The organism is Butyricimonas sp. Marseille-P3923, from assembly GCF_900184685.1.
Taxonomy (GTDB): domain Bacteria; phylum Bacteroidota; class Bacteroidia; order Bacteroidales; family Marinifilaceae; genus Butyricimonas; species Butyricimonas muris.
This window is the reverse complement of the sequence record NZ_FXXL01000007.1, coordinates 1,614,799-1,672,469: the sequence shown is the minus strand read 5'-3', so window position 1 is coordinate 1,672,469 and position 57,671 is coordinate 1,614,799. Positions and strand designations below refer to the sequence as shown.

Here is a 57,671-nt window from a genome sequence, read left to right as displayed (position 1 = left end):
TGGGAGATATTGACGTGAGCGGGATGGAGGCTGAAGTGAAGCGGTTGTTTAATCCTATTCCGAAAAGGAAGAACCCGAAAACTCGTGTCGTTTACGGGATAGAGGATAATGATGAACCTTTGTACGCGAAGTTGATAGACAAGGAAATTCCCAATAATTCGGTGATGCTGGTGAAGCGGATTCGGAAAGAGGCGGAGAGTACATTGGAAGCGATGTCGCGAGAGAGGTTGTTGCGTGATTTTTACAATCGGATTATGCGTGGTGCTCTTGCCGAGTACTTGCAGGTTGGGGATTCCTATATTTTAAATGCCGGTGTCGGTGTTTTTAATATGCAACGGAATTATGACGGGCTGAATATCGCCTTGACATCGTTGCCCGGGAAAGAGAAAGAGGCTTTACGGCAACTTTTGGACCAGATGGAATATGTACATCGCTTGGGTTTCACGGATGAGGTGTTGAAGCCTGCATTCGAGAGTTACCGGAGAGAAGTAAAGGCAAGCATGAATCAGGAGAATAATATCCCTAATGATGTGTTTCTTCAGATTTATAAAGATCATTTTTTGCTTGGGAAGCCGCTGTGCAGTGTGGATGAAAAATTGGCAGCCTTATCGGGGGTTCTTGATACGCTGTCGGCTAAAACTTTTCAAGCATGGATATCCAAGTGGGATGATGGTAAAAATTGGGTTTTCCTGATGCAAGGTAGCGATTCCACGTATACTTTCCCGAGTGTGGCGGAGATAAAGGGAATGATTGCCCAATCCCGTTCGCTTGAAATGGAAGAGAATCGAGTTGAATTGCAGGTGATGGATGGCAATACCGAGTTGGTTGATTTTGAAATTCAAGGCGGACGAGTTGTAAAAGAGAGGAAATTGAAGGATTTGGATGCGGAAGAGTGGGTTTTGAATAATGGGGCAAAAGTGTATTATAAATATACAGACGGGGATAGGGGAACTTTTAACCTATTGGCTGGAAGTGTCGGCGGGCGTTCTTTGCTGGCGGCAGAGGATTTGCCTTCGGCGGACGCTTTGTCCGCGTTAGTTTTAGAGTCCGGTTTGTACAAGTATGATATGCAGACGCTAAAATATTTGATGAAGGATCGCACGGTAAATATGAACGTGTCTTTGGATGAACGTGCTGAAAGTATTAGTGTTTCGGCGGTATTGAAAGATGCTGATTTCGCTTTTCAGTTGTTTTATTTGGCAATGGAGCACCCGAGATTCGACCGGATAGTTTTTGATCGCTTTGTAACGGTTGGTCAAATGACTCAGTCTAACGCTCGTCGAACTATGAATGATACGATCCGAGAGGTGCTTGGTGCAATCCGGCGAGTGGAATCACCGCGTCTTTGGAAAAAGGATTCGGTTTACTATGCCGCAATGGATTATGACCGAATGATTCGGATTTATCAAGATCGTTTCCGGGATGCATCCGATTTCGTATTTTATCTGGTGGGAGATATCAAACGGGAAGAGGCTCAAGAATTAGTGGCTAAATACATCGGGGCACTCCCGTCTATTTACCGGAAAGAGAAAGCGGTGGATTATAATTATAATCGTCTGGGGAATATTACCGAGGACGTGGAGGTTGATATGCCCGATGAAAAATATATGGTAAGTATAGAGTTTCAGAATACATTAAAAACTCGTCCGATAGATGAAGTGTGTATGCATGTACTGAAATTGTATTTCCAATATTCGTTGCAGGATAAAATCCGGGGTGAGCAAGGGGCTGCTTATGGTGTTCAGGTTTTAGGAGGAACGACGACTTCTCCCCATTGTTTGCAAGAATTATTTATCCGCTTTGCGACTTCATTGGATAAAGGACCGCAGATGAGGGCACTTGTTCATGAACAGGTGCGGGAATTTCTGGAAAAAGGACTGTCGGAAGAAGCTGTGGAAGATTTTGTTCTAGCTATAAAGAAGGAGAAGAAGGCTGCGGATGATGCCGTTTATAACACGATTGCTTTCTGGACGGAGAATCTTCAATTTTATAATAAAACAGGGAAAAGAATGGATTCACCTTATTATTTTGAATCGTTTATTGATAGAATAAAAGCTAAAGATGTGTTGTCTTTTGCCCGTAAGTTTTTTGGTAGTGCACAGTGTGTTGATTTAGTCATTAAGTCGAGAAAGTGAGTAGAGAGGTCGCCCGGGTACGTTTTTTCCGTTCGGGCGGCATTCTTTATTTGTTTTTTAAATGTTTCCGGAGAAATTTCAATCCCCTGCTTTTTTGTACTTTTACCGTGTTTATGCTGATTCCTAATTTTGCGGCAATCTCTTTGCCGGATAGTCCGGCGATACTCAGTTCTATGATTCTTTTTTGCATGGGTGGCAGTTTTTCTATATACGCGTGCAAATGTCTGATGATTTCGACTTGAACGGTTTTGAGTAAGAAATCCAGCGGAAACTCTTCCGGGTAGTGTTCTTGTTTCATTTTGTTTAAAATATGGTATTGATTTCTCTTGTCACGAATGAAAATCAGTGAATTACGATATGTTGACTTGTAGAGATAACTTAATAATTCCCGAGAGGTCGGGAATCGGGTATCTGTATACCATATATTAATGAAGAGGTCTTGTACAATATCTTTTGCGTCGTCAAAGTTGTTGACGATTGTTTCCGAATAGGTACATAACGCTTTGTAACAGATGGTATAGAGTTGTTTCCAACTCTTTTCTTCCCTGTTATTTATCCCCTCTAAAATCAAATCAAGTTCTTCCATCACAAATTTGTCGCATCCGATAAAAGAATGTACTATACCACGGAAGTGGAAAGGTCATTCTTGTGCATAATAAATTTAGATATAATGATTCGGGAAAGAGTGGCTTATTTGGAGTATTTTCCGACGGGAACGTGGTATTGTTCGTAACCTTATGGGGGATGGTTCTGGCTATCGTAACTTTATATGTTCGCCTTCGGCGAGTTGCAGGTTACAAGTTGCATTTGCCTTCGGCAAGTTGCAGGTTGCTTCTCTGACGTTTAAGCCTTGAAACCTGTAACTCGCCGAAGGCGATTTAGAGTTTATTTCTTTATTGCTTTTTGTAAAGCGTGTACCAGAGGTTCCACGCTTAGAGGGCTACCCGTGGCTTGGATCATCCATTCGTTCGGGGTGAGGCGTCCCAAGCGATAGATGCGGTCTACTTCTTGGGCAAAGTTTTTGCCGTTAAGATAGTCTTCCAATTGAAATTCGATGATTTGTCCGAAAGCGTAGGCGGATAGATACAGCGGGTAGCTGATCATGTGCGAATAGATTGCCAGTACGGTTTCGTCTTTTTTACCGAAGACGGGAGCGTAATATTTATTCCATATCTCTTTTGATAGCGTGATTGTGGCTTCTTTGAGTTGTTCCGCCGTGGCGTCGGGATGGGCGTACATCCATTCCCACACGGAGATGTCGAGCATGGAAACACCCATGATCTCGTACAGGCTCCAGAACTTGTCGAGGATGTCCAGTTTGTCTTTCTCCGGATCGTTGTTCTCGATGCCGAGAAGTTGTAAATCCCGTTTCTGGAATACGAAAGCGAGGGCTTCCGTGAAAGCCGTGTTGGGGACTCCTGCCATCATGAAATTGTCCACGTTATACATGGAGATCGTTTGCTCCACGTTATGCCCGAACTCGTGTACGGCGATGTTGTATCCCTTGTAGTTCATTCCCTCGGAAGGAATACGGGTGCGGAGATGGGATTGTTGACCTTTCATGGCGGCTCCCCACGCGTGACCGGAGCCGCGGGCTGCATCCACGGCAATCTTGTCGCATATCTCGTTCGCCCGCTCCGGGGTAAAGCCCAAATGGATTAACAGAGAGGGAAGTCCTGCCTTGAATGCCCCGGCATCGGGATACAGTTTTTGTATTTGCGCGTCCAGTTTGGTTTCATCCAGATTGCTGCGGGGTTTAAAACCGTCGTACCATATATCATAGGCTTCCAACTTTCTTCCCAAACGTTTGGAGATAATTTTGCCGACCTCTTTTAATTCCGGGGAGGTGAGAAATTGATTGAACAGAGCTTTCACGTCTTCCACGGAAACCTCCATTTCTCCGGAGAATTTACGGTCGATAAAGTTCTTTCCGGCGTAAGGATCGATGGCTTGCATGGCGTGGAAGTTATTCAACATCCGTTGGTAACGTTCCGTGTCTTCCGGTGTCCCGGTGGCGGATTGTCCGTTTTGAGCGAGAGTGTTCGTGTAAGGATTCCAGTCGTAAGCACCGGAATTGATCACTTGTGTCGGGATTTCTTGGGATATGATACGCTTCATTACCTCGTACACCGTACGTTGTTTGTCCAGTCCCTCTTTTCCTTTGTTGTAATTGGCTTTGATTTCATCCCGTAAATTCCAGTGGGTAAGCAGTATTTTGTCTTCCGGGAATAGTTTTTGCCCCTTGGGATTCAACACGTGTCCCATGTAGATGTTATAGCTGGAAATATAGACGTCGGCGTCGCTTTCCGCTTTGGCTCCTGCTTGCAGTAGTTCGGCGGGTACTCTCTCCGTGAACACGTCACCCAGACGGGCGTATGCCCATGCCGTGCGGTCTGTACCCAGTTTCTCCTTGTCCTGCAAGGGAACTTCCGGGAAGTTGAGGGCGATGATGAACCCGATCTTGTTGTTGTAAAAATCGTTGATGAGGTGTGCCCCCGGACTGTATGCCCCGAACATGGGGTCTATGTCATGAAGAGGGCCGTTATCTTGGTGCAGGTTCAACTGCAACTGGAGCGATATCTCGTTGAAATGTCCCCAGAGGGCTTCAAAATAATGACTTACTTTTTGGAATACTTGTTCCTTTTCCGCCGCGGTAGTGATGTAGTTATTCACGCAAAACTTTTGAAATTCTGTATCCGTCCCGTCTTGCGTCTGCCAAAGGTGCGCCGCTTGACGCACTCCGGCTTCGATGAGAGTTTTATCGGTACCGCCTTTGGTTTGAATGGCGTTGATCGTGGCTTGTATTGTTTTCTCCGGAATCTCGGCTTTTGCGATAAGTCCTGTAAATAAACATACCAATAATAAAGAGTGTTTCATGATAATGGGTTTATAAGGTTTGTAAAGTTTATAAGGTTCATAAAGTGTTTTTCTTGACTTTATAAACTTTAGCTCCCGCAAGGGATACTTTATGAACTTTATAAACTAAGAGAGGCTGTCATAAACAGCCTCTCGTCTGGTTTATTGATTTAGTAGTTGGAAATATACAATATCTTCCCACCCGTTACCCCGGCGCAGCCAGTTTTTGCGGTAACCGGTTTGCACGAAACCGAGTTTCTCGAATAGTTTCCGGCTGCCGATGTTGCCACTAGGCACGCTACTGTATATCTGATTCAGTCCCAGCGTTTCGAAACAGTAGTCTATCATCAGGCGGATAGCAGAAGTAGCGAATCCTTGTTTTTGGTTTTCGCTGTCGTGAATCATGATACCGATACCTGCACGTTGGTGATAAGGATCGAAGTCGTAAAGATCGACTAATCCTACACGTGTTTGAGGTTCAATCCGTTCCACCATCAAGCGCAATTGCTTGGTGGTATAGATATCCAGATGGCACGTTTCAATGTATTTTTTTAACGTGAATATAGAGAATGGGGTGAGTGTATCACTGACTTCCCATAAATCCATATCGTTCTCCCACTTGTACAAGTATTCCAAGTCCTCCGGTTCGAGGGCTCTCAAGCGAATAGTGTCATCCTTTACCATAGTTGTTGTATAATTTTCGTGTATAAGTTCATTTTATCGCTTCCAAATATAGCAATTTCCCGCTTTGGTTGTTGTTAAATCAAGGAATAAATTAAAAAATATTACCTTTGTCAGGTTAAGAATCAAGAATTGTAATAGCTCGTAGTTCATGTATAATTTATTATCTATCGTGGGAGCGACCGCAACGGGGAAAACAGCTTTGGCTGTACGGTTGGCGGCGGAATTGAAGGGTGAAATCATATCGGCGGATTCCCGGCAGATTTACCGGGGAATGGATATCGGTACGGGGAAGGATTTGGGAGAATATGTTTACGAGGGGCAGCCGGTGCCTTTCCATCTGATTGATATCGCGGATGCGGGTTTCCGTTTTAATCTTTTCATGTACCAGCAGGAATTTCTGAAGGTGTGGAATGATTGTCGGAGTCGGGGAGTGTTTCCCGTGATGTGCGGGGGAAGCGGCTTGTACGTGGAGTCGATATTGAAAGCGTATCGCATGACTCCGGTTCCGGAGAATCCGGAATTACGGGCACGTTTGTCCGGGAAGTCTTTACCGGAGTTGGCAGAATTATTGGCGTCTTATCGCGATCTGCATAACACGACGGATACTGATACCGCCAAACGGGCTATCCGGGCTATAGAGATCGCGGAGTATTATAAAACACATGAACCGGTGAAAGGCGAGTTCCCCGAAATTCAATCGCTGGTTGTTGGGGTGTTGTTCGACCGGGAAAGTCGCCGTCAACGAATCACGGAGCGGCTGCACGCGCGTTTGCAATCCGGCATGGTGGAGGAAGTGAAAGGATTACTGGATAGCGGTATTAAACCGGAGGATTTGATTTATTACGGTTTGGAATACAAATATCTCACTCTTTATCTTACCGGAGAATTGAGTTATGACGATATGGTGGAGCAATTGAATATCGCTATTCACCAATTTGCCAAACGCCAGATGACTTGGTTTCGCAAGATGGAACGCGACGGTTTTGATATTAAATGGCTCGACGGCAATATGCCGCTTGACGAGAAAGTCGGGCAGGTGATGGAGTGGATGAATCAGTGCCCGTCGCAACCGCAATGGTGATCATGGTGGTGATGGTCGTCATTCTCGTCCTCTTCTTCATCGTCGTGGCGAAGTAGTTCTTCGAGGTGCAGGAGCGTGTCTTCCAGCAGGAAATTCTTGTTTTCATCGCTGTTTGCTTGGAGGCGTTTGATGGCGATATGTATTTTTTCTTCGGGGATTTTACCTCCTAGATTTTCGATTACGGTGGAGGCTTCCAGTGCCGTGATAAAGTCTTCGTTTAATAACATGTCCACGAATACATCAAGGTATTCAGAGAAATCAATGGCGGATTCCCAACAAATACGCAGGAGGTTTGCTTTCCCCGACTCGCTTGTCGTGTTGATAAGTTTGTCCATCAAAATGGTTTTGAAGTCGGAATCTTTCACGTCTGAAAGTAATGACGTGATGTTTGTTATTACGGTTGTATCTTGACTGCGTAATAGAATATCCAGCAATTCCGACGCGATAGAGATATCGCCTTCTTGTTTGATTTGCTCGATGGCACTTTTCACGACTTCCATGTCGCTATCTGCCAACTGCTTTAGTATATCTTGTTTGTTTTCCATGTTGTCCTTATATATAAAAATGTATCCGATACCCGAAAGTATCGGATACAAATATAAGGATCATTTACGGGATTTCTTCGCTCTGGGGTGGAAATTTGTAACCGTGTCCCGGGTGAAGTTGTTATCCAAATGCGTGTAAATTTCTGTTGTTAAAATAGATTCGTGTCCCAACATATCCTGCACCGTACGAATATCCGCACCGCCGTTCACGAGGTGGGATGCAAACGAGTGACGGAAGGTATGGGGAGATACGACCTTGCTCAATCCTGCACGGCGAGCCGTTTCTTTGATGATATTGAAGATCATCACACGGGAGAGGGCTTTCCCCATCTTGTTCAAGAATAGAATGTCCTCGTGTCCTCTCGCTTTTTTCATTTTATCCCGGTCTTTCTTCAGATAGCAACGAATCTCGTCTTTAGCTCTTGCTCCCAGCGGAACAATCCGTTCCTTGTTGCCTTTTCCCTCGATTTTGATGTATCCGGTGCGGAAATTGATTTGGGAGAGTTTCAAATTCACGAGTTCGGATACTCGCAAGCCGCAAGAATAAAGAGTTTCCAGAATTGCTTTATTGCGTTGACCTTCTTGTTTGTTCATGTCGATACTGTCGATCATCGCTTCGATTTCCTCAACGCTTAGTATGCTTGGAAGCGAACGTCCGATTTTCGGGGAGTCCAAAGAAGTTGCCGGGTTAAGTCCGATAGCCCCGTCGTACAGCAAGTATTTGAAGAAAGATTTTATACTCGAAATACTTCGCGCTTGCGTGCGAGGGGTAACCCCGGTATCTTTCAATACCATGAGAAATTCGTTCAATACATTATAAGACGCCTCTTTTGGATCTAATGGAGGAGTCAATTTTTCGCAATAAGCTGCTAACTTTCTGATGTCGTTCAGATAGGCCTCTACCGAATTTGGAGATAGCGATTTTTCTAAGACCAAATATGTCCGAAAACTATCTATCGTTTCGTTCCAAGTCATGTTTAACCGTGTTACAATATAAATAATACAAATTCTAATTCACCACTTTCACCTATATAAAGAGAACTATATAAGTTTTCGCCAGCTAAAGATAGAAGTTTTTTTCGTGACTTGTAACACTTTTGTCGAGTTTAACGTAAAAAAAATCCATGAAGGCTTTTGTAATAAAAATTTAATTGCCGAAATGCGGCACGCGGAATCCCCGTTTGTCGTTTTTTTGTTAATTTTGCGAAAGATTAAAAACAAATGTTATGAAGGTATTGATTTTAAATGGACCGAATCTCAATTTGTTGGGTGTCAGAGAAAAAAGTGTTTATGGAGAAACTTCTTTCGATGATTATCTGGCGGGGTTGAGAGAGTTTTACAAGATGGTTGAGATCGATTATTACCAGTCTAACGTGGAGGGGGAGTTGATTAATAAAATTCATGAGGTGGGCTTCGCGTGTGACGGTATTATTCTCAATGCAGGGGCTTACACGCATACTTCGATAGCTATCGCGGACGCTATTTCGGCTATTTCATGCCCCGTGATCGAGGTGCATATCTCGAATACGGCGAAACGGGAGCCTTTCCGGCACGTTTCTTACTTGACGGCTGTTTGCCGGGGGGTGATTGCCGGATTCGGTTTGAAATCTTACGAGTTGGCGTTGCAGGCTTTATTGGACGAATGATTTTTTAGATTTATAATATAGAATATGAAGAAGACAAAGATTGTGGCTACCATATCCGACAAGAGATGTGATGTGGGGTTTTTGGAGAGTTTATACCGCGCAGGCATGAATGTCGTGCGGTTGAATACCGCTCACCAAGATATCGAGCAGGCGTTGAAGGTAGTGGAAAACGTTCGGAAAGTTTCTGACGATATAGCCATATTGATCGATACGAAGGGACCGGAAGTACGCACCATGTTGATGGACGAACCCATGCACGTGGACCGGGGAGAAACGGTTTACCTGACCGGTGATCCGGAGTTGAAGATGGAAGGTAAATTAATTCATGTTTCCTACCCGTATTTCGCGGAAGATATAAAGGTGGGGGACAAGGTGCTGATTGACGACGGGGACGTGGAACTTGTGGTCGTGGAAAAACATCACCATAGTTTACAGATGATGGCGACGAACGAGGCTATAATCAAGAACCGGAAAAGCGTGAACGTGCCGGGGGCTTCGTTGAAATTACAATCTTTAAGTGATAAAGACCGGGCTTTTATTGATTTCGCGGTGGATAATCATTTGGATTTTATCGCCCACTCTTTCGTGCGCAACAAGGAAGACGTGATGGCTGTACAAGCGATACTGGATGCCCGTGACAGTAAAATCAAGGTGATTGCCAAAATAGAGAATCAGGACGGAGTGGATAATATAGACGAGATTCTGGATTATGCCTACGGGGTAATGGTTGCCCGCGGGGATTTGGGAATCGAGATCGAGGCGGAGAAGATACCGAAGATTCAGCGATATATCGTGAAGAAGTGTATCGAGAGCAAGAAACCTGTGATTATCGCCACGCAGATGTTGCACACGATGATCGAGCATCCCAGACCTACGCGGGCGGAGATCAGTGATATCGCCAACGCTGTCTATATGGGTACCGATGCTATCATGTTGAGCGGTGAAACGGCTTACGGGGCATACCCGGTGGAGGCGGTAACCGTGATGCGGGAAGTGGCGGAGGAGAACGAGGGTACTGTGCCGCCGGATGCCGGGAGGAGTCTGGTACGTATCAATAATGAGATTACCGCGGCGTTAGCCCGTTCTGCCGTGAAAACGGCTTTGATGCTGCCCATTAAGGCTATCGTGGTGGATACTTTGTCCGGTCGTACGGCACGTTACCTGTCGGCTTTCCGGAGTGATCTGCCCGTGTATGCCCGTTGCTATAACGAGCGGGTGATGCGGGAATTGGCATTGTCTTTCGGTATATATCCTTATTACACGGAAAAACCGATGTCCCGTGATGAGTTTATGAACGACCTTCCCGAAATGTTGATGAAGCAGGGTATCAAGGACGACGATTATGTCGTGGTTGTCGGCGGTAGTTTCGGACGGGGAAAGGGAGCTTCGTTTATTGAAGTTTGTAAGATTGGAGAAATAAGATAAGACAAAAAGAGAGCCGACTTAAAAAAGCCGGCTCTCTTTTTGTCTTATTTCTTTTCTTTCAGTATATCTCTGATTTCGGTTAGTAATGTTTCTTCTTTCGTGGGGGCGGGAGGTGCCGCGGGGGCTTCTTCTTTCTTTGTCCGTAAATTATTCATGAACTTGATAGCGATAAAGATGGAGAAAGCGATGATCAAAAAATCGAGCGTTGTCTGTATAAAATTACCATAATTAACGGTGACAGCCTCGATCATTTTCCCGGTCGCCTCGTCCGTGTGGGCGTGTTTTAGCACGATGTGCAGGTTCGTGAAGTTAATACCGCCGATCAACATACCCACGAGAGGCATGATGATATCACTGACAAGAGAGGATACAATTTTTCCGAAAGCACCACCGATAATGATACCGACTGCCATATCCACCACGTTCCCTTTCAGGGCAAATGCTTTGAATTCATCCAAGAGTTTCATATTACGATATTTTTTTGGTTATATAATTTGTGTATTTGAACGGTTAAACTTTCAAAATGTTGTAAAACTACATGAATTATTTTTATCTGCGTAGAAATGAAGGGAGAATTTTGCATTATTATTGTAATTTTGTGAGGGTAAAAATGGATGTAATGGAAGAGAAAAATAGGGAAAAGCAAATATATAGGGTCACTATTGTCGGTTCGATAGCGAATTTTGGGCTTTTGGTTTTCAAGTTCGTGGCAGGGATACTCGGGAAGAGTAGCGCCATGATTGCCGATGCCGTGCATTCCCTTTCCGATTTCATCACGGATATTATTGTTTTGGTATTTGTCAAAGTTTCTGCCAAACCGAAAGATACCGGACACGATTACGGGCACGGGAAGTATGAAACGCTTGCCACGGCAATCATCGGTTTGGTGCTGTTAATGGTCGGGACGGGGATTTTCTGGAGTGGATTAAGCAAGATTATTGCCGTTTCAAAAGGTGAGGAGATCGGGAGTCCCGATATGATCGCTTTCATCGCGGCAATTGTTTCAATCGTGGTAAAGGAGGTGCTTTATCGCTATACCGTGATTGCGGGGCGGCGGGTGCAGAGTCAGGCGGTGGTGGCCAACGCGTGGCATCATCGTTCGGATGCTTTCTCTTCGATCGGTACGGCTTTAGGTATTGCCGGGGCTATCTTTCTGGGGAAGGATTGGCATATTCTTGACCCGATAGCGGCGGTGATCGTGAGTGTTTTTATCGTGAAAGTATCCATCCAATTGCTGATTCCCTGTATGAATGATCTGCTGGAACGTTCGTTACCGGAGGAAGTCGAGAAAGAAATTATTACTATTATAAATAAAGATCCACAGGTGAAAGATCCGCACAATTTGCGTACTCGTCGTATCGGTAACGATTTTGCAATCGAGGTGCATATCCGGGTGCTGCCGGATATGACGGTTCGGGAGGCGCACGTGGTGGCCACGGGCATCGAGAACCGTTTGCGTGAAAGGTACGGGAAGCGTACTCATGTGGCGGTACACGTGGAACCTGTGAAAAATGGAAAGATTGAAGAATGAGAAGAATCGTGTGGTGGTATGTCGCGGTGTGTTGCGTGGCGGTATTATTCGGGGCTTGTAAGGAGGAACAGAAAAGCAAACGCCCCTTCGTGTATTTCACAAATTATCAGCGTACTTTTAATGATCTGAATGATCGGCATCTGTCCTCTGCAAAACGCTTGGGGATAACTCCCTTGACTTCATCGGGGGAGTTGAGTAAAGCCGACAGGACGCTGAAAGAGATAAAGACTTGTAGCTTGTTCAAAGTCGACAAGCTCACGCACTCTGAGCCTTATCTGGTGCCGGAGGCTTGTGAGTTGCTGGGAACGATAGCCCGTAATTTTAAAGATTCGCTTTACCAAAAGGGCTTGCCTGCGCATAGTATTGTCGTGACCAGCGTGTTGCGCACGGGTTCGAGCGTGAAGAATTTGCGGAAAAAGAACATTAACGCCAGTGCCAACTCTGCCCACGTGTACGGTACCACGTTTGATATCGCGTACGCCCGTTTTGAAAAGGACGGACGAAAAGATGCCCCCGGGGATAAATTGAAGAGCGTGCTGGCAGACGTGTTGCAGGATTTGCGCTTGCAGAAGAAATGCTACGTCCGTTACGAGTATAAGCAGGGGTGTTTCCATATCACGGTACGATGAGGTTTGAATGTTAATATTACTTATTTCTGCATTAAGACAGTCACACGATCTTTGAAAATTTCGTATGACTTCTGTTTATAAAAGGAAGTGTATGAAAAAGAGTCTTGTTGCTTTGGCATTCGGAACCTTAGGGTTGGGTATTGCCGAGTTCGTGATGATGGGAATATTGCCCGATATCGCCGCCGATATGCATATTAGCATCGCTACTGCCGGTCATTTGATATCCGCGTACGCGTTAGGTGTTTGTGTGGGTGCGCCCGTGCTGATACTGGCACGGAAATATCCGTTGAAACATATATTACTGGGATTGGTGGTAATGATTATGCTGGGAAATACTTGCGCGGCCTTGGCTCCTAATTATTGGGTGATGTTGTTTGCCCGCTTTCTGTCCGGGTTGCCTCATGGGGCTTATTTCGGGGTGGCTTCTATCGTGGCGGAGAAACTTGCCGACAAGGGGAGAGGCTCGGAAGCGGTTTCTATCATGATCGCGGGTATGACCATTGCGAATCTGTTCGGGGTTCCTCTCGGAACGGCGTTGAGTGCATCCATTTCATGGCGGTTGACGTTCGGGCTTGTCGGTTTTTGGGGAATACTTATTTTGTACTTTATATGGCGCTGGGTGCCGCAAGTGGAAGGTGTACCGGATACCGGGCTGCGGGGACAATTCCGTTTTCTGAAAACTACCGCCCCTTGGTTACTGTTGGGAGCGACGTTGTTAGGCAACGGTGGTACTTTCGCGTGGTATAGTTATGTCACCCCTCTCTTGACACACGAGGCGGGCTTCCCCGCTCACACGATTACATTTCTGATGATATTGGCAGGATTTGGCATGGTCATCGGGAATCTCACGGGCGGGCGACTTGCCGACCGCTACACGCCGGGAAGGGTGGCTGCCGTCGCGCAGGGCACGATTGGGTTAAGTTTGCTGTTGATCTTTTTCTTTGCCGGGATGTCATGGGTGACGGTGATACTCATGTGCGTGTGTACGGCTTGTTTGTTTGCCGTGTCCAGTCCGCAACAGGTATTGCTGATTCGTTACTCGAAAGGAGGCGAGATGTTGGGTGCTGCCAGCGCGCAAGTCGCTTTCAACTTGGGAAACGCCATCGGGGCATACGCCGGGGGCTTGCCGTTGCAGGCAGGACTCGATTATCGCTATCCCGCTTTGGTCGGGGTTCCTTTTGCCGTGGTCGGTTGTCTTCTTCTCGTGATATTCTCCCGGAAATTCGAGCGGCATTCTTGAATGTTATATTATCTTTGTGGGATAATATAAATCACGGAATATGAAAGTAGGAATTATTCGTTGTCAGCAGACGGAGGATCTTTGTCCCGCCACCACTTGTATCAAGTGTGCTTCGGGAGGAAAATTGGCGTTCGAGGGTGTAGGGCCTTCCGAGATCGTGGGTATCGTATCTTGTGGCGGTTGTCCCGGTAAACGGGCGGTGAGTCGCGCGAAGATGTTGGTTGACAGGGGGGCTGAGGTGATCGCTTTGGCGTCATGTATTTTTAAAGGAACACCCATCGGGTTCCCGTGTCCCCATGCTGCGCAGATGAAAGCGGCTATCGCGCAGAAGGTGGGGGAGAACATTCAAGTGCTGGATTACACGCATTGAGAATGAGCTCCGCGGCACTCAAGCGTTGACTTTCCATGTCCCTATATTCCGTTCGGTAGCAATAAATTCCACACCCACTTTCACGAGTTCACGTCCGTCGGCAGAGTAAGGAATAAGATACCCCCGGTCGTCTATTTGCGCGAGGGCTTCCTCTACCGTGCCATCGAGTTTGAACTCGAACACGTAAATATATTTTGGCGTTTTCACCACGGCGTCCGCCCGTCCCTTGGCACTCCGTACTTCTGCATCGGTGAATTGTCCCATTAACTTGAACACGAGGTAGAACACTACTTGGTAATGTCGTTCCGTCCGCTCGTTCAACTCGTAAGGGAAGTCCGCGAAGAATGCACGTAAGCGGGTCATGAAGGCATCGACTTGCCCTTTTTCCAATTCCTGCACGAACTTGCCTATGTGAAACCCTTTTTCTTCGTCCGGTATAGACGTGTAATATGGCACGAGGAAGTTTATGAAACCATATCTTACCTCTTCGTTGGGGAACGCGAGTCTGTATTCATGAAAACGTTCGTCGTAATCCTTTATCGTCAGGTATCCGCTTTGGTACACGAGTGGGATGGGATTATTCATGTTCACCCGGTATTCCGTGAATGCCGATTCCGGTACATTTACCCCATCAATTAATTCCCGGATGTCGAAATCACTTTTTTTCAGTAACTCCACGAGGAATGTCGGAGTGCCCGTGTGAAACCAATAATTGCCGTATTCCAGTTTGCTGAAACAACTCAACACGCTGAACGGGTTGAACATTCCGGCTCCTCGCGGGTGGAAGTGATATCCGTCATACTGGGCTTCCATTTTCGCCAGTGCTTCTGCCGGGGAAAGATTGTTCCTTTCGGCGAGAGCCTTGATTTCCGGTTGGAAATCCCGTTCTAGTTCTTCTTTGGTGATACCGCAAATAGAGGAATACGCGTAGTCCATGCTAATATCGTTCAACTGGTTGAGATCGCTGAACACGCTCTCTTGGGCGAATTTTGTCACCCCGGTGAGGAACACGAACCGCAAGTAGCGATCGGCACTCTTGAGTACCCCGTAAAACGCTTTCAGCGTATCGCGGTAATATTCCAGCAACGGCATATTTCCTAGAGCCTGTAAAAGAGGCTTGTCATATTCGTCGACGAGCACGACCACCCCTCGTCCCGTCTGTTCGCATGCCCGGCGGATTACTCCGGCGAAACGACGGGAAAGAGTCGTTTCATCCTCTCCTTTCCCATGCACGGATTCCCACTGTGTTAGGTGGTTACTTAGCATAGCGTCTAACGCTTCCGGTCGGTCGTATTTCTCTGCATTCAAGTCGAGATGTAGCACGGGATGCACGTTCCACTCGTTTTCCAGTTGTTCTGCCGCTAGTCCTTCGAATAACTCTCTTTTCCCCTCGAAATATGCCTCGAACGTTGACAATAAAAGGCTTTTCCCGAAACGCCGCGGGCGGCTCAAGAAGCAAGGGGCGCTCTTTGCCGCGATTTGCCACATTAGCGCCGTTTTGTCAACGTACAAGAAGTTCTCTCTTCGTATTTTCTCGAATGTCTGTATCCCCACGGGGAGTTTTCTCATTAGGTTCACGTCCATGTTATACTGTTTCGCATCTACACAAAGGTAGGAATAACAATTGAAAATTGAAAATGAAAAGATTCACGAGGCAAGACTATATTTCAATAAAGGGGGAAAAGTCAATTTCTTCTACAAACACCCTCCCCCCTTCCGGGCTCATTTGGCTGCGAAGCAGACGGAGGAGTTTTTAGAAGAAAAGACTTTTAACACATTCTCGCCGGAGTACTGCACAAGGGAAGTAGAGGGAGTGTTTTGGGTGTTATTTCTTCTCTTGTAGTGCTTCTTGTAATAATTTTACTTTTTCTTGTTCGGCTTTCAACATACGTTCGTAAAGTTCAATAACCTTATCTATCGGGTTGAAAGTATATTGATTTAAAGCTGTTTTTAAAGTAGAGGTATCATTGCTTGTGAATGTGTTTGCAACAATATTAACAACAGCCTCGTCTGTTGTATTTTTTATAGCTTCTACCGGAATCTTCAGAATTTCTGCAACTTTATTCAAAGTTTCATCGTCAATTTCTTCCTTCTGTTCCAATTTCGATACAGCTTGCTGAGTCATGTTTAATTCTAAAGCAAGTGTTTCCTGTTTTATTCCGAGAATATCCCTGTATCGTTTGATATTCTTCCCTTGGTGTGCTTTCGGCATAGTGATCGTATTGGTATCCATATTTAAAGTATAAAATTATTAACAAAATTGCAGATTGTAAAGATACAAATCTATTTTATTTTACAACTATCGGGTTGTATTTTACAACGGTTGATTGTTAAATACTCTCCTAATTCTTCCCTTCTTTGCCATAAAATCAATCTTATGCAAAGTAACGGAAAAAAGAAGATTAAGCCAAAAATTCGGGCAAGGACTTTCATTGATATTGAAGCAATTTAGATTTTGTCCTCTTTATCAATTTAAAATCTTTATTCACGATGGATTACTACAAAAGTGAAATAGCTTATTTGGTTTCTTTAATAATGCAACTTAAAGCTTGTGCGCCACAAAGCGTGATAGACAGACTAGGTATTCAAAAAGCAGAGAAATACCTTGACCGACCGGAGATTGCAGATTGGGATTGGGAAGATGAAACCTCGGAAAACCAATTTCTTTTTCTGACCTTTCTACAAGTCAATATTTGTATTTGCGAGATGGCTTTAGAACAGTTCAAAGATTGATGGTCTACATTTTGATCCGATGTAGACGCATCAAATTATTAAAGATTGGAAATCTCATTTAACGTTAAGCCGGTAAATTTCGCTATGTCCTCAACGGGCAAACCGCTGGATTTTAAGTTGCGGGCGATGTCAAGGGCTTTTTTCCTCTCGCCTTCCGCTCTTCCTTCCGCTCTTCCTTCCGCTCTCCCTCGTGCCTCTCCCCGGGTTTCTCCTTTTTGTTCGGCGGTATTGATTACATTATTTAAATCCCGGAAAACTTTCAAGCTTTCCTCGTATTCCACCAGTTCGTTTTTGTTGAATTTAGCGATCTCGGCTACACGAAAAACCCGTTCGAAGATACGTTCTTGTAGTGCAACAGGGCGTTCCATTAACCGGGGTAGATTTTTGAGCACGTACATCCACTTGTCAAACAAGGTTTCCAATTCTGTTTCCGTTTTCGTGAATTTTGGCATCTCGAGGTAAATGAACGTGAGTTTGTCGTAGAACACTTCCTTTTTGTTGATGTCCATTAATTTGATCTCGTGATGATAATAATTCTCGTCTTCCCGGTTTTCGTCGAAAACGAAGTTCAGTATACCTATGGTATAGACGGCTTTCAACTTGTAGTCCCATTCTCCGCGTAGGGCTTGTTCCCGGATGGGGAAAGTGGAATAGAAAACGCTCCTATCCTTGAAGAATTGTTGTTCGGCTTTTTGCATCTCGACGATGAACTTCTCACCCTTGTCGTTTTCGCAGTAAACATCGAACACGGCTTTCCTGTCTTTTTCCAGAACTCCCAAGTGTTCATTTCGTAAATAAGTAATATCCACGATGTGTTGTTCCTCGTGCAACAAGGCATTGAGGAAACTGATCAATAAATCTTTACTGATCTCGTTCCCGAACAACCGTTTGAAACCGAAGTCGGTGTAGGGGTTCACGTAACGCTCTTTTAAGTAATCTATGCCCATGGTAATTTCTGTTTATATCACAAATATAGTATTTTTTATTCGATTTGCAAAGGAGAAACAGAGCGGAGGTAGGTATTAACCCGAAAATTGATTATCTTTGCAGGCTCAAATTTTTTGGAGTAAGAACGTGTTATATAATAGATTGATAATAAAGATACAAATATAGACTATGGGTTTACAGTGTGGAATAGTCGGTTTGCCAAACGTGGGAAAGTCGACACTATTTAATTGCTTGAGTAATGCCAAGGCGCAATCGGCGAATTTTCCCTTTTGCACGATCGAGCCGAACGTGGGAGTAATCACGGTGCCGGACGAACGGCTGAATAAGCTGGTTGAGTTGGTGCAACCTCAAAACGTGGTGCCTGCCGTGGTGGAGATCGTGGATATTGCCGGGTTGGTGAAAGGAGCCAGTAAGGGCGAAGGGTTAGGTAACAAATTTTTATCCAATATCCGGGAAACGGATGCTATCATTCACGTGTTGCGTTGTTTTGACGATGATAATATCGTGCACGTGGACGGTAAGGTAGATCCCATTCGGGATAAGGAAACGATTGACACGGAATTGCAATTGAAAGACTTGGAAACGGTGGAAAACCGTTTGGCGAAAGAGGAGAAAAAAGCGCAGACGGGAGGCGATGCCAAAGCCAAACGATTGGTGGAGGTGTTGCATCTTTATAAAGATGCCTTGGTGCAGGGGAAATCTGCCCGTTCCGTGCAGTTGAACGATTTGCAACAAGAGGTGGCGAGAGAGTTGATGTTGCTGACGAATAAACCGATACTGTACGTTTGTAACGTGGACGAGGCTTCCGTGGTGAAGGGCAATAAATACGTGGATATGGTGCGTGAGGCGGTGAAAGACGAGGGAGCAGAGGTACTGGTGATCGGTGCCGCTATCGAGGCGGATATTGCCGAGCTGGAAACCTACGAGGAAAAGCAACTTTTTTTGGAAGACTTGGGACTGGACGAGGCGGGAGTGAACAAGTTAATCCGTACGGCTTATAAATTGTTGAATCTGAGAACCTATTTCACGGCAGGCGTGAAAGAGGTGCGAGCGTGGACGTTCAAGAACGGTATGAAAGCCCCGCAAACCGCCGGAATTATACATACCGATTTCGAGAAAGGGTTTATCCGCGCGGAAGTAATTAAATATGATGATTTCGTTGCACTCGGTTCAGAGGCAAAATGCAAGGAAGCCGGAAAAATGTCCGTCGAGGGGAAAGATTACGTGGTGCAGGATGGTGATATGATGAATTTCCGGTTTAACGTCTGATATCCATATACTTCCCGTGATGCCGGGAGGGGATTCCTGTTGTACTTTTGGCACGGGAGAATCCGGGGATATCCTCGTGAAAGATGTAGTTTCCTGAAATTGGTTTACTCGATTTGATATTCAATAAATTAAAAAATGTAGTATTGTTGTAATCTACTGTTACAAGTTTACTTTAAATAAATGATACTTCCTATCAAAGGTTTACTTTCTTTTCCTTCTCCCGGGGAATTCCCCGGGAGAAGGAAAAATCGCCCGGCTCAAAACATTACCCTGGCAAATTTTTTCATTTTGTCCTTGTAGGCTTGCTCCGGCACTTGACAACAAACGGCCAGGTGTGGTCTTTTCTTGTTGTATATTTCAATCACCCTCTTGACGTGTTTCCTGGCGTCATGAATATCCTTCAACGGGATATCGTTCAACCATTCTCTCTTTAAAATCCCGTTCACCCTCTCGGCGATAGCGTTATCGTATGGAGAGCCGTCCTGGGTGACGCTGACACGTATCCCGTGCAATTTCAATATCCCCGTGTACAAGGCCGAACAATATTGACCGCCCCTGTCAGAATGATGGATCAAGTCCTTGAAAGAGCCGTGTTCTCCGGTCTCTAGGGCATGGTACAAGGCTTTGACCGGACCAGACGAATCCAGAGTCGGGTGTACATCCCAGCCCATGATCCGCCTCGAGTAAGCGTCCGTCACCAGGGAAAGGTAAACAAAACCTTTGCCCGTCGACAGGTAAGTGATATCGCTAACCCATACTTGGTTAGAGCGCTCGACTCGAGAGCCTTTCACCAGGTTCGGGTACTGGTGACGCCACGCGCGGGAATCCGTGGTAATGACGCGATACTTCTTCATTTTTACCATCAAGTCATGCCGGTGAAGCAAACGGGAAAGCCAATCACGACCAACCATCAAACCGTTACCCGTTAGCATCCGCCACAACTTCAGAACCCCCAAACGAGGCAAATCACGACGGATCTCTTCAACAATGGAAAGAACGTAACGTTCACGTTCTTCCTCGTCGTTACTCGAGCGAAGGCTCTTGTAATAAGCCTGCTTGCTGTAACCTAGCGAGTTGCACAGGTATGCTGTCATCGCTTTGCCCTCCCGAGCTTTTTGGCGGTCACTAATCCCGCTAATAACATCTCCTCGTAGTTTTTTTTTACATCCACGTGAAGACGGTCTTTAGCTAACTCAAGCATCAGCTCGTAAGCTTCTACAAGTACCTTTTGTTTCTCTAACTCCTCGCGTAAGTGTTCCAGTTCTTGAACTTCCTTGTCTGTCATTGATAATAAAGTTTTAGGATCATGCACTGGTAAAGATAAGCGTTTATAACTTGCTTCCGACATCACTCGGGGTTTATATTTAGTCAACCATCCATGGAAGGTAGAAGAACTGACATCATACTTGCTTAAAACCTCCGCGTAATCTAGTTCCTCGATCAAACGATCACGAACTGCCGACAATTTTACCCGAACGGGGAAATGACGATGTTTGATAATTTTTGCTAATTCTGACATTGGTTTACTATGGTTTACAGTAAACTTTTTTCAGGGTAATACAAGAAGAGATAAGGGTGTAATAAGGGATCAAAGACGTTACACCTTCGATACAAAGACGTTTCAAAGACGTTCGTGAACGTCTTTGAAACGTCTTTGATCAGAAAATGAAAGAAGCGTGTTGCCTGTCTTCATCTTTATCTCTTCTTTATTTCTTCTTGTCTTTTTCTTGTCCGGTTATATAAATGGGTATTGCTCTTTACTTTATGAACTTTTTTTTTGTCATATTGGGCTTAATAGACTATCTTTGCCTGTATATCTAAAATGAGATTACTATGGAAATGCTGGTAACCAGAAAGCTCCCGATCGGGATACAGACATTCGAGAACATTCGTACGGCTAATTATTTGTATGTCGACAAGACAGCACTCGTGTGGCGGATAGCCAACACGGGAAAACCCTACTTCTTCAGTCGTCCGCGACGTTTTGGGAAAAGTTTGTTGCTCTCGACCTTCGAGGCTTATTTTTCCGGGCGGAAAGATTTGTTCGAAGGGTTAGCGATAGAGGGAATGGAGAAGGAGTGGAACGTGCATCCCGTGTTTCATCTTGACTTGAATGCCGAGAAGTATGACAGGCCGGAAGGATTGTATTCTATCCTCGATAGGTACCTGAAGATGTGGGAAGCCCGCTGGGGAAAAGACGAGGGAGAAACAACCCCGTCAGGACGTTTTTTCGAGGTTATCCGTCGTGCTTACGAGCAATCCGGTCGTGAAGTTGTCGTGCTTATTGACGAGTATGATAAGCCGCTTCTGCAGGCACTCGGGAGAGATGATGCTTTGCTCGCGAATTACCGTGACTCGTTGAAAGCTTTCTATGGTGTACTCAAGAGTGCCGACCGCTACTTGCGGTTCGTGTTCCTCACCGGGGTGACGAAGTTTTCGCAAATCAGCGTGTTCAGCGATCTCAACCAGTTGAATGATATTAGCATGGACTATAATTATGCCACGCTTTGCGGTATCACTCTTGAAGAATTGAAAGAAAACTTCCAGCCGGAAATAGCCCAATTGGCAGCCATCAACGGCGTGACAACCAATGATATATTGACGAAAATGACAGCGCTGTACGACGGCTATCATTTTCACCCGAGGGGAGAGGGAATGTTCAACCCGTTCAGCGTGCTGAACACGTTCTACAAGCAAGAGTTCGGCAGCTATTGGTTCCAGACCGGAACGCCGACCTTCCTAGTGGAGTTGTTGAAGAAGAGTGATTATGACTTGCGCGAGTTGCTGGACGGCGTGGAAGCCCCGGCTTCTTCTTTCACCGAGTACCGGGTGAATGCCGACAACCCGATTCCCCTGATCTTTCAGAGCGGTTACCTGACGATCAAGGATTATGACAAAGAGTTTCAGACATATACGTTAGCTTTCCCGAATGACGAGGTGAAGTATGGTTTCATAGATTTCCTCGTTCCTTTCTACACTTCTTTGGCGGAGGAAGAGCGAGGGTTTTATATCGGTAAATTTGTTCAAGAACTCCGTGTCGGCAATGTCGATGCCTTCATGAAACGGTTGCGGGCATTCTTTGCCGATTTCCCTTACGAGTTGAATACCCGCACCGAGCGTCATTATCAAGTCGTGTTTTACCTCGTCTTCAAGTTAATGGGACAATTCACGGAAGCCGAGGTGCGCAGTGCCCGGGGACGGGCGGATGCCGTGGTAAAAACACCCAAGTACATATACGTGTTCGAGTTCAAACTTGACGGTTCTGCCGAACAGGCTTTGCAACAGATTGACGATAAAGGTTATCTCCTGCCTTACGCTGTTGATGGTCGGGAACTCGTGAAGGTCGGCGTTGATTTCAATGCCGCGGAGCGCAATATCGGGAACTGGATTTATTGATTCTCTTCAATTTCTCTGTTCGCCACGTAATTGCGCCATTTCTCGATAAGCTGTTGCATATCTCGCGGGACTTCCGAGTTGAAGTCCATCCATTCGCCGGTGGCGGGATGCTCGAAGCCGAGAGTTTTGGCGTGTAAGGCTTGACGGGGACAGGTGGTGAAACAGTTTTGCACGAATTGTTTGTATTTCGTGAATGTAGTTCCTTTCAGTATCTCGTTGCCGCCGTATTCGGGATCATTGAACAGGGGATGTTTGATTGATTTAAAATGTGCCCGTATCTGGTGGGTACGTCCGGTTTCCAGCACGCACTCGACTACATTCACGTAGCCAAGGCGTTCCAGTACGCGGTAGTGGGTGACGGCATGCTTGCCGTAGTCGCTGCCCTCGGGGAAGACGCCCATCACTTTCCGGTTGGAGATGCTCCTGCCGATATTACCGATGATCGTTCCGGTTTCCTCGTCCAGATTACCCCAGCACACGGCGACATATTTCCTGCTCGATGTCTTGTGAAAGAATTGGGACGCCAGTTTGGTTTTGGCTTCTTCCGTCTTCGCGATGACAAGCAAACCGGAGGTATCCTTGTCTATCCGGTGTACCAGTCCCGGTCGGGGATCGTTTTCCTTGAATAGCGGGTTGCCTTTCAAGTGCCACGCGAGGGCGTTCACGAGAGTGCCCGTGTAATGCCCGTACGAGGGATGTACCACCATGCCCGGCTCTTTGTTGATAACCAGCAGGTAATCGTCCTCATAAACGATGCGGAGCGGTATATCTTCCGGGATAACACGGATTTCCCGTTTCGGGTGAGGCAACATCAAGGTCACGAGGTCTTTCGGCTTCACCCGGTAATTTGATTTCACGGGTTTGCCGTTTACCTGTACGCATTGGGCTTCTGCCGCCTCTTGTATCTTGGTGCGCGACACGTTTGGCAGACGGTCTACCAGAAAACGGTCGATGCGCAATAAATTCTGTCCGGGATCGACTTCCAGACGGAAATGTTCGTAACTTTCCTGTTCCTGCTCCGGTTCGTCCTCGCTTAATTCTTCAAGCTCTTCTAATTCTTCTTCTATCATGGTAATTGCTCCTCGATGGACAGGGAGTCCAGTGCCGTTATTTTTTGTGCGTCTTTCGTGAGGTAGAGTTTTATGTCCCCCCCCATTTGCATGGTCATGTTTTCTTCCGCCTCGGGTTCTTGCTGGTATATGATTGCCGTCATCCGGTCGGCTTCCGTTCTCACGGTGTTGTCGGGGATGATCTCTCCGATATTCAGAAAAGCGTATAACGTGATGTTTCTTGCTTCGGCGAGCGTTTTGCCGAGCAGATAGGGTATGGCTACTTGATTGTTGGGGGTATTGCCGTTACCCAGCACGATATCCACGGTTTCTCCTTTCTGGAGAATCGTGTCGGGTTGCAACACGGTTCCTTTATACTTGAAATCAAGCACGAGATTCCTGTAATTTGACGGGGCATATTCGATTCTGCCGATGTTCAGACCGAGGTTGCGCAAGCGCTGTAACGACTGCCGGAACGCGGTGTTCCGCAAATTGGGAAATATCACTTTCTCCGGAGCGTTGGCGTTGATCGTCAGTTGTATCGCGCGGTTGTTTTTTACACGGGAGTTCGGGGCAGGGAATTGCTCCACTACCGTGCCCGGTTTCGCGTTGTTGTCGTAAATCGAATCCACGACAACGATTTGTAATTTCTTTTCTTTGGCGAACGGGGCAGCCTCTGTCGGGGTGAGTCCCCGCAATTCCGGTACGGCGATGTAATAACCGTGGTTCGTGTATTTATCCAGTTGTTTCAGCACGATATACCCGATCACGAACAACAAGATTGCCGCCACGACAAGGTTGACGAGTAAAACGATAATATGTCCTTTTTTGAAGAAACTCATGCGGTTTATAAAGTTTATAAAGTTTATAAGGTTTATAAAGTTTATAAGGTTTATAAAGTTTGCGGTCACGTAGAGTAAATCGCGAAACGTTTACTACCTTTATCCTGCAAAAATAAGAGAGATTTTTCAATTATCACTACTATTTTACTATTTTTGCTCGGAAAATAAGTATTCAAAAGATGGTAAGATTTGCATTTTTACTCCTGTTGGTATGCGTTTCAGGATATATTAACGCGCAAGAAGTCAAGATAGAGAAGTCAAAGGAATTGATCGTGATTGGTGGAAAATCTTTTTATCTGCACACGGTTCAACCCAAACAGACGCTTTTTTCTATTTGTAAGGCTTATGGGGTGGCGGTCGACGAGGTGAAAGCCTTGAACGGGAAGAAAGATAACGCCCTCTCCGTGGGCGAGGTATTGCAGATACCTCACGTGGAGCCTTTTAAACGGGTGGACGACAAGTATTACTATCATAAGATGCGTCCGAAGGAGACGTTGTATTCTCTTTCCAAGAAATTCGGGATCAAGTTGAAACGGATATTGAAGGAGAACCCGGAGTACGACGTGAGCCGACCGATAGCCGAAGGGGCTGTGGTGCGCCTGCCGTTGCGTCAGATTGACCGGGGCGTGTTGGAAGCCGAATTACGCTGGCTCGATCGTCAGGAACAGGAGGCGGCACGGCAGAAACAAGAGGAGGAGAAACACGTTGCTCTCTACCCTCCGGCACGCGATTCCTTGGAGGGGATGATGCAACAGGTGGTAGGTGATACCACTTACGTGATTCCGGAGCGGAATTACGAGCGTCGGCACGTGAAAGTGGCTCTTTTGTTGCCTTTGTCTGTGAAAGATAATAAGTTACCATTTACTCCGGAGGAGATTCCGGTGGACACGACGGGGGTGAATATTCGTAATGAAAGGTGGCGTTTGAGTGATAAGTCTACCCAGTTCCTGCAATTTTATGAAGGATTTTTAATGGCGGCGGATAGTTTGAAACGACAAGGCTACACGATTGATATACATGTCTATGATACGGAGCGTGACGCTAACGCCACACAGGCGGTGATCGGGGAGTTGAACGGGTTATCGCCCGATTTGATCGTGGGTCCCGTTTACGCGAACACGTATAAGTTAGTTGCCGAGCAGCTCCAAAACAGGGTGATCCCCATGATTTATCCCCTCTCGGCGAGAAGTGGGGAATTGTCCCGCTTTCCGAATTTTGTACAGATGAATATTTCCACGCCTTCGCTGGTGGAGGAAATGGCGGATTGGGTTGCCGCTAACGCTCATGGAGCTCATTTGATTCATATCATTCCGGATGGTAATGCCCGTGCCGGGGAGGTGAATCGTTTGCCGGCACTCGTGCGTGCCCGTATGCAGGGTGAGATTGGCGAGCCGATGCTCGATTACCAGTGGCATCCGCGAATGCACGTGGATTCCGTACGCCGGATGTTGCGACCGGACGTGGAGAATATCATCCTTTTCCCGACAGTCAACGAGGCGGCAGCGAGTCGTGTATTGCCCGTGTTATCCGCCTTGAGTGATCATTACCGTATTACCGTGATCGGTTTCCCGGAGTGGTTGAAGTTCACTTCTATTGATGAGGAAATGTTCTACAAGTTGAACGTGAAGGTGATGATGAATAGTTACGTGGATTACCAGAACGAGGATGCCCAAGCGTTTTCCGCGAAGCACAGGGAGTATTTTCATTCCGAACCGAATAATATCGCGAACCGGGCATTCGATATGGCCATGTATTTTATTCCGCTAGTGGAGAGAGAGAGAACGAACACGCTGAACACGCTGCGTAACAGGGAGGATGACGGGATGTTTACCCGCTTCCGTTTCCGTCCGATAAGTGATTTCGGCGGGTTGGAGAACCGTGGATTGTATTTGATTCATTATAGTTCCAAGTATAATATTGTGGTAACTCCGTTAAGGGGAAAGTAAGTTTATAAGGTTTATAGACCCCTGCGGGGCGCTTTGTTCACGGCAACGTGTGTTGCCGATATGATTATCTAAAGGATATTTCGGACTTTATAAACCTTATAAACTTTACAGACCAAAGAGCCGAAGGCTCGAAAGCGGCATCCTTTTTGATAAGAATAAAGAAGTTTGAAATTGCTAAATTAACCCTGCCATGTCAGAATCTATAACTTATACGATAATCCAAAGAAAATACAGAGCGTTATTAAAATCTTGTAAAAATCTTGTTTCTGCCGAGGATGTACGGTTGATACGTAAGGCATTCGACACCGCTATGAGCAGCGAGGTGAACGTGAAAGGAGTGACGGAGGAGGAACTCGTCCGCTTGATGGATATCGGGATGATTATCACGTCCGAGATCGGACTGGGACGTACTTCGATTATCTGTCTGGTGTTGCGGCGGGTGGTGGAGTCCGGGGGATTGAAGATTGAACAGGTGAAAGCCGTTTTTGGTGACAAGGTGGCACAAATCTTGTCCGGGTTGCATGACATCAGCCGTATTTATGCCACACATCGGGTGGTGGATTCCGATAATTTCCGGAAGTTACTGCTAAGTTTTGCCGAGGATGTGCGGGTGCAGTTGATCTTTTTGGCAGAGAAACTGTATGACTTGCGTCATGCCGACGGTTTGCGTCCCGAGCAACAGCGGGAATTAGCTCGCGAAACAAGTTATATCTATATCCCGTTCGCTCACCGGTTGGGATTGTATAATATCAAATCGGAGATGGAGGATCGAGCCTTGCGTTATAGCGAACCGGAGGTGTACAAGGAGATTTCCTTGAAACTGGAAGGTAGCCGGGAGGCACGCGAGAAGTATATTAACGAGTTTATCGCCCCGATTGTCGAGGAGTTCAATAACCGCGGGGTCAAGTTCAAGGTGAAGTGGCGGACGAAGACCATTGCCTCGATCCTGAACAAGATGCGGAAGAAACAGGTGGAGTTCGAGGAAATATACGATATTTTTGCCGTGCGCTTTATCTTGGAGAGTAGCGGGGCGGAGGAGAAGGCGGATTGTTGGCGAGCCTATTCTATCGTGGCGGACAAGTACACGCCCAACCCGCAACGTTTGCGGGATTGGATTTCCGTGCCGAAATCCAACGGGTACGAATCGTTGCAGACGACCGTGCTGGGACCGAAGAATCGTTGGGTGGAGGTGCAGATTCGCACGGAACGCATGGATGAAGTGGCGGAAAAGGGATTTGCCGCCCACTGGAAATACAAAGGCGGTTCTTCGGACAAGGCGATTGAAGAGTGGCTGACCGAGTTGCGCGAGATACTGGAGAGTTCCGATGTCGGTGCTGTCGATATGCTCGACGATATCAAGATTAATTTGCAGGATAAGGAAGTACACGTGTTCACCCCGGCAGGGGATTTGAAGACGTTGCCGGCAGGGGCTACTTTGTTGGACTTCGCCTACGCGATACACACGGGAGTGGGTTCCCGTTGCGTGGGGGGGAAGGTGAACCAGCGGAACGAGACGCTGCGTTACGTGTTGAAGAACGGCGATCAAGTTGCTATTCTTACCTCGAATAATCAGCAGCCGAGTGCCGATTGGTTGAATATAGCGATTACCTCGAAAGCCCGTAATAAAATCCGGCAGTTTCTGACCGAACATTCCCGCGCGCAAGCGACGCTGGGAAAGGAGATGCTGGCTCGCCGTTTTAAAAACTGGAAGTTGGAGTTGACCGACGAGGTAATCCACCGCCTGCAACAACATTATAAATATAAGTTCGCTATTGATCTCTATCAAGCCATTGCCGAGGAGAAACTTGATATGGCGGGAATCAAGGAATTTATTACCAAGCCGAAAGAGGAGGAACGGGCTGCAACCACTCCCCGGGAGGAAGTGCAGGTGATGCCCACCCGCCCGATTAGCGAGGATGTGTTGTTAATCGACCGGAACGTGGATAACGTGGTCTACAAGTTCGCGCAGTGTTGCAACCCCGTGTTCGGTGACGATATTATCGGTTTCGTTTCCATCGGGCAGGGTATCAAGATTCATCGGGCAGAGTGCAAGAACGCCCTCGACCTGCAACGCCGTTATCCTTACCGCATCGTGCAGGCGGCGTGGACAAAGGCGGGCTCAACGTCTTATCAGACCGTTTTGAGTATCGTGGGACGGGAGGATGCCGGGATGGTAACTAAAATTACCGAGGTGATCTCGAAAGACCCGAAGATCAGTTTGCGCGGCTTGTCTATCAATTCGAGTGAAGGGTTATTTGACGGGCAAATCACCGTGTTGGTAAGTGACACGGATCATCTGGCGCAGTTGATTTCCCGTTTGAAACGGATTCAAGGAGTCATTCGGGTGTATCGTCAAGATTCGGTGAAGGAATAAGCCTGAAAGAATATCTATATTTGTTTTATGGTTGGGCAATCTGTTCTTAACTCTTGCCTAACCTCATGAACGTATCATGGACGTATCATGAACGTAGCATAGACGTAAATTTGCGTTTATGCTACGTTCATGGTGTGTATATACAAGATTTTTGTGGTTAGGCAACGATTATGCAATGAACATTCAAATGTTTACAAGAAGTCATTGTATCTATTTGATAATTTGTTCTTTCGTTAATTTATTTATGAATTAATAAATGATCGTTTAATGCGATGCAAATATACATCATTTTTATTTTCCGCAAACTTTTTTGATTAGTTTTTTGGTTCTCTCAATTAGATATTTAGTTTTTTGTCGATTATTCATAAGTGCTTTTTTTGACCGTGTCATTAAACGATGGTTTTTTGATATAAAATATTGTTTAGTGAAACAGCTTTCGTGCATCTATAATGAATATCACTGTTTAAGTGGGGTGTGTGGAACACATGGCAATAAATCAGGACCGGTAACAGGGTTAGTGCGCGAAGCGTGTCCGGTCTGCTGATAGAATAAAACAATGACATGATCGAGGAGAAAAAAATACACTGGTATGTCGCTTACACGCGGGTGAATCAAGAATTACTGATCAAGAAGAAATTGGACGAATTGGGAATCGAGAATTTTCTCCCGCTGGAGGAAGAGGTGCGGGATACGCCGCTTGGGCGGAAGATCATTCGAGTACTTTTGATTCACGGTATGATTTTTATCCGTACGGATAAGGTGACGAGTTTCTCCTTAATTAACGAGCATTCACTGAATATCGTTTACTTGAAAGATTTAGAAGGACGTCGTTCCTTGATCGTTCCCGACAAGCAAATGGAAGATTTCATGTTCCTGCTGGATTTCTCTCTTGATGGTATCGAGATATTGAATAAAGACCTCAAGCGAGGTGATCGGGTTCGGGTTATCAAAGGCCCCTTGCAGGGGCTGGTGGGAGAACTGGTGCGCCTGAGGGGGCACAAGCGGGTAGTGATTCGTTTGGAGGGAGTGGTGTCAATCGCCACGTCTTACATCCCGGGTTCTTTTCTGGAAAGAATAGAGTAAAACAAAAGGATTAATTTAAGATTTATGAATTATGAATTACGATTTATGATTTAAGAAAGTGCCAACAAGTACAATTAAAATCATAAATCTAAAATCGTAAATCAAAAAATACAAATGGAAAAAGGTTTATTTCACGATTTGTACAAGCGATTGGAGGAGCTTGACGTTCGGTCATATCCCCCGGGGCAGTTGTCGGGCTTGTTACACGGTTACCTGACGGTGTATTCTATGGTACGGGTATACCCGTGGTTGGAGAATGATTTCGGCACCCCCGGTGATATTCACGAGCGAGCGAAATCGATCGTTCACTTGTTCCCGAGGCAATTGAGAAACGAGGATGTCCCCATCGATACCCGTGCCGGTTACGCGGCGGACATGATGGATGTCTATCAGGTGTACTCGGATTTGGGTTACTTGAGAAACGGTTTGGATGCGGCGTACCGGATTTTTGCGGCACGGGGGAATGGTAAGATCGCGTTGCCTTGCCGTACTCCGAATGTTTGTCGTTTATTGTGCAATTGTTACTATTTTGCCGGGGACGAGGAATGTGGAGAACTTGCCGGACGATTGGTAACAGAGGTGTTGGGGTATACGCGGGGCGGAAACCGTGGAATGTTGTTATCTTGGTGGGATGCTATTTGTTTGTATGATGACGTTGTAGGTGCGATGGAGTTGCCGTTGGAAGAACACGTGCGATTCGGGGAAGAGCGTGCGCGTTTGGTTGTCACCGTGAGGCAAGAGGAGGAGGAGATTGTTAAACGATTCCTGCAATCGCGGGAGAATGATTTTGATGTTACAGTAAAAGTGTTTAATATACTTGCAAAGCGGGAGTTCGCCGCTTGCAACGAGAGATATACCGGGTAACGCAACCCCCGGTAACAGCGTCTCCCTCGACGGTACTTCATAGGCCGGATCAAGCTATTAATACCGGAGGGGACGCTTCTTTAAACTTTTAGAGAATAAGAAGCCTTATCATTTTATAAATGGAAAATTTGATAAACGAGGTATCCAAGTACTTGGTTGAAAGGAAAAGATACGTGAGTTATAAGGTGATTCTTTTGGCGGATGTTTATTTGTCGCTTACTAGTTCGCTTGTGTCGCTTTTTTTTATTGATAGTTTTATCGCGGATCTGTCTTGGTCGGCTTATGCCACGGTACTGTTCGCGGGAGGGGTGACGACTTTTTTAGTTTTTTGGCTCTCGGGAACGAGTAAGAACATCATCCGTCACGCGTCAATGAAAAGTATGGGGAGATTGTGTTTCGCCATACTTTTGAGCGATATTCTTTTAGGAGGAGTGCTTTTTTTGTCCGGTTGGTGCTTGTTCGGCCATCATCTTTTTGCTTTTTGCTTGCTTGATTTTCTCGTGACAACAGTAGTTTTAAGCGGTTTTCGCGTAACGCTGGTACTGGTTTACGATTACGCGATTTCACGGGATGTTTCGGGTAAAAGCCGTGTATTGGTTTACGGGAGCGGGGATAAAAGTGTTGCACTCAAGAAGCGGATGTACACGAGTAAACACTATCAAGTAGTGGGGTTCGTGAACCCGGAGAGGTACTTGAAGTCCTGCGTGATATCCGATTTGCCGGTTTGTTATTTCGAGGACGAGGAAAATTTTTCCCGTTTCGTGAAGAAATATAACATTAACGCGTTGTTGTATCCCTCGCACGAGGAGGCTCGTCGGGAGGCGGATCGTTTGGTGCGTTTTTGTTCGGATTGCGGATTGAAAAATTTAGTGACGCCTCCGGTTGACGTGCTGGGCGATGGATTGAAGAAGACTATCGTTCGTGAAATACGGGTTGAGGATTTACTGGGGCGTGAAGAGATCAAGATAAACACGCGGGAGTGTGCTGAAAATTTTGCCGACAAGGTGGTAATGGTCACGGGAGCGGCGGGCAGTATCGGTAGCGAGTTGTGCCGCCAATTGACGATTTTGGGTGTGGGGCATTTGATCCTGTTTGATAACGCGGAAACCCCGATGCACGAGTTCCGCATGGAACTGGAAAGGAATTTTCCGGGTTTGAAGTTTAGCCCTTTTATCGGGGATGTCCGTCAGAAGGAACGTTTGCGAATGGCTTTTGAAAAGTATCGTCCGGCGGTGGTTTTCCATGCCGCGGCTTACAAGCATGTTCCTTTGATGGAGGAGAATCCCTGCGAGGCGGTGCGGGTAAACGTGATTGGGTCGAGGTTGGTAGCGGACTTTTGCGTGGAGTACGGGGTGGAAATGATGGTGATGATTTCGACGGACAAGGCGGTGAACCCGACGAACGTGATGGGAGCCTCGAAGCGATTGGCTGAAATCTACGTGCAGAGTTTAGGATTGGCGATGGAACGGGGAGAGGTAGAGGGGAAGACACGTTTCGTGACCACTCGTTTCGGGAATGTGCTGGGGAGTAACGGTAGCGTGATTCCGTATTTTAGGAAACAAATCGAGCAAGGCGGTCCGGTAACGGTGACAGACCCGAGAATAACCCGTTACTTTATGACGATCCCCGAAGCTTGTCGGCTGGTGATGGAGGCGGCGGTCATGAGTGCGGGGAACCAGATCTTCGTTTTTGATATGGGTGAACCGGTGAAAATCGTAGACTTGGCGGAAAGGATGATTCGATTAGCCGGGTATATTCCGGGTGAAGATATTAAAATCAAGTTTATCGGGTTGCGTCCCGGGGAGAAACTGTACGAGGAAGTGTTGAGTAACGAGGAGAATACCCTCCCGACGGGACATGCCAAAATTCGGGTAGCGCGGGTGCGTGAATACAAGCGGAACGATATCCTGAAGGTTTACGATAAATTGGCAGAATTGGCCTTGGCGGTAAAGGTGGAGGATACGGTGCGGCTGATGAAACGGGTAGTGCCGGAGTTTAAGTCGAATAATTCGGAGTACGAGAGGTTGGATGTGAAATAGACGAGAGTTGAAAATTGAAAAATTAAGAGATGATAATAGCTGTGGATTTCGACGGTACGATCGTCGAGCATAAATATCCGGCAATCGGTAAGGAGCTTCCTTTCGCCATAGAGACATTAAAAAAGTTACAATCGGAACACCATAAGTTAATCTTATGGAGTGTACGCGAGGGCAAGCTTTTGGATGAGGCTGTTGCCTTCTGCCGTGATCGCGGCTTGGAGTTTTACGCCGTGAACCGTGATTATCCGGAGGAGGAGAAAGAGCAAAACAACCATTTCTCCCGCAAGTTGAAAGTAGACATCTTTATTGATGATCGTAATCTTGGCGGTCTCCCGGATTGGGGTATGATCTACGAGATGGTGAGCAAAAAACTTTCCTATGAGGATTTGATGCGCGAATACGAGTCGGAATACGAACCGAAGAAATCGAAAGGTCTTTTCTCTCGTTTGTTTCGTTAAATCCGCGTCATCTGTGTTCAATGAAATAAAAATGATAACAAAATAATATGAAAATCAAAAGATTACTACTTTTATTGGCTTTACCTCTGTGGGTAGCGAGTTGCACCTCTTACAAGAATGTACCTTACCTCAAAAATCCGGAGGCTGTGAACGATTTTAAGGAGACACTTCCTTTGTATGACGCGAAGATCATGCCGAAAGACTTGTTGTGTATCACGGTCAATACGACAGACCCGAAGGCCGCGACTCCGTTCAACTTGACGGTGCAGACTCCGCTCAATGCGGCTTTGACAAATATCAGTACGACTACGCAACCGACCATGCAGCAATACTTGGTGAATAACAAGGGCGAGATTGATTTCCCTGTTATCGGTCGCTTGGCGGTGGGTGGTCTTACAAAGAACGAGGCCGAGGATTTGATTCGCGAGCGTTTGAAACCTTATTTGAAGGAATCCCCGATCGTTACGGTTCGTATGGCTAATTACAAGATCTCGGTATTGGGAGAGGTAGCCCGTCCGGGTAGCTTCACGATCGGCAACGAGAAGGTGAACGTGCTGGAGGCTTTGGCTATGGCGGGTGATATGACGATTTATGGCGTCCGCGATAACGTGAAGCTAATCCGTGAGGATGTGAACGGCAAGCGTAAGATCATCAACCTGAATTTAAACAGTGCCGGAATCGTGACTTCCCCGTATTATTACTTGAAGCAGAACGATATTATTTACGTGACCCCGAACAAAACAAAGGCAAAGAACTCCGATATCGGTAACAGCACGACTCTTTGGGTGAGTTCTATATCGATTCTGGTATCTATCGCCGGTTTATTAGTGAACATACTTAAATAATTGAAAATTGAGAATTGAAAATTAGGAGAGATGGTAGACGAACAGATAAATAGTAATAGGAGCTTGGAGAATGAGGAACAAGAGATTGATTTTCTCGCTCTTTTATTCAAATACCTTTTTTATTGGCGTTGGTTTGTTGCTAGTATATTGATATGTTGTATCGCTACTTACCTGTTTCTGCGTTATCAAACGCCTGTGTATAATATTTCCAGTTCCGTGTTGATAAAGGAGGAGGATAAGCGAAGTGGTTCGGGTAACAATCCATTAGCGGCTATTCAAGATTTGGGCATGTTTTCCATGACAAATAATTTTGATAACGAGGTGGAGATCTTGAAATCCCGTACTTTGATAAAAAAAGTCGTGAATGACTTGAATTTAAATATTCGTGTAGCGAAAAAGCGAGCGTTCGGTTACGCGATTCCTCTTTATAAGAACACTCCGGTGCGGATTTATATGACACCGGAAGAAGCTTCTAAACTGGAGGAACCGATAAAGTTGGAACTCGCCTTTACGAAAGCAGGGAAATTGTCTGTTAAGGCTGAATATGTGCAAGACGGGGAAGATCAAGAGATGGTGCAGGCATTTGACCAATTGCCGGCGGTGTTGCCGACACCCGTGGGCGTTTTAAGCTTTACGCGAGGTGATACCTCGTGTATGGAAGAAGAGGAAATCGCTTTACGTGCGACTATAAACACTCCGATAGAGACCGCTGAGGAGTATATGAAAGATTTGAGTGTGAGTGCCTCTTCCCAGACCACGACCATTGCAAAGATCAGCGTGAAGAATACGGTGAAGGAACGGGGAGTGGATTTTGTTAACCGTTTGGTGGCGTTTTATAATCAAGACGCAAACGACGAGAAAAATGAGGTAGCCCAGAAAACCGCCGAGTTTATCGAGGAACGCATCGGTATCATTAACCATGAGTTGGGTGCGGCGGAGAGCGAGCTCGCGGATTTCAAGCAACGGTCCGGTCTGACTGATTTGACAAATGATGCCCGTTTGGCTTTGCAAGAGAGTTCCAAGTATGAGCAACAACGTGTGGAGAACGCCACGCAAATCCGTTTGGTTCAATATCTGCGTACCTATATCAACGATCCGGTCAACCAAGAAGAGGTCATTCCTGCAAACGTGGGGTTGCAAGATCAAAATCTGGCTAGGGTGATTGAGCAATACAACACGATGATCGTCGAGCGTAAACGTTTGTTGCGTACCTCTTCGGAAACCAACCCGGCAGTGATAAACATGAATACGGGAATCGAGGCGATGAGGCGTAGCGTGGAAACAACAGTGAATAGTGTTTTGCAAGGATTGCAAATTGCTCAAAAAGATATAGAGCGTCAAGCGAGTAAATTCGAGAGCCGGATCAGCGACACGCCCAAGCAGGAGAAAGAGTTTATGACGATTTCCCGCCAACAGGAAATCAAGGCAACTCTATATATCATGCTGTTGCAGAAGCGAGAAGAGAATGCGATCACGTTGGCATCCACGGCTAATAATGGTCGTATTGTAGAGGAGCCCTTACCCGGCAAGGAGCCGGTAGCCCCGAGGAAGCTCGTTTTTTTATTGGCAGCTTTGGTGGTCGGCATGATTGTTCCGGTGGGAATCATCTTTATCGTGGAATTATTGAAATATAAGATTGAGAACCGGGGTGATGTAGAGCAATTGACGAATGTTCCTATTTTGGGAGAATTACCGTTAAGCCCTCATAAGTCATCAGATAAAGGTGCTATCGTGGTACGCGAGAATAAGAACGACATGATGGAGGAGACCTTCCGGGGATTGCGAACCAATCTGCTCTTTATGCTACAGAAAAACCAGAAGGTCATACTTTTCTCCTCCACGCAGCCCGGCGAGGGAAAATCTTTTGTGACCGGAAATCTTGCTGTCAGCTTGGCTTTTTTGGGAAAGAAAGTGATAGTGGTTGGTATGGACATCCGTAAGCCCGGCTTGAACAAAGTGTTCGGGCTGTCGAGCAAGAGGGAAGGAATCTCCAATTACTTGATGAACCCGGAAGACACCGATCTTTTCGGGCTCGTGCGGTCCTCCGGCATTCACCCGAACGTGGATATTCTTTTAGGTGGAACAATTCCCCCGAACCCGACGGAGTTGGTAGCCCGTGATGCATTAGAGAAGGCGATAGAACAATTGAAAGCCCGTTATGATTACGTGTTATTAGATACGGCTCCGATTGGAATGGTAACAGATACGGCTATAATAAGCCGTGTAGCCGATATGTGCGTTTATGTTTGCCGTGCGGATGTGACCCCCAAAGCCGCTTTCTGCTACATCAATGTTCTTAAGGACGATCATAAATTCGATAAGTTGGCGGTTGTGATCAACGGAATCGACTTAAGCAAGCGCAAGAACACCTATGGCTACGGTTATGGTAAGAAATACGGTTATGGCTATGGAAAACATTATGGCTATGGTTATGGCTACGGGTATGGTTTTGAGGCTGAGAATAAGAAAAAGAAATTGTGAGCTTGAGATTGATGCATTTTATTATTGCCTTAGATGAAAAAAATAATGATTTTGGGGGCAAGTATCCTCCAGCTTCCTGCTATAAAAAAAGCAAAAGAAATGGGTTTGGATGTGATTGTTGTAGATATGAATCCAGATGCCGTGGGGTTTAAAGAAGAGGGAATTACGAGATTACAAATTAGTACGATAGATACACCCAAGATTGTGGAGGCTGCTCGTGAATACCGTGTAGATGGTATCATGACGCTTGCTTCAGATATGCCGATGCAGACCGTGGCGGCCGTTTGTGAAGATTTGAACTTACCCGGTATCACACCCCGGACAGCATTGAATGCGACAAATAAAGCAGAAATGAGGATGTGTTTGAAAAAACACGGAGTACCAATTCCTGAATTTTATATCGTTCGCGAGTGGGAAGAATTTTATGATGCCTCCAAGAGTTTTGTGGAAAAATTTGTCGTGAAACCGGCAGATAATTCCGGTAACAGGGGAATTAAGCTGGTTACTGATTTTTCGATAGAAAATTTGAAGGAGGCCTACGCTTATAGTAAACAATATAGCCGGGATGGCAGAATCCTTTTGGAGGAATATATGGAAGGTGATGAGTTCAGCGTGGAAAGTATAAGTGTTTGCGGGGTTTGTAATATTATACAAATCACGGATAAAATTACTTCCGGGCAGCCCTATTTTGTGGAGATGGGGCACACGCAACCCTCTCGGTATGATGTTGTAAAGTTGAAAGATATAGCACGTGTCGCAAAAATGGGCGTGGAGGCGTTGGGAATAAATAGTGGACCTTCGCATACAGAGATAAAATATACCGTGCAAGGTCCCAAAATAGTGGAAATTGGGGCACGGTTAGGAGGTGGTTTTATAACGACTCATCTTGTACCGTTATCAACCGGGGTGGATATGGTTACGGCTAACATCAAATGTGCTATGGGTGAAGTTCCTGATATAGAGAAAAAGTATGCAAAATGTTCTGCTGTACGTTTCTTGCAACCTCAACCCGGGAGATTAAAATCTGTGTCAGGGATAACAGAGGCGGAAGCCGTGAATGGGGTTTTTGAAGTGGGTTTATTGAAACATATTGGAGAGATTGTACCGGAGATGCGTAATGGTTTGGATCGGGTCGCGTATGTTGTCGTTCAAGGTAATACGAGTGATGAAGTCATGGCGGCGTGTGAGGAGGCTATAAAGAAGATTCATTTTGAAATCATGTAGATAATCATGTATAATAAATTTTTTAAACGTCTATTAGACATCCTGATTTCGTTGTGTGCGTTGCCGTTCGTGTTGCTGGTGATATTAATCGTTGCTCCTTTTATTTATATAGAAGACAGAGGAAGTGTATTTTATTTGGCCAAGCGCAGGGGACGTCACGGGAAAATATTCAGCATGTATAAATTGCGTTCCATGGTGGTAAATGCTCCGGATATTCGCAATAAAGACAATTCAACTTATAATTCACCGGATGATCCGCGTATAACTAAAATCGGAAAGTTTATGCGTAAAACATCCATTGATGAGTTACCTCAGTTTATCAATGTGCTGACGGGGGATATGAGTATTATCGGGCCAAGGCCTATCACCACGGACCGACCACTGGAAGAATATGATGAAAAACGGAAAGTACGATTAGAAGTGCGTCCAGGAATTACAGGCTATTCACAGGCTTATTTCCGCAATTCTATTTCTAACGAGGATAAATTGGAGAAGGATGCTTTGTATGCCCGTAATGTGACTTTCTTGGGGGATGTTAAAATAATTTTTGCAACTATAAACACGGTTGTTTTTCGTGAAAACATATATAATAAAGAGAATGAATAATGAACGCGAAAGGAAAACGTTTGCTTATATTGGGTGCCGGACGCGGCCAAATAGGGTTGTATAAAGCGGCACGTGAAATGGGGGTGGTTAGTATTGCGGGGACAATGCCGAACAATAATCCTCCTTGCATCCCGTTGGCAGATGAGGTATGTTATATGAATATTCTTGATCCGGATGAGGTAGAGAGTAGGACTGCCGGTTTACGATTTGACGGTGTGGCAACTTGCTGCCTGGATCGTGGCTTGAAAGCTCTTGGACGGTTGTGCGATACACGCTCATTACCAGGATATTCGGAGGGAGTGGCGGAGCTTTGTAATGATAAATCGAAGATGAAGTCCCAGTTTAGAGAATGTGGTGTAAATACAGCTCCATTTAAACAAATCAGCTCGGAGGAGGCGTTATTAGATGCCGTAAATCAGCTCGGGGGGTATCCCGTGATTATTAAGGCGACCGATTTGGCGGGTAGTCAAGGTATCTACAAGGCGATTAATGAAGAGGAGGCTTTGGACGGGTTTCATAAAGCGATGAGTGCCACGAGGGTTAATTATGTGCTTGTCGAGAAATTCTTGCAGGGGCGTGAATTGGGGGCACAGGCTTTTGTCTGGAATAATGAAATTCTTTTTGTCATGCCTCATGGAGATGTACTTTATCAGGCAGATACGGCAGTCCCGGTAGGGCATTATGTTCCTTATGAATGCACGGATGTGTTACGTGAAAAAATAACGAAAGAGGCAGAAAAGGCAATAAAAGCGATAGGGCTTAATAATTGTGCAGTTAATATCGATTTTATAGAAGAAAACGGTGTCGTGTATGTGTTGGAGTTGACGGGAAGAATCGGGGCCAATTGTTTGCCTGAACTTGTAAGTATTAATTACGGGTTGAATTATTACAAAATGGCGATCGCAGCTGCTTTAGGAATCGACCCGAAAGAAGTATGGAATGAACGTAAAAAAGGCAAGGCAGGTTTGGCAAAAATGCTTATTTCTCCGGATAGGGGAGGTGTTTTAGAAGATATATGCTATGTAGGTAAAAAGGAGTCTTGTATTTATGATTTAACTTTCTTTGTACACCCCGGAAGTGAGGTGAGGAAATTTGTTAATTCTAGCCATTGTTTGGCTCAAATAGTGGTGGAAGGAGAAAGTGTAAAAAAGTGCGAGGAGCAAATGGAAACAGTAGTATCTAAAATTAAAATAAAGCTAAAATGAAAAATCTTATCTTGCTTACCAATTTTTTCCCTTATGGTAATGGTGAACCATATTTGGAAACTGAGGTGAAGTATTATGAGCGGTATTTCGATCATATTTATATATGTTCATTGCAGTTACGGAAAAAGGATTTGCAAGTTCGGAGAGAGTTATTTTCTGATAAATTTAAGGTATTACCGGTAGCGAAAGCATCTAATTATGTTTATTTGTTTAATTCGTTTAGGGTTTTAGGCGATGCGAATTTTTATAAAGAATTATGGAAATTAGGGCGGGAGAAAAGAATCTCTTTTAGACGCATGGCATCTTTATTTGTTTACCTAAGTCGTTCTTATTATGAGGTCGGGAAAATAAAAATGTGGCTCAAAAAGGAAGGAATTTTGGATAATCTTGATGATGGCGTGTTGTATTCATATCGTTTTGAATATCAGCCATACGTTGGATTGCTACTACGTCGTAGATTGCCTAATTATAAAACGGTGTCAAGAGGTCATGGATATGATTTATATGAAGAAAGACATGTAGAGCATTATATTCCTTTGCGTGAGTGTTTGTTGGCCAATCTTAATAAGACGATTATGATCGCTCAAAATGGAATTGACTACCTTGTAAGTAAATATCCTGCATATAAGGAGAACATTGTACTTTCTCGTCTTGGTACCTTGGAGCATGGTTTGGCAGCTTTGCCACAATCAAGAGATGAAATCCGTCTTGTGAGCTGTTCTACAATTTCTTCTATCAAGAGAATAGATCTTATAGTGAGATCTTTGGCACTGATTAAGAAGTTCCGTGTACATTGGGATCATTATGGTGACGGTCCGTTAGCGCATGAAATAGAAGATTTGGTTAAAGAACTGTTGCCGGATAATATTGATTACAAATTTCATGGATATGTAGATAATCAAGCGTTGTTATCAATTTATAAAGATACACCGTATCATTTATTTCTTAATGTTAGTTCTTCGGAGGGTATTCCTGTTTCTATAATGGAGGCTATGTCATTTGGAATTCCTTGCGTTGCTACAGATGTGGGAGGTACTAAAGAAGTTGTTGAAAATGGATATAATGGGATTTTGTTGCCTTGTGATTTTGAACCTCAAGAATTAGCCGAATGGATTGAGAAGTTCAAACAAATGAATGAAACTAATTATCAACAATATCGATATAGAGCCCGATTGAGTTGGGAAAAGAATTATAGCGCAGATAAAAATTATAATAGTTTTATGCGTTTGTTGAATAATGTACAATAAATCTAGAATTGCACATTATTTGCGATAGAAAAATATGTCTACTTCCCTATTTTGTATAGCTATTGTTTTATGGCAAAGGTAAATAAGAACTTTTTTTTAATTGTATTGGTTAATGTGATTTTGCTTTTTTGGGGAAATTTAGTGTTAGCTAATAATATGTTTATTGTCCTTATTTTGACTTGGATTAATATGATGATTTATTCGTATGTTAAGTTAGAAAGGAGAATATTACTTTTTGCTTTTGGAATTACGTTTTTCGTATTTCTTTTGGGGAGGGAGTTCCTTGAACAATATTTGAACTATGATCGGGATTCATATTTTTCAGAGGAGATAACTTTTCACATGTATTTATCAGTATGGTTATCTTTGATTTCTGTTTGGGGGGCTTATTCTTTTTTTTCGTCTAAAGGAGTTATCGCTTCTCGTATTGCAAATAGATCTTCGGATTTCTATGTATTGAAAATTCGGAAATATAGTAAACTCGTTTTTCATGCAACTTATCCGTTTGCTATTGTTTGTAATTTAATAATTGCTTTTTTCGTGGCGAGAAGTGGGTATTATAGTTTCTATACAGAATTTAGTGGAGTCTTGGCTCAATCTCCTATTTTGTATGTATTTTCTAAAATAGAGTTGATAACACCTGCTGCTTTTTGTGTTTTTTTGGCTACACTTCCATCAAAGAATGAGTTCATGACTCCATGTAAGGCATATTTGTTATATATCGTATTAACATTAGGAAGTGGACAGCGGTCAGGATTATTGTTGGGGTTATTGATTTTGTTTGTTTTTGTTGTATTTATGCAGGGAATTGCCCCCAAAGAAAGGTGGTTTGATAAAAAATATATGCGTTATGCTTTTTTATTTATTCCGTTGATAGCTGTTACTGGCAGTCTTTTTAAAATTTGGCGTTTTGAAGGCAATTTAAATAATCTACAGTTTATGAAGGTCTTTTTTGGCTTTTTTTACGAACAAGGTGTAACAAGTTATGTGATAAAAAGGGCTTATGAGTTGGAGGCAAGTATACCGGGAGGCGTACTATATTGTTTGGAATTTCTCCATAGCGGGCTTCCTGCAAGATTATTGGGGATAGAGGTATTTAATGGAAATACCATAGAACACGCTTTGTATGGTAATAGTTTTACACATGCTTTAGGTTATACGGTATTGGGTAATAGGTATTTAAATGGTATGGGTACAGGGTCCAGTTATATTGCCGAGTTGTATTATGATTTTGGTTATATAGGTATTGTAATAGGTTCTTTTATTTATGGTTGGATATTTTCTTGGATGACCAAGGGATTCCGTTCTAATATTTTTATTCGTTCATTATTGTTTATTGTAATGAGTCAGTTACTTTGGGCTCCACGAGGTGCATATACGGCTTTTTTATCGTTTTTATTTGCACCTTCAACAATAGGCATGTTGTTATTTATTTTCGGGATGCCATATTTGAGTTCGTCTTTTTCTCGTTTTTCAAGATTAAAATGAAAATGTCATGGAAAATAAAGTTATAGGTAGGTCAATAAAATGGTCTTCTTTAACAGAGATTGGAGTGAAATTTATAACTCCTGTTTCAACAATGATATTAGCTCGAATTTTATCGCCTGATGCGTTTGGCGTTTTGGCGATATGCTCGATGTTAATCTCGTTTGCAGAGATTATCGCTGATGCTGGATTTGGGAAATATATTGTACAAGCTGAATTTGCAGATGAAAAGATGTTGCATCGTTATGCTTCAGTTGCATTTTGGTCGCATTTAATCATGGCATTGTTCTTATGGACAATTATTATTATATTTTCAGATAGTATTGCAGCAATATTGGGAGTAGAGGGAAAGTCAAATGTGATCATCGTTGCTTGTTCTCAACTTGTTTTCATGTCGATGATTAGTACTCAATTGGGGCTTTTGCGACGTCAGTTTTTGTTTAAAAAAACGTTTATTGCAAGAATAAGTACAGTTTGTGTTACTATTTGTATTACAATACCTTTGGCGCTAATTTTAAAATCGTATTGGGCTTTGATTATAGGGAATTTGTGTGGTAGTATAGTGAATGTATTTGTTTTAACCGTAATGTCAAAATGGTATCCTAATTTGTATTTTTCGAAGGCTGTATTTAAAGATATGTTTGGCTTTAGTTTTTGGTCTCTTTGCGAGGGGCTTGCGCATTGGATGATATTTTGGCTTGATGTTTTTATTGTAACTCAATTTTATTCAATATATTATGTAGGTCTTTATAAGAACTCGGTATCTATCATGTTATCTTTTATAGGAATGATAACAGCTTCAATGAGTCCTGTGTTGCTATCTATTTTAGCTCGATTGAAAAATGATCAATCTTATAACGAGCTATATATGCGGATTTGTCGTTTGTTTATGTATGCGGTTTTACCTCTGTGCGTGGGTATTTTTTTCTGTCGAGACATGGTGACGTTGGTTTTGTTAGGTAATAAATGGATGGAAGCGGCTAATATTATAGGGGTATGGTCCTTGATGTTGGGAGTAAGTGTATTTGTGTATAGTTTTCCTGCAGAGGTCTATAAATCCAAAGGCATACCCAAATATTTGTTTTTTTATCAACTTTCGTATATTGTATTTTTAGTGCCAATATGTATTTTTTCTGCAAAAACGGGATTTTGGGAGTTCGTGTATTGTCGTGCAGGTTGTGTGATTATTCAAGTCGTACTTTTTTTTGTTTTTTGTAAACTTTGTTTGCATTGGAATCCAGTGTGGGTATTGAATAATCTATTAAAACCTGTTTTAGCTACTTTTGTTTTTGCCTCTTTATGTTTCTGTTTATGTGGTGAAGAGTATTCTATTTGGGGTAAGCTAATCTCAGTTTTTGTTGCATATTGTTGCTACGTTATTTTGTGTATGACGCTGTTTCGTAAAGATATTGTTGAGTCGAAACGAGTTCTTTCTGAAAAAGAAATTGCTCTTTAATAATGATATATATGAAAATAAAACGATTTAAAAACTTATTGTTTTTACATTTATCTCATCTACCCCATGGGACGTAAATTAAGATTAAAAATTATTAGAATAGGGAGGTAAATATTCCAGATTTGTCAAATGTATTAATTGGTGATAATGTAATGTTTGATACGAATCATCCTGAATTAATAACGATAGAAAAAAGGGGGCGTATCACCTTGGGGTGTATTATATTAGCTCATTTTAAAGATTCAACTACTGGGAAATATAATTTTGGAGAGGTGCGTATAAAAAAGAATGCGTTTATAGGTTGTAATTCTGTGATTTGTAAATCTGTTACAATAGGAGAAAATGCAATTGTTGGAGCCTCATCTGTGTATTGAAAGATATACCTGATAATGAGATTTGGGGGGGGGATCCCGCATGATTTATAAAAAAACGATAGAAAGATACATATCACATTAGATTGTAAATATTATGTATTTATCTAAATATTACTATTTGTATGAAAAATATTCCTTTTTCACCTCCGGATATGACGGAGGCAGAGATTATAGAAGTTAGTGAGGCTCTTCGTTCCGGTTGGATCACGACTGGACCAAGGACGAAGGAGTTTGAGCATTTGATTGCGATGTGTTGTCAGACGAGTAAAGCCGTTTGTTTGAATTCCGCCACGGCTTGTATGGAGTTGATACTTAGAGTATTGGGGGTAGGTCCGGGGGATGAGGTGATTGTTCCCTCGTACACGTACACGGCTACCGCCAGCGTGGTTTGTCACGTGGGGGCAAAGGTCGTTATGGTAGATACGGCCCCAGAGGCATTTGAAATGGATTACGATAAGTTGTCGGAAGTTATCACGGAGCGGACAAAAGTGGTTATTCCGGTGGATTTGGGAGGTGTGGTTTGTAATTATCATAGAATATTTTCGAGCGTGGAGAGTAAGAAGTCATTGTTTTCTCCGACTAATGATATACAGAAGGCATTCGGGCGGGTGATTGTTCTTACCGATGCTGCCCATGCTTTTGGGGCGAAGTGGCACGGGAAAATGTGTGGTGAAATTGCCGATTTTACCTCGTTCTCGTTTCATGCGGTGAAGAATTTGACCACGGCGGAAGGAGGAGCGTTGACATGGCGTTCGATGGAGGGGATTGATAATGAATGGTTGTACAAGCAGTTTCAGTTGTTGTCGTTGCACGGGCAAAGTAAAGATGCTTTAGCTAAAACACGATTGGGTGCGTGGGAGTATGATGTTGTCGCACCGAATTTTAAATGTAACATGACGGATATCATGGCAGCAATAGGGTTGTCGCAGTTGAAGCGTTACCCGGAATTGCTTTATCGGCGACGTCAAATCGTGGAGCATTACAATAAAGCCTTGAGGGGATGCAATGTGCAGGTGCTTGATCATTATGGAGATGACTATTCTTCCAGTGGTCACCTTTACATGGTGCGTTTGCTGGGGAAAGATAGGGATTTCCGGAATCGAGTTATCATGGAGATGGCGCAGCGTGGGGTGGCTTGTAATGTGCATTATAAACCGTTGCCGATGATGACGGCATACAAGAACTTAGGATTTGATATTAAAGATTTCCCGAACGCTTACAATCAATATTGTAACGAGGTAACGCTTCCGCTACATACTTGTTTGAGTGATGACGAGGTGGAGTACGTGATCTCGAATTTTGTAGAAATTATTTCAAAATAATATTCCCTTGAAACGTGTTTTTGATGTTGTGGCAAATGGTTGTTTCTCTATTTTGAAATGAATATTGATGCGATGAGTTGATGATATGCCCCGGGAGTAGTGCCCGGGGTTTGTTATTTTTTAGAGTTTCGCCACATGGGGCGTTTGCAGGTGAAAAGGTCATTTCGCGAGATATAAAATCAGGAAGTTATGAAAGAAACGAATGATCAATCGCAACGTCTCGTGGGAGATTGTTTTTTTGTACGTCAGGGAGAACGTATGGAGAAGTGTTTTTACTCGGAAGTCTTGTACGTGGAGGCTTCGGGGTGTTATAGTTATATTTATCGTCGGGATAAGCCCCGGCTTTCGATCGCCTATCCTCTTTTAGTGGTGGAACCTTGGTTGCCGAGGGATATGTTCCGCCGGATTCACCGGAGTTATATCGTGAATCTTCGGGAAGTGGAGGGATTTATAGGTAAGGCGATCTGCATTGCAGATCGGGTGTTGCCCGTGAGTCCACTTTACCGGGAAGAGGTGTTCGGGTGTTTCCTGTTCTGGGAATTAAAGCGCAAGAAGAAGGTGCAATAGAATGAAGGGATATAGAAGATAAGAGTAGTTAATCGTTCTTGTGAGGTGACCTTTCAAGGGAAGTTTTGTTTAGATAAATTTTCCGGGGATTCAGATGATAAATCGGGGCATTCGGATAATTTGGTTGGTAAAGGGCGTTCCGGGATGTACTTTTGGAATACAATTAAAAATTACAAAAGATTATGGGAGTGTTACAGAATGTGATTAGAGAGCTAGGTAAAGAGGTTTGCCGTTTTACAGGAGGAGTGGTACAAGATCAAATACCTCGTGAGTTGGATATCGTTTTAATCGTTTTTTGGGACAAGTAGGGCGGGGAATCAAAATTCTTTCTTTATATTTGTAAATCCAAACGATGTACAGGACACGAATAAATTTATGTCAGAACGGGAAGAAATAGAATGGCTGCGGGGATTGAAGGCTGGGGAGGACGGTGCTTACAAGGTGCTGTTCGAGAAATATTATGCCCCACTCTGTGCTTTTGCCACGGGGTTCGTGAATGACGCGGCTGCGGCGGAAGACATCGTGCAGGAAATTTTCTTCAAATTATACACGGACAAGCCGACATTCGAGGCGGTGGTTGCCTTGAAATCTTACTTGTATCTGGTGACGAAGAATCAGTGTCTGAATTACTTGAAACACGTTCGTATTGAACAAGAGTACGTGTCTTTGATGGACGAGAAGGAGAAGACAACCTTCTTTTTCAACCAGATCGTGGAGCAGGAGTTATTGATGTTGCTTTCGGAGGCGATCGAAGACTTGCCGGAGCAGACGGGCAAAGTATTTCAACTGGTCATGGAGGGGTTCGATAACGCAGAGATAGCGGAAAAATTGAATCTTTCGATTGACTCGGTGAAATCTCATAAAAAGCGTGGTAAGCAATTCTTAAAGAATAGATTAAGCGATATCATGGCTATCCTTTTGATTCTATCCAATTGTTAAAATCGCGGGAAAATGACATTTCGGTGACACTTTTTTGCCACTCGGTTGTTTTTAGTCCGTAAACAGATAAAGAAATGAAAGAGGCATTTGAAATAGCACGATTGATAAGGAAGTGTCTGCGGGGCGAATTGTCCGGGCAGGAGGAAAAGATACTTTCCGACTGGCGGCAAGCGTCACGTGATAACGAGGCGGCTTTTCAAAAAATGACCTCAGGAAGCTTTTATACTGACGGGACGGAATTGTGGGAAACGTTCGATTCTCGTGTTGCTTACGGGCGTTTTTTACAAAGGAAATATCAACAACGCCGCTCGAGGAGGCTGTTGTTTCGTGCGGCTCGTGTGGCGGCTGTTGTTCTACCGCTCACGATAGCGATTGTACTTTATATCGGTCTCGGGAAAGAGAGCGTGCCCGCAACGGATTATGCCGCCGCCGCAACCATTTTGCCGGGAACGAGCAAGGCGGTGTTGACGACGGGCGATGGGAACACGATCATGTTGGGACAGGAGTATTCCGACAGCACGATTATTGCGGACGGCACGCGGATCGATGCCTCGACGTCGGGGCTGACTTATGCGGGTATTTCTGGGAACAGCGCTCTCGTGTATAATAAACTGGAAATACCGCGGGGCGGGGAGTTCTGCCTGACGTTGTCCGACGGGACGAAAGTGTGGCTGAACTCGGAGACTTCAATCCAGTATCCGGTAGCTTTCGGGACGAAGGAACGAAGGGTGTTCGTGCAGGGAGAGGCGTATTTCGAGGTGGCGAAGGATGCCAAGAAGCCGTTTATCGTGCAATTCATGAGTTCGGCGGTGACGGTGCTGGGAACGTCGTTCAACGTGCGGGCTTATCCCGAAGAGGGACACTCCTTGACGACGCTTGCCGAGGGTTCGGTATGTATCACGGGGGGCGACAACACGATAAGCATAAAACCGGGCGAACAGGTGGAAGTGGATGCTTTGTCGGGTGATATGGTGAAACGGGAGGTGGAGGTACGGGATTTTACCAGTTGGAAAGACGGACGATTCGTGTTCGTGCGACGACCGCTGGAAGAGATCATGCGAACGTTGGAACGATGGTACGATATCCGGGTAGTGTTCAAGGACGAGGAGGCGAAACGGATTTCTTTATCGGGTGATTTAAGACGATACGATAATTTCTCCCGCGTGGTGGAAATGTTGGGACTGACAGGAGATGCTCGGTTCGAGATTAAAGGAAATGATGTCTATATAACTACTGAGTAGAGTTGCCCCGATGGCCACGGGGGAACGAGAGTGTGAACCATTTAAAATTAATAATTTACGTTATGAAGAAGAACCAGAATAAGTCTCTTCCGGGAGGTTTATGGTTATTAAAAAACCAACTGATGATGAAATTGACGGTTGTTTTCCTCTTCTTGTCGTCGTTCGCCGTTACGGCACAGAACGTGACGATAAAGATGCAGAACAGCACGTTCACGGGAATAGCTAAAGAGATACAGAAACAGACGAACTTGACCTTCTTGTACAATGACGCGAAGGTGGGTACTATCGTGAATTTGAATCCCGATTTCACGAACACGGACGTGAAGACGGTACTTGAATATTGTTTGCGGGGAACCGGTTTGACTTTCTCGATCGTGGATAACACGGTGGTGATATCTCCCGCGCGGGTGACCGCCCAGACGGGAAGGAACGATTTGAGGGTTTCCGGTAAGGTGACCGACGAGAAGGGATTACCCTTGCCCGGCGTGAATATTTTAATCAAGGGGACGACGGTCGGTTTCGTGTCTGACGTGGATGGGAAGTTCTTGGTATTGTGCAGCAAAGGCGATACCTTGCTTTTCACGATGATTGGCTTCGAGTCCCGGATGATGGCCGTGAGTGACGACACGCCGGTCACGGTGCAGATGAAAGAAGCTACCGAGTCGCTGGACGAGGTGGTCGTGGTATCGACGGGATATACCCGCTTGCCTAAAGAGCGTGCCACGGGATCATTCGGCGTGGTTACCGCCAAGGAATTGGAGAAACGTCCCAGCCCGAATATACTGAACCGTTTGGAAGGTGTAGTCCCCGGCGTGTACGTGGATATCAAAAATTCGGACATGACGTTCCTGTACGGGTCTAACCGTTCGGACGGGCAACTGGAGGAACAGAACAATATTTCGATGAATATCCGGGGAAGAAGCAGTTTCTCGGATGCGATGGCTCGCCCGTTGCTTGTTGTTGACGGATTCCCGACAGATATGGAATTGAAAGGTCTGAACCCGAATGACGTGGAGTCGATCACTTTCCTGAAAGATGCGGCAGCCGCTTCTATCTGGGGTGCCCGCGCGGCTAACGGGGTGATCGTTATCGAAACGAAAAAAGGAAAGAAAAACGGCAGACCGGGTACGGCGGTGAGTTTCGGGATGAATATCATGACGTCGGGTTCACCGCGTTTCAGTTCGTTGCCCGTGATGAATTCGGCGGAGATGATTGATTACGAGCGGGAGATGGTGGAGAAAGGTTATATCACTCGCCCGGTAAGTTCGGCATGGGGGGCGGGATACGCTATCTCGGATGCGGCGAAGATTTTGCTGGATGCCAAGGACGGTGTGATTACTCAAGCGGATGCGGATGCACAATTGGAGAAATTGGCAAGCCGCAAGTCATACCGTGACGTGAAAAAGTATTTATTGCAACCGGCTTTCTCGCAACAGTATAACCTGTCATTCAGCGGGGCTTCCGAGCAGATGTCTTATTTCTTGTCGGCTTCTTACGCGAATGAACAGTCAAACACGAAAGGCGAACAAGGTGACCGTTTCACGTTGACTTCCAATTTGAATTTCAAGATTATGAATTGGGCGACACTGACCACGGGTTTGAGGGCTTCGTTGATCAATATCAAGAACAACGGTCTGGGACTTTCCGCGATGCAGGCGTCGCTGGGTATACTGCCTTTGATGCCGTATAATCAACTCGTGGATGATAATGGCAACCGGGTGGATTATTACCGGTATGAAGAGGATTTCGTGAAGGAGAAAGAGGAACAGGGATACAAGAACTGGAAGTATAATTATCTTGACGAGTTGGATAACATGGATAATACGCGGAAGGAGCAAGCTGTTTCGCTGACAATGGGATTGAATATTCCGGTTCCGGGCGTGAAGGGATTGGCGTTGGACGGATCGTTCATGTACGAGAAAACGAACGCGAGAACCAGAAATCTCGAGAACGAGGATACTTACGCTTCACGTGACAGGTATAATTATGCCACGCGATATAACGAGAGCACGGGTGAATTGACACACGGGCTTCCCGATGGCGGATTGTTGAACCTTTCTCACACGGATTCCCGGAATTATAGTTTGCGGGGGCAATTGAATTACAATAACACGATTGACGAGATTCATCAAATATCCGCATTGGCGGGGATGGAATTCCGCGAAACCAGAATGTGGCAGAGCAGCGCGTGGTATTACGGTTACAACGGACAGACCTTGCAGTCGGCTTCCCAGATAACGAATCCCTACACGAATATATGGGGGTGGACTTCTTACTTGAACGAGGGCAGCCCGGAACAGGATTTGCAACGCCGTTTCCTGTCATATTACGGGAACGTGTCGTACACGTTGATGAGTAAATACGTGTTGACAGGTAGCGTGAGATATGACGACTACAATAATTTCGGTGTTGACCGGAAATACCGGGCTACCCCGATGTGGTCGACCGGGTTGGCATGGCATATCGGCAGAGAGGATTTCATATTGGATAACGCGGGATGGTTGAACAAGTTGACTTTCCGTGCCACCTACGGGTATAACGGGAATATTGACCAGAATCAGTATCCGTTCACGCAGATATCCTTGACGACGGGTAATGACGGGTACACGCAATTGCCTTCTTCCAGTATTAACTTTGCGGCGAATCCTTCCGTGCGTTGGGAGAAAACAGGCGTGTTGAATTTTGGTTTGGACTTTGCCGTGTTGAATAATAGGCTTTCCGGTTCTATCGAATTGTATCGCAAATATTCGAGGGATTTATTCGCAGATTACGTGATTAACCCGATATTCGGGGCAAACGCCTCGTCGATGTACACGCTTTCCCGTAACGCGGCAAAAGTAAACGGTAAAGGTTTGGATGTGGCGTTGAACGGGACTATCGTACAGAAAGGAGATTTCAGGTATGAGGCAAGCCTCACATACTCCTATAACACGAACGAGGTGAAATCTTCGCCTTACGAGATGTCGTCTTATTTCTACTCCAGTGGTGGCGGTAGCGGTCGCATGTTGGAAGGGTATAACATGAGCAACTTCTGGGCTTACCGTTGGGCAGGTCTGGACGAGAACGGGGATTCACAAGTGTACAACGCGGATGGGGAGATCGTCAAATCGACAGAGAACGTGACAAATGATGACCTCGTGTACGTGGGAACTTTGACTCCCAAGTATTTCGGCGGGTTCTTCAATACCTTCTCGTATAAAGGGGTGTCGCTTTACGTGGGTATAACTTATAAACTGGGATATATCTTCCAGAAACCGACGATCGCCCAACAGGCAGGGGGGAGAAACACGTATTACGAGATTAACGAGGATATGGCAAAACGGTGGCGAGAGGCAGGCGATGAAGCGACTACAAACGTGCCCCGTATCGGAACGAATGCGAATAGTTTCGTGCGCTACCGAGGTGCGGATATACATATCGAGAAAGGAGATCATATCAGGTTGAGAGAGATTTCATTGACTTATAATATCCCATCCAAGTGGTTGAATAAACTCATGATCAATAGCGGGTCTGTCGGTTTCAGCGCAAACAACGTGGGGATGATCTGGAAAAAGAATAATGCGGGTATCGACCCCGACTTTATCCCGAACAGTCGTAACTTGACCATGTCACCCACGCCGTCTTATAATTTCTCGTTAAACCTTAACTTCTAAAGCATGAACGATATGAACAAGAATATATTATTGAGTTTGGTTGTCGGGCTTTCCTGTTCGCTTTCCGCCTGCTCGGATTGGGTGGATATCAAGACGAAGGGGAAATTGATCCCGGAGGAAACGGTGAATTACCGTTACCTGATGAATAACACGGAGAATTTCAAGTACACGCTTGCGTACCATGATGTGGCTTCGGACGACATCAATATGTCCGATGAAACGCAGCAGAACGCTGTATACGAAACGGATAAGTTTATCCCGATATACACGTGGGCGGACGAGATTTACAGTCAGTCGGAAAATGATCAGGAGATGAATGCCGTTTATCAAGTGATTTATAATTGTAACGTGGTGATCGATGAGGTGATGGGTAGTAAAAACGGAACGCAGGCAGAGAAACTATCGATCCGTGCCGAGGCGCTCGTGCATCGTGCCGATGCTTATCTGGCATTGGTGAACGTGTACGGTAAGCCCTATAACGCTGCGACTGCTGCGACCGATCAGGGGGTGCCTTTATTGACGACTCCCCGCGTGGAGGGTTCTTTGCCCCGTGCGTCCGTGGAGAGGGTGTACGAGCAGATTATCAGTGATTTGAACGATGCTTTCGAGTATCTGCCGGACGTATCGCAGTTCAATTTCTACCCGAGTAAATGTGCCGTTTACGCCTTGAAAGCGAGGGCTTATTTGCTGATGGGGAATTACACGGAGGCAAAGGCTAATGCCGTGGAAGCGTTGAAGTTGCAGAGTGGACTGGAGAATCTGAATCTTTATATCGGTGATGCGGTAACTTACCCGGAAAACTTGAAGGACAAGGAAGTGATACTTGCCAAGATGCCGAGAACGACTTTCTCGTTAACTTCTTATAGTGCCGTTGATCTTGTGTTGAGTGATGGTTTGTTGAACTTGTTTGACCGGGATTATGACCTGCGTTACTTGTATTTCACCAGACCGATGTCCGAGTTAGGCGTGGAGTACACGGGACGGATCTATTTCAAGAATCATTTGTATAATAGTAGTTACCCGAAGTATGAATCCCGTAGCATGGGTCCCTCTGTGCCGGAAATGATGTTGATTGAAGCGGAATGTTGGGCTCGCGAGGGAAAGACGACGGAGGCGATGAATATCCTGAACACTCTGCGGGAATATCGTTTCTCCCCGGACGAGTACTATACGTTAAGTGCTGCGACCGCGACCGAGGCTTTGGGACACGTGTTGCAAGAGCGACGGAAAGAGTTGATGTGTCGCGGGTTGCGCTGGATGGATCAACGCCGTCTGGCGAACGATCCCGATTTCCCGACACAGACCGTTACCCGCGTGTTTAAAGGTACTACTTATACTTTACAACCCGGTGCGGTACGCTACACGTTCCCGATGGGCGAGTTGTACTTGGAGGAAAACCCGGAGATTGGGCAGATAGAATAAAAAGAGTTCGTAAGGTTCATAAAGTTATAAAGTTCATAAGGTTAGGTATGCCTATTACTTTATAAACTTTATGAACCTTATAAACTTTATAAACTTGTTAATTCGTATTGTATGAAAAAAATCACATTGTTAGGAAGTATCGTGGTACTTCTGTTTATCTCGTGCGCTTTGAGTGCGCAAAATCGCAGACCGTTTCATATTATTCCGCTAGTGCCTGTCGTGGGGCAGGAGGTGAAGTTCACGTATGATAACTCGTTGACTTCGCTTGCCGGGGAAGAGACTGTTCACGGGACGGTCTATTACTGGCAGGATCTACGCTGGGAGGCGGAAGACTTGAATCTGGTGAAAAACGACACGGCTTGGGAGGCTACTTGCATGATTCCTGACCGGTGCGCGTTGGTGGTATGTAAATTTTACGCGGGTGACAAGCAGGATTCGGGCGGACGCGCGACTTATGCCACGATGACTTTCGACCGGGACGGGCGGAACTTGCCCACGTCGTACATCGGATGGGGTATGCTGCGCAACAAGAAGTTGGAATCGTTACCCGGTTATTGCGAGGAAGAGGCTTATATTGATGATGACGTGATGCGTTTCTGGCTTAATCAACAGTTACTGAAAGATCCGGGAGCACGGCGGTACGTGTTTTATTACGCTGCCAAGTTATTGAATCAAATGATGCCGGGAGAGAAACACGAGCAGATGTTGAGCGATGTGAATTTTATCGTGAACTTGCCCGAGGTGGACGAGGAAACCCTCTTGAAAGCATTGGAAGTTGCCCGGAATATCGTTAAGGATACAGCGGTTGCCGCCGTTGTGGAACAGCGTATATTAAAGGAATACCCTGACGGGATTCTCGCTCGTGACCGGGAGATATGGCGTATATTCAGAATTAGCGATCCGGACGCGAAGACGCCCGAGTTCGAGGCATTTCTGAAGCGTTTTCCTGTGGAGAAATTCCGAGACACGGAAACGGAAATGACCGGTATGTACCTTGGTAAGATATTCCAATCGGTGGTTTATCAGCCTATTATCAAGAAGGACGATTACAGCCAGTTGTACAAGTATATTCATGATGTGCCCCAGAATTTGTTGCTCACCTTCTACTGGCATATGGTACAAGTACCTTTGAGCACGAACCAGCGGACGCCGGAACAGGTATTGCCTTTCGCGAAGTTGATCTATGACGAGGTGATGACCCGTCCCTGCGAGGGTTCTGCCCGGGTGTATTCCGACCGGGAATGGAAACAGCAACTGCTCGCCAGAGGAAAAGACATGATTCTTGCCCATGCTTCCGTGCTGGCTGCCACCGGGTCACCTGCCGAAGCCTTGGAACTGATGGAGGAGATAAAGGATATTTACGCTTACAAGTCAGCCGTTTACAATGAACTGTACGTGCAGTTGTTACAGAAGAACGATTATTCCTCGCTCGTGATTCCGACTATCATTGCCGGGGTTCGGGAAGATGCCGTGACTCCCGGGATGTTGGATATTTTGCGTGCCGATTACTTGAAGACACACAAGAATGACAAGGATTTTGATGCTTATGTCAATTCTTTGAAGTCACGGGAAAAGCAGCAGGAGATGCAGGCGCATTTGAAAGAGTCGATGATTAAAGAAAAGATCACGCTTTATGCCTTGGAAGATTTGGACGGGAAAAAGGTTGATCTTTCCAAGATGAAAGGAAAGATTATCGTGTTGGACTTCTGGGCAACGTGGTGCGCTCCCTGTAAAGCATCTTTGCCGGGAATGCAGATGGCGGTGAACAAGTACAAGAATGATCCTGACGTGGCTTTCTATTTTATCGCCACGATGGAAACAAAAGCCGATTTCCGGCAGAAGATCAGGGAATTTCTGAAAGAGAAAAATTATTCTCTTGACGTGCTTGTCGATAACGTGAATCCCCAAACGGGTACTCGGTCGGCTGTTTACGACGCATATTGCAAAGCGTTTAAATTCTCCGGTATTCCCCACAAGATGATTATTGACGGAGAGGGAAACCTGCGTTGGAGCGTGGGCGGGTACATGGGTAGCCCCTCTGCTTTGGCGGAAGAGGTTAGCTTCGTGATAGAAACATTAAAGGCGGAATAAACGAAATGAATAGAAACGGGAGAGTGTTACCGACTCTCCCGTTTTTATTATTTATTGGTTTCCAACCAGTCACCCAGTATTTGTAAGGCTTCTTCCGAGAATACATCTTCAAGATCGGGTATTTCTTCCCGTGTTCCGGTAACACAGCGTTGGAACATATGATTCAAGCCGGGGAGTTCCACGATTTTATAGCGGGTATTGCCACCTTCATCCAACAGTTTTTTTATCGAAGCAAGGTTCTCGTCAGAGGGAACCATGATATCCCGGTCGCCGTTGAGTGCCAGCACGGGACAAGTAATCCTCGGGATATAATCGGCAGGATTGTATTGCACCATTTCACGATACCAGCGACTTTGTGCCTGATAAAGGTAGCGGCTGAAAAAGGATTCCTCCCTGCCGTCGGTGAGGTTTACAGCTTCGAGAGTCGCCTTGTCCTGACGGGATATCCAATTGTCGAAAGCGGTACGCAGGGGGCGTTCAAGAGGCTGCTCGAGAGGAACGGAATGTACCGTTTGAAAAAGAGTGTTGAATAAATCCATAAACTGTCCCACTTGCGCGGAAGTGATGCCCGGGGTGGTTTCAAGAATCGCTTTATTCTGCAATTCCAGAATCTGCAAACCGTCCACGCCGACACCCGCGAGGGAAACCACGAATGAAACATCGGGAGATTCTGCCCCAAGTATAAATGCCACTTGACCGCCTTCGCTGTGCCCGATAACCCCGATACGTTCTTTGTCGGTTTCGGGACGTGTTTTCAAGTAATCGATGCCTGCTTGCGCGTCACGGGCAAAATCTCTCGTGGTAGCCATTTCATATATACCGTTTGTCTGTCCCGTTCCCCGGTCGTCTGTCCGCAGGACAATAAATCCCCGCCTCGTCAGTTCATCGGCCACGCGAAAGAAAGGTTTGTGACCGGAGAACGTGCCGTCACGGTCTTGCTTTCCGGTACCGGATATGATAATCGCTGCCGGGAAAGGTCCTTTCCCTCGCGGAACGGTCAACGTCCCCGCTACCTGTATGGAGTCGCACGAGGTATAGGTGATGTCTTCGGAACGGTAAGGATAGGGGGGACGGGGATTTTGTGGGAAGTAGAGAGGTTGCAGACTGTCGACCTTGCCAAGATTGAATTCCCGGGTTTTCCCGTACGTTGTCACTTTTGCCCGAATAGAATCCTTGCCGGAATGGAATGTCCCTTCAAACTGAATACCGTCCCGCTCGACAATTGCCAGAATGTCCTTGTCGGAGAAGATGAGCGAATCCGCTTCTGCGTTGTTTACCCATTGTTCCGGGAGCGACAGGAAAGCCCGGTTTATTCCCTCCGGTGTAGTTTGTAACTCGATAAAAATCCGTTTACTGCCTGCTTGTCCCTGCCACGCATGCGGCGTGGAAGTACAACCGAGTAACGGTAAAAAGAATAATAACGTGATTGTTTTAAGGTATAACATACTTTTGTGATTTTAGTTTCACTCAAAACACCCGAACGGGCGAAAAGTGTCACCGGAACGGGAAATTTAGAATTTGAAATGAAAGGATTCCCGAAGCGGAGAGAGTAACTAGCTCTCCCTCTGTTTATAGAGGGAAACTGGCGAGTAAGCGAGGGCAGCAGGGAAGCTTGCTTCCTTGTTGCCGAGCGAGAGCCAGTTCGAGACCGGTTTCCGGGCTCAATACCCCGAAGGGGGGAGGGAGTTCTTGAATACCGTGATCACAAACTCCTCCGTCAGCTTCGCTGCCACCTCCTCTATAAACAGAGGAGGAGCTAAGTTACAGCCTTGCTTCGGTTCTGAATCCTACATTTTTTTCAGCGTGATGACCGTGATTTCCGGCCATGCACCGAAACGCAAGGGCATAAGCCCGATGAATCCCAGCCCGACGTTGACGTACAGACCTCGCGAACCTTCCATGTATAGTCCGCTCCATTCGGGGTACATGAGGGAGGAGGGAGAGAGGCGACCGAGGGCGAATTGCATGGCGTGCGTGTGCCCGGAAAGCGTGAGATCGATGTCCGTGTCGAGCACTTCCCGACGCCAGTGCGTGGGGGTATGACTCAACAACAGCTTGAAAGCGGTTTGTTCCGAGCCTCGCATGGCGAGAGGGAGATCGCTGTATCGGTCGAGAGTACGTCCGCCATCGTCCCCGACACCGATCAAGGCAATGCTATCCGTACCACGGTGCAGCATCACGTGTTTATTGTCAAGTAGATACCACCCCATGGCGGCTTGTCGTTCCTTGATGTCTTGCAGGTTCTTTTCACGAGCTTTCTTGCTCGCCCAATGACGGTACGGGCTGTAATCATGATTCCCGAGTACGGAATACACCCCGTCGGGGGCTTGCAGGCGGGAGAGAATATCCTCGAAAGGATCGATCTCCGCT

Annotated in this window: 48 protein-coding genes (2 of these 48 only partly in view); 33 read left to right on the top strand and 15 right to left on the bottom strand. The window is 45.4% G+C overall.

Going from position 1 to position 57,671, the window contains the following annotated elements; all coding sequences use genetic code 11:
• Positions 1–2,135, top strand: partial view of a pitrilysin family protein gene (locus tag CS948_RS18385; RefSeq protein ID WP_099293491.1) — the 3' portion only. Its footprint begins 655 nt before the window's first position; the window shows 2,135 of its 2,790 coding nt (coding positions 656–2,790); the start codon falls outside the window, past its left edge; its stop codon occupies positions 2,133–2,135.
• Positions 2,136–2,181: 46 nt separating this feature from the next.
• Here CS948_RS18385 and CS948_RS18380 read toward each other — a convergent pair whose 3' ends face one another.
• From CS948_RS18380 to CS948_RS18370, 3 genes are all read right to left on the bottom strand, one after another.
• Positions 2,182–2,721, bottom strand: coding sequence for an RNA polymerase sigma factor (locus tag CS948_RS18380; protein ID WP_099293489.1), 540 nt, complete (start codon positions 2,719–2,721; stop codon positions 2,182–2,184).
• Positions 2,722–3,020: 299 nt separating this feature from the next.
• The gene (locus tag CS948_RS18375; RefSeq protein WP_099293487.1) at positions 3,021–5,012 is read right to left on the bottom strand and encodes a hypothetical protein; all 1,992 of its coding nucleotides are present in this window, start codon (positions 5,010–5,012) and stop codon (positions 3,021–3,023) included.
• Between the two features lie 141 nt (positions 5,013–5,153).
• Positions 5,154–5,675, bottom strand: a complete 522-nt coding sequence (locus CS948_RS18370) for a GNAT family N-acetyltransferase (RefSeq protein ID WP_099293485.1) — start codon at positions 5,673–5,675, stop codon at positions 5,154–5,156.
• A 148-nt stretch (positions 5,676–5,823) separates the two neighbouring features.
• Between CS948_RS18370 and miaA the strand changes: the two genes are divergently transcribed.
• Positions 5,824–6,756 (top strand): tRNA (adenosine(37)-N6)-dimethylallyltransferase MiaA, encoded by a 933-nt coding sequence (gene miaA / locus CS948_RS18365; protein WP_099293483.1) that lies wholly within the window; start codon positions 5,824–5,826, stop codon positions 6,754–6,756.
• Here the strand turns inward: miaA and CS948_RS18360 are convergent.
• Entirely contained in the window at positions 6,729–7,301 is a 573-nt protein-coding gene (locus tag CS948_RS18360) for a hypothetical protein (protein ID WP_141560992.1), read from the bottom strand. The genes miaA and CS948_RS18360 overlap by 28 nt on opposite strands.
• 60 nt (positions 7,302–7,361) lie before the next feature.
• Positions 7,362–8,276, bottom strand: a complete 915-nt coding sequence (xerD, locus tag CS948_RS18355) for a site-specific tyrosine recombinase XerD (RefSeq protein ID WP_099293479.1) — start codon at positions 8,274–8,276, stop codon at positions 7,362–7,364.
• Positions 8,277–8,527: 251 nt separating this feature from the next.
• Here xerD and aroQ point away from each other — a divergent pair, with 251 nt between their 5' ends.
• Positions 8,528–8,947 (top strand): type II 3-dehydroquinate dehydratase, encoded by a 420-nt coding sequence (aroQ, locus tag CS948_RS18350; RefSeq protein WP_099293477.1) that lies wholly within the window; start codon positions 8,528–8,530, stop codon positions 8,945–8,947.
• 24 nt (positions 8,948–8,971) lie between these two features.
• Positions 8,972–10,372, top strand: a complete 1,401-nt coding sequence (gene pyk, locus CS948_RS18345) for a pyruvate kinase (protein WP_099293475.1) — start codon at positions 8,972–8,974, stop codon at positions 10,370–10,372.
• A 44-nt stretch (positions 10,373–10,416) separates the two neighbouring features.
• Here the strand turns inward: pyk and mscL are convergent, their stop codons facing one another.
• Positions 10,417–10,839: a large-conductance mechanosensitive channel protein MscL gene (mscL, locus tag CS948_RS18340; protein ID WP_099293473.1), complete on the bottom strand. Its 423-nt coding sequence runs from the start codon at positions 10,837–10,839 to the stop codon at positions 10,417–10,419.
• Between the two features lie 143 nt (positions 10,840–10,982).
• Between mscL and CS948_RS18335 the strand changes: the two genes are divergently transcribed.
• The 4 genes from CS948_RS18335 to CS948_RS18320 all read left to right on the top strand — a co-directional run bounded on the left by CS948_RS18335 (position 10,983) and on the right by CS948_RS18320 (position 14,142).
• Positions 10,983–11,903 (top strand): cation diffusion facilitator family transporter, encoded by a 921-nt coding sequence (locus tag CS948_RS18335; protein ID WP_176555122.1) that lies wholly within the window; start codon positions 10,983–10,985, stop codon positions 11,901–11,903.
• Entirely contained in the window at positions 11,900–12,532 is a 633-nt protein-coding gene (locus tag CS948_RS18330) for a DUF5715 family protein (protein ID WP_099293469.1), read from the top strand. The genes CS948_RS18335 and CS948_RS18330 overlap by 4 nt, the downstream gene beginning before the upstream one ends.
• Positions 12,533–12,623: 91 nt before the next feature.
• Positions 12,624–13,772, top strand: a complete 1,149-nt coding sequence (gene araJ, locus CS948_RS18325) for an MFS transporter AraJ (RefSeq protein ID WP_099293467.1) — start codon at positions 12,624–12,626, stop codon at positions 13,770–13,772.
• Between the two features lie 40 nt (positions 13,773–13,812).
• Positions 13,813–14,142 (top strand): CGGC domain-containing protein, encoded by a 330-nt coding sequence (locus CS948_RS18320; protein WP_099293465.1) that lies wholly within the window; start codon positions 13,813–13,815, stop codon positions 14,140–14,142.
• An 18-nt stretch (positions 14,143–14,160) separates the two neighbouring features.
• On the opposite strand, the gene CS948_RS18315 is transcribed toward CS948_RS18320, so the two are convergent.
• Positions 14,161–15,726, bottom strand: coding sequence for an ATP-binding protein (locus tag CS948_RS18315; protein WP_099293463.1), 1,566 nt, complete (start codon positions 15,724–15,726; stop codon positions 14,161–14,163).
• Positions 15,727–15,967: 241 nt separating this feature from the next.
• A complete protein-coding gene (locus CS948_RS18305) occupies positions 15,968–16,375 on the bottom strand; it encodes a helix-turn-helix domain-containing protein (protein WP_099293459.1) in 408 nt (135 codons plus the stop codon).
• 257 nt (positions 16,376–16,632) lie between these two features.
• Between CS948_RS18305 and CS948_RS18300 the strand changes: the two genes are divergently transcribed.
• Positions 16,633–16,875, top strand: coding sequence for a hypothetical protein (locus CS948_RS18300; RefSeq protein ID WP_099293457.1), 243 nt, complete (start codon positions 16,633–16,635; stop codon positions 16,873–16,875).
• 38 nt (positions 16,876–16,913) lie between these two features.
• Here the strand turns inward: CS948_RS18300 and CS948_RS18295 are convergent, their stop codons facing one another.
• The gene (locus tag CS948_RS18295) at positions 16,914–17,822 is read right to left on the bottom strand and encodes an Rpn family recombination-promoting nuclease/putative transposase (protein WP_099293455.1); all 909 of its coding nucleotides are present in this window, start codon (positions 17,820–17,822) and stop codon (positions 16,914–16,916) included.
• A 169-nt stretch (positions 17,823–17,991) separates the two neighbouring features.
• On the opposite strand from CS948_RS18295, the gene ychF reads away from it, so the two are divergent.
• Positions 17,992–19,092, top strand: a complete 1,101-nt coding sequence (gene ychF / locus CS948_RS18290; RefSeq protein ID WP_099293453.1) for a redox-regulated ATPase YchF — start codon at positions 17,992–17,994, stop codon at positions 19,090–19,092.
• A 257-nt stretch (positions 19,093–19,349) separates the two neighbouring features.
• Here the strand turns inward: ychF and CS948_RS18285 are convergent, their stop codons facing one another.
• Together CS948_RS18285 and CS948_RS18280 are read right to left on the bottom strand one after the other, a co-directional pair.
• Positions 19,350–20,186, bottom strand: coding sequence for an IS3 family transposase (locus CS948_RS18285; protein ID WP_099292250.1), 837 nt, complete (start codon positions 20,184–20,186; stop codon positions 19,350–19,352).
• The gene (locus tag CS948_RS18280; RefSeq protein WP_099292555.1) at positions 20,183–20,611 is read right to left on the bottom strand and encodes a hypothetical protein; all 429 of its coding nucleotides are present in this window, start codon (positions 20,609–20,611) and stop codon (positions 20,183–20,185) included. The genes CS948_RS18285 and CS948_RS18280 overlap by 4 nt, the downstream gene beginning before the upstream one ends.
• A gap of 314 nt (positions 20,612–20,925) precedes the next feature.
• On the opposite strand from CS948_RS18280, the gene CS948_RS18275 reads away from it, so the two are divergent.
• The gene (locus tag CS948_RS18275; protein ID WP_099293451.1) at positions 20,926–22,488 is read left to right on the top strand and encodes an ATP-binding protein; all 1,563 of its coding nucleotides are present in this window, start codon (positions 20,926–20,928) and stop codon (positions 22,486–22,488) included.
• Here the strand turns inward: CS948_RS18275 and CS948_RS18270 are convergent.
• Positions 22,482–23,558, bottom strand: coding sequence for an RluA family pseudouridine synthase (locus tag CS948_RS18270; RefSeq protein WP_099293449.1), 1,077 nt, complete (start codon positions 23,556–23,558; stop codon positions 22,482–22,484). The two genes, CS948_RS18275 and CS948_RS18270, sit on opposite strands and share 7 nt — an antisense overlap.
• The gene (locus CS948_RS18265) at positions 23,555–24,379 is read right to left on the bottom strand and encodes a PASTA domain-containing protein (protein WP_099293447.1); all 825 of its coding nucleotides are present in this window, start codon (positions 24,377–24,379) and stop codon (positions 23,555–23,557) included. Before CS948_RS18265 ends, CS948_RS18270 begins: the two co-directional genes overlap by 4 nt.
• A 179-nt stretch (positions 24,380–24,558) precedes the next feature.
• Between CS948_RS18265 and CS948_RS18260 the strand changes: the two genes are divergently transcribed.
• The 22 genes from CS948_RS18260 (at position 24,559) to CS948_RS18155 (ending at position 55,301) form a co-directional block, all read left to right on the top strand.
• The gene (locus tag CS948_RS18260) at positions 24,559–26,325 is read left to right on the top strand and encodes a LysM peptidoglycan-binding domain-containing protein (protein ID WP_099293445.1); all 1,767 of its coding nucleotides are present in this window, start codon (positions 24,559–24,561) and stop codon (positions 26,323–26,325) included.
• A gap of 190 nt (positions 26,326–26,515) precedes the next feature.
• Positions 26,516–28,699, top strand: coding sequence for a bifunctional (p)ppGpp synthetase/guanosine-3',5'-bis(diphosphate) 3'-pyrophosphohydrolase (locus tag CS948_RS18255; protein ID WP_099293443.1), 2,184 nt, complete (start codon positions 26,516–26,518; stop codon positions 28,697–28,699).
• A gap of 561 nt (positions 28,700–29,260) precedes the next feature.
• Entirely contained in the window at positions 29,261–29,782 is a 522-nt protein-coding gene (locus tag CS948_RS18250; protein ID WP_099293441.1) for a UpxY family transcription antiterminator, read from the top strand.
• 114 nt (positions 29,783–29,896) lie between these two features.
• Positions 29,897–30,646, top strand: coding sequence for a hypothetical protein (locus tag CS948_RS18245; protein WP_099293439.1), 750 nt, complete (start codon positions 29,897–29,899; stop codon positions 30,644–30,646).
• 119 nt (positions 30,647–30,765) lie between these two features.
• Positions 30,766–32,685, top strand: coding sequence for a nucleoside-diphosphate sugar epimerase/dehydratase (locus CS948_RS18240; protein ID WP_099293437.1), 1,920 nt, complete (start codon positions 30,766–30,768; stop codon positions 32,683–32,685).
• Between the two features lie 29 nt (positions 32,686–32,714).
• On the top strand, positions 32,715–33,143 hold the full coding sequence (locus tag CS948_RS18235; RefSeq protein WP_099293435.1) for a BT0820 family HAD-type phosphatase: 429 nt from the start codon (positions 32,715–32,717) through the stop codon (positions 33,141–33,143).
• 47 nt (positions 33,144–33,190) lie between these two features.
• The gene (locus CS948_RS18230; RefSeq protein WP_099293433.1) at positions 33,191–33,988 is read left to right on the top strand and encodes a polysaccharide biosynthesis/export family protein; all 798 of its coding nucleotides are present in this window, start codon (positions 33,191–33,193) and stop codon (positions 33,986–33,988) included.
• A 30-nt stretch (positions 33,989–34,018) separates the two neighbouring features.
• Complete coding sequence (locus tag CS948_RS18225; protein WP_099293431.1) at positions 34,019–36,469, top strand: polysaccharide biosynthesis tyrosine autokinase; 2,451 nt, start codon at positions 34,019–34,021, stop codon at positions 36,467–36,469.
• Positions 36,470–36,502: 33 nt separating this feature from the next.
• On the top strand, positions 36,503–37,693 hold the full coding sequence (locus tag CS948_RS18220; protein ID WP_255302072.1) for an ATP-grasp domain-containing protein: 1,191 nt from the start codon (positions 36,503–36,505) through the stop codon (positions 37,691–37,693).
• A 6-nt stretch (positions 37,694–37,699) separates the two neighbouring features.
• A complete protein-coding gene (locus CS948_RS18215; protein WP_099293427.1) occupies positions 37,700–38,299 on the top strand; it encodes a sugar transferase in 600 nt (199 codons plus the stop codon).
• Positions 38,299–39,504: an ATP-grasp domain-containing protein gene (locus tag CS948_RS18210; RefSeq protein ID WP_099293425.1), complete on the top strand. Its 1,206-nt coding sequence runs from the start codon at positions 38,299–38,301 to the stop codon at positions 39,502–39,504. Before CS948_RS18215 ends, CS948_RS18210 begins: the two co-directional genes overlap by 1 nt.
• Positions 39,501–40,751, top strand: a complete 1,251-nt coding sequence (locus tag CS948_RS18205; protein ID WP_099293423.1) for a glycosyltransferase — start codon at positions 39,501–39,503, stop codon at positions 40,749–40,751. The genes CS948_RS18210 and CS948_RS18205 overlap by 4 nt, the downstream gene beginning before the upstream one ends.
• A gap of 69 nt (positions 40,752–40,820) precedes the next feature.
• On the top strand, positions 40,821–42,239 hold the full coding sequence (locus CS948_RS18200; RefSeq protein WP_141560991.1) for an O-antigen polysaccharide polymerase Wzy family protein: 1,419 nt from the start codon (positions 40,821–40,823) through the stop codon (positions 42,237–42,239).
• Positions 42,240–42,246: 7 nt separating this feature from the next.
• Positions 42,247–43,692: a lipopolysaccharide biosynthesis protein gene (locus CS948_RS18195; RefSeq protein ID WP_099293419.1), complete on the top strand. Its 1,446-nt coding sequence runs from the start codon at positions 42,247–42,249 to the stop codon at positions 43,690–43,692.
• 122 nt (positions 43,693–43,814) lie between these two features.
• Positions 43,815–44,066 carry a DapH/DapD/GlmU-related protein gene (locus CS948_RS18190; RefSeq protein WP_141560990.1) on the top strand — a complete coding sequence of 84 codons (252 nt, stop codon included), beginning with the start codon at positions 43,815–43,817 and terminating at the stop codon, positions 44,064–44,066.
• Between the two features lie 122 nt (positions 44,067–44,188).
• Positions 44,189–45,388, top strand: coding sequence for a DegT/DnrJ/EryC1/StrS aminotransferase family protein (locus CS948_RS18185; RefSeq protein ID WP_099293415.1), 1,200 nt, complete (start codon positions 44,189–44,191; stop codon positions 45,386–45,388).
• A 189-nt stretch (positions 45,389–45,577) separates the two neighbouring features.
• Positions 45,578–45,955: a LytTR family DNA-binding domain-containing protein gene (locus CS948_RS18180; protein WP_099293413.1), complete on the top strand. Its 378-nt coding sequence runs from the start codon at positions 45,578–45,580 to the stop codon at positions 45,953–45,955.
• A 375-nt stretch (positions 45,956–46,330) separates the two neighbouring features.
• A complete protein-coding gene (locus CS948_RS18175) occupies positions 46,331–46,894 on the top strand; it encodes an RNA polymerase sigma-70 factor (protein WP_099293411.1) in 564 nt (187 codons plus the stop codon).
• A 74-nt stretch (positions 46,895–46,968) separates the two neighbouring features.
• A complete protein-coding gene (locus tag CS948_RS18170; protein WP_099293409.1) occupies positions 46,969–48,135 on the top strand; it encodes a FecR family protein in 1,167 nt (388 codons plus the stop codon).
• A 62-nt stretch (positions 48,136–48,197) separates the two neighbouring features.
• Positions 48,198–51,788 (top strand): SusC/RagA family TonB-linked outer membrane protein, encoded by a 3,591-nt coding sequence (locus tag CS948_RS18165; protein ID WP_099293407.1) that lies wholly within the window; start codon positions 48,198–48,200, stop codon positions 51,786–51,788.
• A gap of 12 nt (positions 51,789–51,800) precedes the next feature.
• Positions 51,801–53,210: a RagB/SusD family nutrient uptake outer membrane protein gene (locus CS948_RS18160; RefSeq protein WP_176555121.1), complete on the top strand. Its 1,410-nt coding sequence runs from the start codon at positions 51,801–51,803 to the stop codon at positions 53,208–53,210.
• 111 nt (positions 53,211–53,321) lie between these two features.
• Complete coding sequence (locus CS948_RS18155; protein ID WP_099293403.1) at positions 53,322–55,301, top strand: TlpA disulfide reductase family protein; 1,980 nt, start codon at positions 53,322–53,324, stop codon at positions 55,299–55,301.
• A gap of 47 nt (positions 55,302–55,348) precedes the next feature.
• Here CS948_RS18155 and CS948_RS18150 read toward each other — a convergent pair whose 3' ends face one another.
• Positions 55,349–56,746 (bottom strand): S9 family peptidase, encoded by a 1,398-nt coding sequence (locus CS948_RS18150; protein ID WP_099293401.1) that lies wholly within the window; start codon positions 56,744–56,746, stop codon positions 55,349–55,351.
• Between the two features lie 342 nt (positions 56,747–57,088).
• Positions 57,089–57,671, bottom strand: the end of a protein-coding gene (locus tag CS948_RS18145) for a metallophosphoesterase (RefSeq protein WP_099293399.1). 584 nt of this gene lie beyond the right edge of the window; 583 of the gene's 1,167 nt are visible here — the last part of the coding sequence; its start codon lies beyond the right edge, outside the window; it ends in the stop codon at positions 57,089–57,091.

Excerpts from the sequence above, each read along its gene's own strand:
- CS948_RS18225 (WP_099293431.1), top strand. The coding sequence starts at position 34,019 with ATGGTAGACGAACAGATAAATAGTAATAGGAGCTTGGAGAATGAGGAA.
- CS948_RS18300 (WP_099293457.1), top strand. The coding sequence starts at position 16,633 with ATGGATTACTACAAAAGTGAAATAGCTTATTTGGTTTCTTTAATAATG.
- CS948_RS18320 (WP_099293465.1), top strand. The coding sequence starts at position 13,813 with ATGAAAGTAGGAATTATTCGTTGTCAGCAGACGGAGGATCTTTGTCCC.
- CS948_RS18230 (WP_099293433.1), top strand. The coding sequence starts at position 33,191 with ATGAAAATCAAAAGATTACTACTTTTATTGGCTTTACCTCTGTGGGTA.
- CS948_RS18210 (WP_099293425.1), top strand. The coding sequence starts at position 38,299 with ATGAACGCGAAAGGAAAACGTTTGCTTATATTGGGTGCCGGACGCGGC.
- CS948_RS18295 (WP_099293455.1), bottom strand. The coding sequence starts at position 17,822 with ATGGGCATAGATTACTTAAAAGAGCGTTACGTGAACCCCTACACCGAC.
- mscL (WP_099293473.1), bottom strand. The coding sequence starts at position 10,839 with ATGAAACTCTTGGATGAATTCAAAGCATTTGCCCTGAAAGGGAACGTG.
- CS948_RS18240 (WP_099293437.1), top strand. The coding sequence starts at position 30,766 with ATGGAAAATTTGATAAACGAGGTATCCAAGTACTTGGTTGAAAGGAAA.
- CS948_RS18235 (WP_099293435.1), top strand. The coding sequence starts at position 32,715 with ATGATAATAGCTGTGGATTTCGACGGTACGATCGTCGAGCATAAATAT.
- CS948_RS18250 (WP_099293441.1), top strand. The coding sequence starts at position 29,261 with ATGATCGAGGAGAAAAAAATACACTGGTATGTCGCTTACACGCGGGTG.
- CS948_RS18165 (WP_099293407.1), top strand. The coding sequence starts at position 48,198 with ATGAAGAAGAACCAGAATAAGTCTCTTCCGGGAGGTTTATGGTTATTA.
- CS948_RS18335 (WP_176555122.1), top strand. The coding sequence starts at position 10,983 with ATGGATGTAATGGAAGAGAAAAATAGGGAAAAGCAAATATATAGGGTC.
- CS948_RS18195 (WP_099293419.1), top strand. The coding sequence starts at position 42,247 with ATGGAAAATAAAGTTATAGGTAGGTCAATAAAATGGTCTTCTTTAACA.
- CS948_RS18380 (WP_099293489.1), bottom strand. The coding sequence starts at position 2,721 with ATGGAAGAACTTGATTTGATTTTAGAGGGGATAAATAACAGGGAAGAA.
- CS948_RS18170 (WP_099293409.1), top strand. The coding sequence starts at position 46,969 with ATGAAAGAGGCATTTGAAATAGCACGATTGATAAGGAAGTGTCTGCGG.
- CS948_RS18260 (WP_099293445.1), top strand. The coding sequence starts at position 24,559 with ATGGTAAGATTTGCATTTTTACTCCTGTTGGTATGCGTTTCAGGATAT.
- ychF (WP_099293453.1), top strand. The coding sequence starts at position 17,992 with ATGGGTTTACAGTGTGGAATAGTCGGTTTGCCAAACGTGGGAAAGTCG.
- CS948_RS18330 (WP_099293469.1), top strand. The coding sequence starts at position 11,900 with ATGAGAAGAATCGTGTGGTGGTATGTCGCGGTGTGTTGCGTGGCGGTA.
- CS948_RS18160 (WP_176555121.1), top strand. The coding sequence starts at position 51,801 with ATGAACAAGAATATATTATTGAGTTTGGTTGTCGGGCTTTCCTGTTCG.
- CS948_RS18205 (WP_099293423.1), top strand. The coding sequence starts at position 39,501 with ATGAAAAATCTTATCTTGCTTACCAATTTTTTCCCTTATGGTAATGGT.
- CS948_RS18180 (WP_099293413.1), top strand. The coding sequence starts at position 45,578 with ATGAAAGAAACGAATGATCAATCGCAACGTCTCGTGGGAGATTGTTTT.
- CS948_RS18370 (WP_099293485.1), bottom strand. The coding sequence starts at position 5,675 with ATGGTAAAGGATGACACTATTCGCTTGAGAGCCCTCGAACCGGAGGAC.
- CS948_RS18315 (WP_099293463.1), bottom strand. The coding sequence starts at position 15,726 with ATGGACGTGAACCTAATGAGAAAACTCCCCGTGGGGATACAGACATTC.
- CS948_RS18175 (WP_099293411.1), top strand. The coding sequence starts at position 46,331 with ATGTCAGAACGGGAAGAAATAGAATGGCTGCGGGGATTGAAGGCTGGG.
- CS948_RS18220 (WP_255302072.1), top strand. The coding sequence starts at position 36,503 with ATGAAAAAAATAATGATTTTGGGGGCAAGTATCCTCCAGCTTCCTGCT.
- CS948_RS18255 (WP_099293443.1), top strand. The coding sequence starts at position 26,516 with ATGTCAGAATCTATAACTTATACGATAATCCAAAGAAAATACAGAGCG.
- CS948_RS18275 (WP_099293451.1), top strand. The coding sequence starts at position 20,926 with ATGGAAATGCTGGTAACCAGAAAGCTCCCGATCGGGATACAGACATTC.
- CS948_RS18185 (WP_099293415.1), top strand. The coding sequence starts at position 44,189 with ATGAAAAATATTCCTTTTTCACCTCCGGATATGACGGAGGCAGAGATT.
- CS948_RS18150 (WP_099293401.1), bottom strand. The coding sequence starts at position 56,746 with ATGTTATACCTTAAAACAATCACGTTATTATTCTTTTTACCGTTACTC.
- miaA (WP_099293483.1), top strand. The coding sequence starts at position 5,824 with ATGTATAATTTATTATCTATCGTGGGAGCGACCGCAACGGGGAAAACA.
- CS948_RS18245 (WP_099293439.1), top strand. The coding sequence starts at position 29,897 with ATGGAAAAAGGTTTATTTCACGATTTGTACAAGCGATTGGAGGAGCTT.
- CS948_RS18360 (WP_141560992.1), bottom strand. The coding sequence starts at position 7,301 with ATGGAAAACAAACAAGATATACTAAAGCAGTTGGCAGATAGCGACATG.
- CS948_RS18265 (WP_099293447.1), bottom strand. The coding sequence starts at position 24,379 with ATGAGTTTCTTCAAAAAAGGACATATTATCGTTTTACTCGTCAACCTT.
- araJ (WP_099293467.1), top strand. The coding sequence starts at position 12,624 with ATGAAAAAGAGTCTTGTTGCTTTGGCATTCGGAACCTTAGGGTTGGGT.
- CS948_RS18270 (WP_099293449.1), bottom strand. The coding sequence starts at position 23,558 with ATGATAGAAGAAGAATTAGAAGAGCTTGAAGAATTAAGCGAGGACGAA.
- CS948_RS18200 (WP_141560991.1), top strand. The coding sequence starts at position 40,821 with ATGGCAAAGGTAAATAAGAACTTTTTTTTAATTGTATTGGTTAATGTG.
- pyk (WP_099293475.1), top strand. The coding sequence starts at position 8,972 with ATGAAGAAGACAAAGATTGTGGCTACCATATCCGACAAGAGATGTGAT.
- CS948_RS18280 (WP_099292555.1), bottom strand. The coding sequence starts at position 20,611 with ATGTCAGAATTAGCAAAAATTATCAAACATCGTCATTTCCCCGTTCGG.
- CS948_RS18375 (WP_099293487.1), bottom strand. The coding sequence starts at position 5,012 with ATGAAACACTCTTTATTATTGGTATGTTTATTTACAGGACTTATCGCA.
- aroQ (WP_099293477.1), top strand. The coding sequence starts at position 8,528 with ATGAAGGTATTGATTTTAAATGGACCGAATCTCAATTTGTTGGGTGTC.
- CS948_RS18155 (WP_099293403.1), top strand. The coding sequence starts at position 53,322 with ATGAAAAAAATCACATTGTTAGGAAGTATCGTGGTACTTCTGTTTATC.
- CS948_RS18215 (WP_099293427.1), top strand. The coding sequence starts at position 37,700 with ATGTATAATAAATTTTTTAAACGTCTATTAGACATCCTGATTTCGTTG.
- CS948_RS18285 (WP_099292250.1), bottom strand. The coding sequence starts at position 20,186 with ATGACAGCATACCTGTGCAACTCGCTAGGTTACAGCAAGCAGGCTTAT.
- xerD (WP_099293479.1), bottom strand. The coding sequence starts at position 8,276 with ATGACTTGGAACGAAACGATAGATAGTTTTCGGACATATTTGGTCTTA.
- CS948_RS18305 (WP_099293459.1), bottom strand. The coding sequence starts at position 16,375 with ATGGATACCAATACGATCACTATGCCGAAAGCACACCAAGGGAAGAAT.